This window comes from Mycobacterium sp. E2327 (genome assembly GCF_001672675.1).
Classification (GTDB): domain Bacteria; phylum Actinomycetota; class Actinomycetes; order Mycobacteriales; family Mycobacteriaceae; genus Mycobacterium.
Genome location: NZ_LZKE01000051.1, coordinates 1 through 44,407, shown reverse-complemented (window position 1 = coordinate 44,407; position 44,407 = coordinate 1). Strand labels below are relative to the sequence as shown.

Below are 44,407 nucleotides of genomic sequence, written 5' to 3'. Positions count from 1 at the left end.
AGCCGCTCGATGATCAGCTTCCCGCAAACAGGTCATAAACCCGTTCAACGGCAGCCCAATCAAGACCCATTAGTGTGAGCTGACGGCTTTGGGTGTGAGCTGGCGGCGGGATTCTGGCGATTCTCCCGCCGCCCATGCCCACGCAAAGCCGACGATTCACACCCGAGCCGACTAGCCCAGGACCAGCGAGTCGCCGTCCGGGCTGACGTTGACGGGCACCACGTCGCCGTCGTGCACGTCGCCCGCCAGCAGCATCTTGGCCAGCTGGTCGCCGATCGCCTGCTGGACGAGCCGGCGCAACGGCCGGGCCCCGTAGACGGGGTCAAACCCGCGCTGCGCCAGCCACTTCTTGGCCGGCAGCGACACCTCCAGCTGCAGCCGCCGTTGCGCCAACCGCTTGCCCAGCTGCTGAAGCTGGATGTCGACGATCTGCACCAGCTCTTCGGGGTTGAGCCCGTCGAAGATCAGCACGTCGTCGAGGCGGTTGATGAACTCCGGCTTGAACGCCGAGCGCACCGCGGCCATCACCTGCTCCTCGCTGCCGCCCGACCCGAGGTTGGACGTCAGGATGAGGATGGTGTTGCGGAAGTCGACCGTGCGGCCCTGCCCGTCGGTGAGCCGGCCCTCGTCGAGGACCTGCAGCAGCACGTCGAACACGTCCGGGTGCGCCTTTTCGATCTCGTCGAACAGCACCACGGTGTAGGGGCGCCGGCGCACCGCCTCGGTCAGCTGACCGCCCTGGTCGTAACCGATGTAGCCGGGGGGCGCGCCGACCAGCCGCGCGACGGAATGCTTCTCGCCGTACTCGCTCATGTCGATGCGGACCATGGCCCGGTCGTCGTCGAACAGGAAGTCGGCCAGCGCCTTGGCCAGCTCGGTCTTGCCGACACCGGTGGGGCCCAGGAACATGAACGAACCGGTGGGCCGGTTGGGGTCGGCGACCCCGGCGCGGCTGCGCCGCACCGCGTCGGACACGGCCTGCACGGCCTTGCGCTGCCCGACGACCCGCTTGCCCAGCTCGTCTTCCATCCGCAGCAGCTTGGCGGTCTCGCCCTCGAGCATCCGCCCGGCGGGAATGCCGGTCCACGCCGACACCACGTCGGCGATGTCGTCGGGCCCGACCTCCTCCTTGAGCATCACGTTCTCGCGGGCCTCGGCCTGCGGCAGCGCGGCGTCGAGCTTCTTCTCGACCTCGGGGATGCGCCCGTAGCGCAGCTCGGCGGCCTTGGCCAGGTCGCCGTCGCGCTCGGCGCGCTCCGACTCCCCGCGCAACGCCTCCAGCTGTTCCTTCAGCTCGCGGACGACGTCGATCGCGTTCTTCTCGTTCTGCCACCGGGTGGTCAGCTCGGCCAGCTTTTCCTTCTGGTCGGCCAGCTCGGCGCGCAGCTTCTCCAGCCGCTCCTTGGAGGCCTCGTCTTCCTCTTTCTCCAGCGCCATCTCCTCGATCTCGAGGCGGCGCACCAGGCGCTCGACCTCGTCGATCTCGACGGGCCTCGAGTCGATCTCCATCTTCAGCCGGCTGGCGGCCTCGTCGACGAGGTCGATGGCCTTGTCCGGCAGGAACCGCGCGGTGATGTAGCGGTCGCTCAAGGTGGCCGCGGCCACCAGCGCGGAGTCGGTGATGCGCACGCCGTGGTGCACCTCGTAGCGGTCCTTCAGGCCGCGCAGGATGCCCACGGTGTCCTCGACCGACGGCTCGCCGACGAACACCTGCTGGAAGCGGCGCTCCAGCGCGGCGTCCTTCTCGATGTACTTGCGGTACTCGTCGAGCGTGGTGGCGCCGACCAGGCGCAGCTCGCCGCGGGCCAGCATCGGCTTGATCATGTTGCCGGCGTCCATCGCGCCCTCGCCGGTCGCGCCGGCGCCCACGATGGTGTGCAGCTCGTCGATGAACGTGATGATCTGCCCGGCGGAGTTCTTGATGTCGTCGAGCACGGCCTTGAGCCGCTCCTCGAACTCGCCGCGGTACTTGGCGCCGGCCACCATCGACCCGAGGTCCAGAGCGATGACGGTCTTGTCGCGCAGGCTCTCCGGCACGTCGCCCGCGACGATGCGCTGGGCCAGGCCCTCGACGATCGCGGTCTTGCCGACGCCGGGCTCACCGATGAGCACCGGGTTGTTCTTGGTACGACGGCTCAAAACCTGCACGACGCGGCGGATCTCGTTGTCGCGCCCGATGACCGGGTCGAGCTTGCCCTCACGGGCCCGTGCGGTCAGGTCGGTCGAGTACTTCTCCAGCGCCTGGTAGGTGGCCTCGGGGTCGGCGCTGGTGACCCGCGCGCTGCCGCGGACCTTGACGAACGCCTCCCGCAACGCCTGCGGGGACGCGCCGTGGCCGGTTAGCAGCTTGGCGACGTCGGAGTCGCCGGTGGCCAGCCCCACCATCAGGTGCTCGGTCGAGACGAACTCGTCGTCCATCTCGGTGGCGAGGTGCTGGGCGGTGGTGATGGCGGCCAGCGATTCGCGCGAGAGCTGCGGCTGCGAGCTGGCGCCGCTGGCCTGGGGCAGCTGGTCCAGGATCCGCTGCGCCTCGGCGCGGATGCTGGCGGGCTCGACGCCGACGGCCTCCAGCAGCGGCGCGGCGATCCCGTCGTTCTGGGTCAGCAGCGCCAACAGCAGGTGGGCGGGCCGGATCTCCGGATTGCCGGCGGCCGAGGCCGCCTGCAGGGCCGAGGTCAGGGCCGCCTGCGTCTTGGTGGTCGGGTTAAAAGAATCCACGACTATCTCCGTTGTGGGTCAGAAAGGGCTGCATGAAAATGCTTGTCGTGATGTTCAACGCCGTCAAGGTTGAGTGTGTTCCGCTCAAGTCTACAAAATTTCCTTGACGCCTAGAATCGGGGCCCGTGAGCCTGGAGGACCGCGACGCGTTGCGGGTGCTGCGCGACGCCTTCGCCTCGGGCGATTCGCGCTCCGACGAACTCGTCCGCAGGTTCTATACCCACTGGTTCGGCCTCGACGTCTCGGTGCGCGACCTTTTCCCGCCCGAGATGGACGCCCAGCGGGCCGCGTTCGCCCACGCCCTGCACTGGGTGTACGGGGAGCTGGTGGAGCAGCGCGCAGCCGAGCCGGTGGCGTTCCTCGCCCAGCTCGGCCGGGATCACCGCAAATTCGGCGTGCTGCCGGCGCATTACGGCACGCTGCGTCGCGCGCTGCACGCGACGCTTCGCGACCACCTCGGCGACGCGTGGACCGATTCCGTCGCGGCGACCGCCGATCAGTCGCTCAACCTGATCACCGGCGTGATGAGCGGTGCCGCCGACGCCGACGACGCACCAGCCTGGACGGACGGCACGGTCATCGAGCACATCCGAGTCTCGCGCGACCTGGCCGTCGTGCGTCTGCAACTCGACCGCCCGTTGGACTACTTCCCGGGGCAATACGTCGACGTCCATGTCCCGCAATGCCCGCGCCGGTGGCGCTACCTGAGCCCCGCGATCCCGGCCGACCCGGGTGGCGGCATCGAGTTCCACGTCCGACAGGTCCCCGGCGGCCTGGTCAGCACCGCGGTGGTCAACGAAACGCGGCCCGGCGACCGGTGGCGACTGTCCAGTCCGCACGGCGGCCTGCGGGTCGACCGGGACGGCGAAGACGTGCTGATGGTGGCGGGCAGCACCGGGTTGGCGCCGCTGCGCGCGCTGATCATGGACCTGTCCCGCTATGCGGTGAACCCGCGGGTGCACCTCTTCTTCGGCGCCCGCTACCGCTGCGAGCTCTACGACCTGCCCACGCTGTGGCAGGTCGCCCAGCACAATCCGTGGCTGTCCGTCTCGCCGGTCTCGGAGTACAGCCGCGACCCGGCGTGGGCGGCCGACTACCCCGACGTCACGCCGCCGCGCGGGCTGCACGTGCACCAGACCGGCCGCCTGCCCGACGTGGTGACCAAATACGGCGGCTGGGGCGACCGGCAGATCCTGATCTGCGGCGGACCGGATATGGTTCGTGCGACCAAGGCCGCCCTGATCGCCAAAGGCGCGCCGCCCGAACGCATTCAGCACGACCCACTGTCCAGGTGAACCGAGGTAAGCCATGCGCATCGTCACCCTGACCGACCCGTCATCGCCGGTGGCGGCGCAGTTCGTGCCGGAGGCCGGCATGATCGGCACGTCGCTGACCGACGCGGGCACCGAGCTGCTCGGTCAGCGGCGTGGCCTGCAGGCCTACGTCGAGGCGGGCAAGACGATGGGCATCCCGATCCTGTATCCGTGGGCAAATCGATTGGGCGGCAACACCTACACGGCCGAGGACGTGACGGTGGCGCTGACGCCCGGGGAGAACGGGGTTCGTGCCGATCCCAACGGGTTGCCCATCCACGGCACGCTGGCGGCCTACCCGGGCTGGCGGGTGACGGCGGAGTCGGACAACGAGCTGGCCGCGGAGGTCGATTTCGGCGCCGACCCGCGGTTGCTGGCCAGCTTCCCGTATCCGCACGTGCTCTCGGTGGCGGTGCGGCTGGCCGACCGGGCGCTCACGGTGCGCACCACCGTCACCGCGAGCGGCGACACGGCGGTTCCGCTGTGCTTCGGCTTCCATCCCTACCTGCGCCTGCCGGACGTTGCGCGCGGCGACTGGATCATCGAAACGCCGCCGCTGCGGCACCTGCGGCTCGACGAGCGGGGGCTGCCCACCGGCGAGTCCGAATCCGAGCCGGCCCGCGAAGAACCCCTGGGCGACAAGGCTTTTGACGATGCCTACGACCAGGTCGGCCAGGGCGCGGTGTTCGCGGTGTCCGGCGGCGGCCGCCGCCTGGAGGTGCACTTCGAGCGGGGATATCCGGTGACGCAGATCTTCGCCCCACTCGCCGAAGAGGTCGTGTGCTTCGAGCCGATGACCGCGCCGACGGACGCGCTGCGCCGTGGCGGTTACTCGAGCGCGCGCCCGGGCGCGCCGGCGGTTACGCAGTTCTCGATTCGGTTGTGAGCGAACGGCTTTCACCACCGCAGCATGGGGAAGGGCCGGCGCGGGTGCCCGGCGGCGTAGCGGCTCAGACCCTTCGCGAGGAACGCGTGGAAGCCACAATACGGCAGCTCGGCGACCACGGAGCGAATCTCGGAGCGCCCGACCCCGTTACGGAGCAGGCCGCGGCTCACGTCGATACGGTCGGCGATCCGAAAGGCCTCGGCCATGAGTTCGTGCGATGGCCGCAGCCGGTGGTGTTCGACGATCAGCGTGCGCACGTCGGCGACGTTGTCGATGCCGAATTCTTCGGCGTGCGCGGCGGCCAGCTCGGCCGAGGGCCCGAGGTAGTCGAACGTGCCCGCGGTCCAGATGCCGAGATCGTGTGCGGCCCATGCCAGAACGGCGAAGTCGGGGACGGGACCGGCGAGCAGCTGTTGGTGATAGTTCATTCCGCGGTAGACGTGATTGCGGTAGGTCGGCAGTTGCGCACCCAGCTCGCGTTGGTATCGATGCAGCAGGGTCTCGACGATCGGGTGAACGGTGATCACTTCCATGCCGCGACCAGTCATGTGAGCGCTAGCGCGGCTTTCGCGGCTGCCACACCACCAGCGCGGTGCTCTTCGGCACCACCGCGATGTCGCGGCGCTGTCCGGCGCGCACCTGCGCCAGCTCCTCGGTGAGCTCCTTCACGCGTGACTGCAGCGCCTCCACCTGGTTGGTCAGCTCGATGATGCGCTTGATGCCGGCCAGGTTGACGCCCTCGTCCTGCGACAGCCGCTGCACCTCGCGCAGCAGGTCCACGTCGTGCTCCGAATAGCGGCGTCCCCCACCGGAAGTGCGCCTCGGGCTGACCAGCCCGAGGCGGTCATAGGTGCGCAGGGTCTGGGCGTGCATGCCGGCCAGTTCGGCGGCCACCGAGATCAGGAAGGTCCGGGCCTCCTCCTTGGGATTCCGTGAGCCTCTGGCCATCAGCGGTTACCTGCCCATCCCGCCCGCGGGTTGAAACCACTGGACTGCTCGGCGGCCGCGTAGGCCTCCAGCGCCTCCTGGGCGGCGCCCTCCAAGTTCGGCGGCACGGACACCTTCACGGTGACCAGCAGGTCGCCGTTGCCGCCGCCGCGCTTGGGCACACCGCGGCCGCGCACCCGCAGGATCCGGCCGTCGGCGGTGCCCTTGGGCACCCGCACGCCGACCTTGCCGTCCAGCGTGGGAACCGAAAGCGTTGAGCCCAAAGCCAACTCGCTGAAGCTGACCGGCACGGTCACGGTGAGGTCGTCGCCGTCCCGGCCGAACACCTTGTCCGGCCGCACATGCACGGTCACGTACAGGTCGCCCGACGGCGCGCCGCGCAGCCCGGCCTCGCCCTGCCCGGGCAGCCGGATCCGTTGCCCGTCCTCGACACCGGGCGGGATCCGCACGTTGATGGTGCGCGTGCGGGTCGTCACGCCGGTGCCTTTGCACTCGTCGCACGGGTGCTCGATGATCGACCCGCTGCCCCGGCAATCGGTGCAGGGCTCGGAGAAGCCGAACGCGCCCTGGTTGCGGTTGATCACGCCCGAGCCGTTGCAGCTGGGGCACACCTTCGGGCTGGTGCCCGGGCGCGCGCCGCTGCCATGGCAATTCGTGCACGGCGCCGGGCTGGTCAGCCGCAGCGGCATCGCGACGCCCTTGGCCGCCTCGACGAAATCGAGCTCGGTCTCGGTCTCCAGATCGTTGCCGCGCCGCGGCCGGCTTGGCCGGGGACTGGCGCCGCGTCCGAACAAGCCGCCGAACAGGTCGCCGATGTTGGCGCCGCCGCTTCGGCCGGCGGCATCGAACAGGTCGCTGAGGTTGAACTCCGCGCCGTCACCGCCGACGTTGAAGCTGAAGCCGCTGCCACCGTCGAACCTGCGGCCGCCGAAACCGCCGCCCGCGAACAGGCGGCGGGTCTCGTCGTACTCCTTGCGCTTCGCCGGATCCGACAACACGTTGTGCGCCTCCGAAACCGCCTTGAACCGTTCGCCGGCGGCCGGGTTGTCGGGGTTCGCATCCGGGTGCAGGTCGCGCGCCAGCTTGCGATAGGCGCGCTTGATCTCTTCCGGGCTGGCGTCAGAGGAGACGCCCAGCTCCTTGTAGAAGTCCTTTTCGACCCATTCACGCTGGGCCATGCCGCGTCACCCCCTCACCTTTCTCTATCTACTTGTCGTTTTTGATTGTCGTGCTTAGTCACCGGAGCCGTCGGCGTTATCGACCGTGTCGGACGGTTGCGTTTCGGCCGGGACCGGTTCTTCGCCCACGACGGTGTCGACCACGCCGACGAGGGCGTGCCGCAGCACCTGGTCGCCCAGCTTGTAGCCCTGCCGCATGACCGTGCCGATCACCGGCTTGGAGCCCTCGGCGCCGTCGCCCTCGTGCTGCACGGCCTCGTGCAGCACCGGGTCGAAGTCCTCGCCCTCCTCGCCGAACGCGGTGAGGCCGAGGCCGGTCAGCGCGCTGTCCAGCTTGTCAGCGACCGACTTCAGCGGGCCGGTTTCCAGGTCGCCGTGCTTGCGGGCCCGATCGAGATCGTCCAGCACGGGCAGCAATTGGCTGACCACGGCAGCCTTGGCCCGGTCCGCGGCGGCCTGCTGATCGCGCAACGCCCGCTTGCGGTAGTTGGCGAAGTCGGCCTGTACCCGCTGCAGATCGCCGAGCAATTCGGCCGCCTTACCGGCCTCCTCCGGGCTTTCGCCGGCGAACGCCTCCGGCGCCGACCCGCTGGGGGCCGGGCCGGAAGCGCCTTGCCGCACTTGACCGGTCTCGGGATCGATCCGCCGCTTGTCGGTGACCGTCACCTGTTCCTGGGGGGTGCCGTCGGTCACTTGGCCTCCCGGTCGTCGTCGACCACCTCCGCGTCCACGACGTCATCGGCCGAGCCGGAGGTGCCGCCGGCCTCGCCACCGGGCGCACCGGCTTGGCCGGCCTCCGCCTGGGTGGCCTCGTAGATGGCCTGGCCGAGCGCCTGGGACTCCTGGCCCAGCTTCTCCATCGCCGACTTGATCGCGGAGATGTCGGTGCCGGCCAGCGCCGACTTGGCCTCGGCCACCGCGGTGTCCACCTTGTTCAGCGTGTCCTCGGGGACCTTGCTGCCGCCCTCGGCCTCGCGCTGTTCCTTGACGAACTTCTCCGTCTGGTAGACCAGCGTCTCGGCCTGGTTGCGGATGTCGGCTTCCTCGCGGCGCTGACGGTCCTCCTCGGCGTGCGCCTCGGCGTCCTTGATCATCCGGTCGATCTCCTCCTTGGACAGGCCGGAGCCCTCCTGGATCTTGATCGTGTTCTCCTTGCCGGTGCCCTTGTCCTTGGCCGTGACGTGCACGATGCCGTTGGCGTCGATGTCGAAGGTGACCTCGATCTGCGGGACGCCGCGCGGGGCCGGCGGGATGCCGGTCAGCTCGAAGGAGCCGAGCAGCTTGTTGTGCGAGGCGATTTCGCGCTCACCCTGATAGACCTGGATCTGCACGGACGGCTGGTTGTCGTCGGCCGTGGTGAAGGTCTCCGACCGCTTCGTCGGGATGGTGGTGTTGCGCTCGATGAGCTTGGTCATCACGCCACCCTTGGTCTCGATACCGAGGCTAAGCGGCGTAACGTCAAGCAGCAGAACGTCTTTCACCTCACCCTTGAGCACACCGGCCTGCAGCGCGGCGCCCACGGCAACCACCTCGTCGGGGTTGACGCCCTTGTTAGGCTCCTTGCCACCGGTGAGCTCCTTGACCAGCTCGGTCACCGCGGGCATGCGGGTGGAACCACCAACCAGCACGACGTGGTCGATGTCCGACACCGAGATGCCGGCGTCGGAGATCACCGACTTGAACGGCGCACGGGTGCGGTCCAGCAGGTCCTGGGTGATGCGCTGGAACTCGGCGCGGGTGAGCTGCTCGTCGAGGAACAGCGGGTTCTTGTCCGCGTCGACGGTGATGTAGGGCAGGTTGATCGAGGTGCTCTGCGAGCTCGAGAGCTCGATCTTGGCCTTCTCGGCCGCTTCACGCAGCCGCTGCATCGCCATCTTGTCCTTGGTCAGGTCGATGCCGCTGGTGCCCTTGAACTTGTCGACGAGCCATTCGACGACGCGGTCGTCCCAGTCGTCGCCACCGAGGTGGTTGTCACCGCTGGTGGCGCGAACCTCGACCACGCCCTCGCCGATCTCGAGCAGCGAGACGTCGAAGGTGCCGCCACCGAGGTCGAAGACCAGGATGGTCTGCTCCTTCTCGCCCTTGTCCAGGCCGTAGGCCAGCGCCGCGGCGGTGGGCTCGTTGACGATGCGCAGCACGTTCAGGCCGGCGATCTGGCCGGCCTCCTTGGTCGCCTGCCGCTGGGCGTCGTTGAAGTAGGCGGGCACGGTGATGACCGCGTCGGTGATGTCCTCACCGAGGTAGGCCTCCGCGTCGCGCTTCAGCTTCATCAGCACGCGGGCGCTGATCTCCTGCGCCGTGTACTTCTTGCCGTCGATCTCGACGGACCAGTCGGTGCCCATGTGCCGCTTGACCGACCTGATGGTGCGGTCGACGTTGGTCACCGCCTGGTTCTTGGCGGGCTGGCCGACCAGCACTTCGCCGTTGCGGGCGAAAGCGACGATCGACGGTGTGGTCCGCGAACCCTCGGAGTTCGCGACGACGACGGGGTCGCCGCCCTCGAGGACCGAGACGACTGAGTTGGTGGTCCCGAGGTCGATACCGACCGCACGAGCCATAGTGATTCCTCCTGATTACGTAGAGCCTTTTTGGTGCCACTATGCTGAGTGAACCCCGCTCAAGCCTGCCCTCGCGGGCGTCGTGGTGTCAACCCAGCCTTGAGTCTTCTTCGCTCAACTTGTTGACCATGCTAACGGCGGGCGCGCCCGTCTTGTTCCGGGGGTGGTCGTTGCGTGTGAACACAGGGCGCCCTAGACGCACAACTACCGCCCTCAGCTCACACTGAACGCCGTCAGCTCACACTCGACGCGCCGGGCTCCGGGATCATCTCCTCGATCAGCGAGAACACCGCGCGGGTGGCGGCGCTGGGCGGGCGCAGCGCAGCCATCGCGACGTACAGGCGCCAGCACAGGTCGTAGTCGGAGATCCGCAGCGTCGCCAGGCCGTCGTCGCCGATCTCGTCGAGGATGAACCGGCTCAAGAACCCGATGCCCAAGCCGTTTCGGACGTGGGTCGCGGTGGTGGCGATGTCGGCGACCTCGAGGGCGATCGTGCGCTGCACCCCGGCCGTCGCGAAGGCCCGGTCGGCCACTGCCCGGTTGCCGTAGCCCGGCGGGCCGTCGATGAACGACATCCCGGCCAGCTCGGCCAGCGACACCGACTCTCGGCCGGCCAGTGGGTGATCCGCCGGAACGACCAGGAGGAGCGGATAGGCCGCGACCAGCCGGGTGTGCAGGTCGGTGGGCGGCCCGTCGGGCAAGACGAGCAGGGCGACGTCGAGGCTGTCATCGCGCAGCTGCTGCGCCAGGCCCGCCGAACCCGCCCGGGCGAAACGAATTTGGACCAGCACGCCGGGATGCCGGGCACGCAGCTCGGCCAGCAGCCTCGGCATGTCGATGTTGTTGATCGACATCAGCGTTCCCAGCCTGACGGTCCCCCCGACGGAGCCGCCGGTGGCCGCAACGGCATCCTTGGCCGCGCGGGCCGCGTCGATGGTGGCGCGGGCGTGCGGCGCCAGCTCGCGTCCCGCCGGCGTGAGCGTCACGCCCGCGGGTCCCCGGACGAACAGCTCCGCGCCGAGTTCGCGCTCGAGGGCCTTGATGGTCGCGGACACCCCGGATTGGACGACGTGCAATCTCTTGGCGGCCCGGGTGAAGCTGAGGTTGTCCGCGACAGCGAGAAAATACTCCAACTGGCGAAGCTCCACGGAGCCCATTATCACCGTCGGTGATGGCTCCCATCAGGAATTTTCGTTGGCGTCTGACGGTTCGGTCGATTTACGGTTCGCAATTGGGTCGCGTCGATCCCAACCCCCCCTCAATTTGGACGGTGCGCGTTATGAGTTTGCAGGGCCCCACCCTGACCAGAACCCGAACCCGGTGGTCCTCGGCGTCCACCGACGACCAGTTCGTCGTGCAGAACCCGGCGACGGGCCAGACGGTCACGGTCGTCCAGGGCGCCGGGCCGGACGAGGTGGACCAGGCCGTCCGCCGGGCGCACGCCGCGCACCTGCGCTGGAAGCAACGCCCCGCGCGGGAGCGCGGCCGATACCTGCGCCAGGTCGCCGAGGTGATCCGCGCCCACGCCGACGAGATCGCCGCGCTCGAGACGCTGGAGATGGGCAAGCCGATCACGCAGGCGCGCAACTTCGACGTGGAAGCCGCGATCGCCATCTTCGAGTACTTCGGCGCCATGGTGGAGGCGCTGCCCAGCCAGGCCCGCGACTACGGACCCGTCCTGGACGTCACCACGCTAGAGCCGTACGGCGTGATCGCGTGCATCGTCCCGTTCAACTGGCCGCCGATCCACACCGCGGGGAAGGTCGCGCCGGCGCTGGCGGTCGGCAACGCCGTCGTGCTCAAACCGCCGGAACAGACGCCCTCGGTGGTGTTGCGGATGGTCGAGCTGATCCAGTCGGTGCTGCCGGACGGTGTCGTGCAGGCCGTGCCCGGCAGGGGTGAGGTGGGCGCCGCGCTGGCCGGGCATCGGCTGGTCGGCAAGGTGTCCTTCACCGGATCGCCGCGGACGGGCGCGGCGGTGCTGCGCACCGCGGCCGGCAACCTCACCCCGACGCTGATGGAACTCGGCGGAAAGAACCCACTGGTCGTTTTCGACGACGCCGACCTGCACGACGCGCTGCTGGCCGCGGTCGACGGCGGCTTCTTCAACCAGGGCGAGGCCTGCACTGCGGCGTCGCGAATCCTGGTGCAGGACAGCGTCTATGCGGAGTTCGAGGCGAAGTTGTGCGCCGCGGTGGGCCGGCTGCGGGTGGGCGATGGCGCCGACCCGGCGACCGACGTCGGGCCGTTGGTCACCCGCAAGCAGCAGAATCAGGTCCTCGATTACCTGCGGATCGGCGTGGCCGAAGGCGCCCACATCGCCGCCCAGGCGCCGCTGCCCGACGATCCCCGCTTGGCCGACGGCTTCTACGTCGCGCCGACCGTCCTGACAGGCGTGACCCCCGCAATGCGGGTGGCCCGCGACGAGATCTTCGGCCCCGTCGTCACCCTCATGCCGTTCACCGACGAGGACGAGGCGGTGCGCATCGCCAACGCCACGCCGTTCGGACTGGTCGCGGCGGTGTTCACCCAGGACAGCGATCGCGCGCTGCGGGTGAGCCGGCGGATCCGGGCCGGGGCCGTCTTCGTCAACAACTATCAGCGGATTTCCATCGGCACCGGATTCGGCGGCGTCGGCCACAGCGGGTTCGGCCGCGAGCACGCCCAGGAAACGCTGGCGGAGTACGGCTACACCAAGACGATCCGGCTGGCCTCCGATCGCGACGAGCTGACGTACTGGAGCGCCGCCGCCCGGGTGCTGGCCGGCTGATGCGGACGATTGCACTCGAAGAGCATTACGCCACAACGGATTTCCTGAACGGCCCCGGCCGCTGGCTGGCGTCGCGCACCGGCATCGTCGAACCGATCAGCGATCTGGGTGACGGCCGGATCGCGGCGATGGACGACGCCGGCGTCGACGTGGCGGTGCTGTCGCTGGCCGCGCCGGGCGTCGAACAGTTGGACGGGCCGCAAGCCGTTCGGCTGGCCCGCGAATGCAACGACGAGCTCGCGAAGGCGGTCGGGCGATACCCGGGGCGGCTGGCGGGCTTCGCCGCCCTGCCGATCAGCGCACCCGCAGAGGCCGCCGGCGAACTCGAGCGCACGGTGCGCGACCACCGCTTCGTCGGCGCGGTGATCAACGGGCACAGCCAGGGTCGCTACCTCGACGATGCGTTCTTCGACCCCGTCCTGTCGCGGGCGGCCGAGCTGCGGGTGCCGATCTACCTGCACCCGACCATCCCGCCGGCGGGCGTCATCAAGTCCAGCTACGCGGGATTCTCCGACCAGGTCACGTTCACGCTGGCCACCGTCGGATGGGGCTGGCACATCAACACGGGCACCCATGTGCTGCGCCTGATCCTCGGCGGCGTGTTCGACCGGTACCCCGAGCTGCAGGTCGTCATCGGGCACATGGGCGAGGCGATCCCGTTCATGCTGCCGCGGTTCGACGCGACGCTGAAGCCCGACCTCACCGGCCTGCAGCATCCCGTCAGCACCTATCTGAGGCGAAACCTGAACTACACCTTCGCCAACTTCAACGACGAGGCCACCTACGCCAACCTGGTCGCGCAGGTCGGCATCGGGCGGGTGTGTTTTTCGGCCGACTACCCGTTCGGGTCGATGCGCGCCGCACGGGACTTCCTCGACGGCCTGCCGCTGAACGACGACGACCGCGCGCTTATCAGCCACCGCAATGCCGAGCGGTTGCTGGGCCTGTAAAAACTTCGCCGATTGTTGGTGGGCACGCGGCGCGCCCATGGGTTAGCCTGAGCGTTCCCCGGAGCCACCACGGCAGGAGCTCGATGCCACCAGACAGTGCCGCCGAGCGGCTCGCCCGCGAGGACGAGGGCTATCACAAGAGCCTCAAAAACCGTCAGATTCAGATGATCGCCCTCGGTGGCGCCATCGGCACCGGGCTGTTCCTCGGCGCCGGCGGACGGCTGGCCTCGGCGGGCCCCGGGCTGTTCCTGGTCTACGGGGTCTGCGGCATCTTCGTCTTCCTGATCCTGCGCGCGCTCGGCGAGCTGGTGCTGTACCGCCCGTCGTCGGGATCGTTCGTGTCGTACTCCCGTGAATTCTTCGGGGAAAAGCTGGCTTACGTCGCCGGCTGGATGTACGTCCTCAACTGGTCGATGACGGGCATCGTGGACACCACCGCGATCGCGCACTACTGCCACTACTGGAAGATTTTCCAGGCCGTCCCGCAGTGGACGATCGCGCTGTTCGCGCTGCTGGTGGTGCTGTCGATGAACCTGATCTCGGTCAAGGCCTTCGGCGAGCTGGAGTTCTGGGCGTCGTTGATCAAGGTGCTGGCACTGGTCACCTTCCTCGTCGTCGGCACCATCTTCCTGGTGGGGCGCTTCAAGATCGACGGCCACAACACCGGCACCGGCCTGTGGGACACCCACGGCGGGCTGATGCCCACCGGTCTGCTGCCGCTGGTGCTCGTCACCTCCGGCGTGGTATTCGCCTATGCCGCAATCGAACTCGTCGGCATCGCGGCCGGGGAAACGGCCAACCCGGAGAAGGTCATGCCGCGCGCGATCAACTCGGTGGTGTTCCGCATCGCGGTCTTCTACATCGGCTCGACCGTGCTGCTGGGCCTGCTGCTGCCCTACACCGCCTACAAGGCCAACGTCAGCCCGTTCGTGACGTTCTTCTCCAAGGCCGGGGTCCACGGGGCCGGCAGCGTGATGAACGTGGTGGTGTTGACCGCCGCGCTGTCGAGTTTGAACGCGGGGCTGTATTCCACCGGCCGCATCCTGCGATCGATGGCGATCAACGGCAGCGGCCCGAAGTTCACCGCGCCGATGTCGAAGCGGGGCGTGCCGTACCGCGGCATCCTGCTCACCAGCGCCGTGGGTCTGTTGGGCATCGTGCTCAACGCCGTCAAACCCAGCCAGGCGTTCGAGATCGTGCTGCACATCGCGGCCATCGGCATCGTGTTCGCCTGGGGAACGATCGTGGCGAGCCAGCTGCAGTTCTACCGGCTGGCAAAGGCCGGCAGGGTGGAACGCCCGAAGTTCCGGATGCCGCTGTCGCCGTACAGCGGCTACCTCACGCTGGCGTTCCTGGCCGGCGTGGTGGTCCTGATGTTCTTCGACAAGGTGCAGGGCCCTTACCTGATCGGCGCGACCGTCGTCGGCGTCCCCGCGCTCATCGGCGGTTGGTTCCTGGTCCGCCACCGGGTGACCGCCGCGCAGGACACCGTCACCCCGGCCACCCCCGCTCAGGGCTCGTCGATGTCCTGACCCCCGGCGAGGTCGCCGCAGTCGACGGCCTCGACGTCGGACCGGTCGCGCAGGTACTCCCCCGCGCCCCGATCCCCGTTTAGCTGCTTGAGTACGTCGGGCCAGTGCCGGCGCGCGATGACCACCGGATGGCCCGGCCGCTCGCCGAAGTACGCACGGGCCAGGCCACTGTCCGACGCCCATGCGCGGCCGAGGACCCGCGCCACCACGGCGGGACCGACGTCGGGAGTATCGATGACGTGCAGCACCGCGTACTCCCCGCCCATGCGGCCGGCCTCGCCCAGCCCGGCGCGCACCGAGGCGCTCAGCCCGTCGCGCCAGTCCGGCGCGAAGACCGGAGTGACACCCGGCGGGGCCGCGGCATCCCACGTCGGCAACGCGGCGCCCAGCACCAGCACGACGTCGTCGCAGCCACCATCGCGCAGCGCCCCGACCGCGGCGTCCAGCCAGCCCTCCACCAGCACCTTCGGCCGCCCGTAACGGCGTCCCTCGCCCGCGGCGAGCAGGACGCCGACGGGCCTCGACTGTGATAACGCCACTCTCCTATGATGGCATCGAGGTTCTCGTAACGCGACAACCGGATGGAGCGCAATGACTCAAGACGCGCACGCGGCGACGGCCACGACGCCGCGATACGCGGGCACCCGCGTGCAGCGGGTGGAGGATCTTCGGCTGCTGACCGGGCGCGGCGGGTTCGTCGACGACATCTCGCGCCCCGGCATGCTGCACGCCTGCTTCGTGCGCAGCCCGTTCGCCCGCGCCAAGATCAACGGCATCGACGCGTCGGCGGCGCTGGCACTGCCCGGCGTGCGCGCGGTGTTCACCGCCGCCGACCTCAACCCCGACATCAAGGAGTCGTGGCACGCCGTCGCCGGCAAGGACGTGCCGGACACGCCCCGCCCGCCGCTGGCCGAGGGCGAGGCGAAGTTCGTGGGCGACCCGGTCGCCCTGATCGTCGCCGAGAGCCGCTACATCGCCGAGGACGCGCTGGAGCTCGTCGACGTCGACTACGAGCCGCTGCCCGCGATCACCGACCTCACCCGCGCGCAGTCCTCGGACGTGCTGGTGCACGACGCCTACGCGAACAACGTCGCGGGCGGGATGGGCGGCGCGCCGCCGGACGAAGAGGTGTTCGCCGCCGCGGCATGCGTGGTGAAAGAGAACATCTACCAACAGATTTACGCGCCCGTACCGATCGAGACCCGCGGGCTGGTTGTCGAGTGGGAGGCCGCGTCGGAGGAGCTCACCCTGTGGGCGTCTACGCAAACCCCGCACGAGCTGCGCGCGTTCTGCGCGCGCCTGTTAGGGATTGCGGCGCAACGGGTTCGGGTGATCATGCGCGACACCGGCGGCGGTTTCGGCCAGAAGGTGGTCCCGATGCGCGAGGACATGTGCATCATGCTGGCCGCCCGCAAGGTGCCGGCGGCGCTGAAGTGGATCGAGGACCGCCGCGAGAACCTGATGTCGGCCGGGCAGGCCCGGCACGTCGACGGCACGGGCCGGATGGCGTTCGACGAAGACGGCAACATCCTGGCCGCCGACATCGACTTCGTCCAGGACGTCGGCGCGTACCCGACGCCCTACCCGGTGCTGACCACGGCCGCCATCGGCATGTTCTTCCCCGGGCCCTACCGCGTGCCCAAGGCCAGCTTCAACTACAAGACGGTGTTCACGAACACCAGCGGACTGGCCGCCTACCGCGGCCCGTGGCAGTACGAGACGCTGGCGCGCGAAATCCTGCTGGACATCGCCGCCCGCAAGATGGGCATGGACCCGGTCGAGCTGCGCCGGCGCAACCTGCTGCGCCGTGACGAGATGCCGTACTTCAACCCCAACGGCATGCCGTACGACCACGTCGCCCCCAGCGAGACGTTCGAGCAGGCCGTGAAACTCCTTGACCACGAAGGGTTTCGCAAGGAACAGCGCGAGGCGCTGGCCCAGGGCCGCTACCTGGGGCTGGGGTTCTCGGCGTACATCGAGCCGACCGGGGCGGCGACGGGCCACCTGGCCACCGAGGGTTGCACCATCCGGATGGAGCCGACGGGCAAGGTCAACGTCTACGTGAACGGCGGCTCCAGCGGAAACAGCTTGGAGACCACCGTCATTCAGCTGACCGCCGACGCGCTGGGCGCCGACATCGACGACGTCGCCACCATCCAGGGCGACACCGCGGTCACACCCTACGGGGCCGGGACGCAGGGCAGCCGCAGCGGCCCGATGACCGCCGGGGCCGTCGAGGAGGCGGGCACGAAGCTGCGCGAGAAGATCGTGGCGCTGGCGGCGCACCAGCTGAAGGTGCCCGAATCCGAAGTGGAACTGGCGAATTCGACCGCCGCCGTCCGGGGCGACCCGTCGAAGCGGGTGACGTTCGGCGAGCTGGCCTACCTGTCCTACTACTCGCCGCAGGCGCTGCCGCCGGACATGTCGCCCGAGCTGGAGGCCACCGCCCGCTACGTCGCAAAGGCCCCCATCCTGTGGTCGAACGCGACCCATGCGTGCACCTGCGAGGTGGACGTCGCCACCGGCAAGGTCACGCTGCTGCGCTACATCGTCAGCGAGGACGTCGGCCCCATGATCAACCCGACTATCGTGGAGGGCCAGATCGCCGGCGGGACGGTGCAGGGCATCGGCGGCGCGCTGATGGAGGACCTCGCCTACGACGACGACGGCAACCCGCTGGCGACGACGTTCGTCGACTACCTGTTGCCGACGGCCACCGAGGTCCCGCCCATCGAGTTCGGCCACGTGGAGATCCCCGGCCCGGGGCCCGGCGGTTACAAGGGCGCAGGCGAGGGCGGGGCGATCGGCTCGGTGCCGGCGGTGATCAACGCCATCAACGACGCGCTCGCACCCCTGGGGGTGACGGTCGCCCGGCTGCCCGCCAGCCCGGCGTCGATCGCGTCGCTGCTGAGCGAGGCGAGCCGGTGAAGCCCGCCGCGTTCGACTACCACCGTCCCGACACCGTCGAGGACGCCGTCGCGTTGCTCGCCGAACTGGGCGATGACGCCAAGATCATTGCCGGTGGCCAGAGCCTGGTCCCGATGCTGGCGATGCGGCTGGCCTACTTCGACCATCTCATCGACATTTCCCGGCTTTCCGAGCTGCGGGGCATCGAGCGCCGGGGTGCCGAACTGTGGATCGGCGCCGGAACCACCGAGTTTACCGTCGGCGCGGATGCCCAAGTGCGCCAATCGGTTCCGCTGCTGACTCGGGCGACCCCGTTTGTCGGGCACTTCCAGATCCGCAACCGCGGCACCCTCGGCGGGTCGATCGCGCACGCCGACGCCGCGGGCGAATACCCGGCGGCCGCGCTGGCGCTGGACGCGGTGATGGAGGTCCTCTCCCCGCGCGGGCGGCGCGAGATCGCCGCCGCGGACTTCTTCGCCGGCCTGTGGGAGACCACGATGGAACCCGACGAGGTGCTGACCGGGGTCCGGTTCCCGGTGTGGGACGGCAGGTCCGGGTTTTCAGTGCAGGAATTCGCCCGCCGCCACGGCGATTTCGCGATCGCCGGCGCGCTGGTCGCCGTCCAGCTCGACGACGGCGACCGGGTGTCCCGCTGCGGGATCGGGCTGCTGGGCCTGGGCCCCACGGTCGGGCGCGCCACGGCGGCCGAGGCCGCGGTGATCGGCAAGCCGGTCGGCGAGCTGGTCCCCGAGGAGATCGGCCGGACCGCGATGACCGGCCTCGACGATGTTCCGACCGACCTGCAGGGGACGGCGGCCTACCGCACCCAGGTCGGGGCCACCATGGTCGCGCGCGCCTGGGCGCAAGCCATCGAGGAAGCACTCGGGGAGACAAGTCATGCATGAACAGCCGGTTCAGTTGTCGGTCAACGAGACTCCCATCGCGGCCAGCGTCGAACCGCGCATGACGCTGGCGGACTTCCTGAGGGAGCGGTGCGGGCTCACCGGCACCCATCTCGGCTGCGAACACGGCGCCTGCGGCGCGTGCACGGTGCTGGTGGACGGCGACGCCGTGCGGTCCTGCCTGATGTTCGCGGTCCAGGCGGACGGCACGGAGGTGACGACGGTCGAGGGCATCGCGTCGCCCGACGGCACCCTGTCGCCGGTGCAGGTCGCGCTGCGGGAGTGCCACGGGCTGCAATGTGGCTTCTGCACGCCGGGTTTCGTGACCACGCTGACCGCGTTGCTGCGCGACAACCCCAACCCCACCGACGACGAGATACGCGAGGGCCTGTCCGGGAACTTCTGCCGCTGCACGGGCTACCAGGGCATCGTCGCCGCGGCCCATCGGGCGGCCGAGCTGGGGTCGGTCACGCAGCGGTAAACCTGCGCCATCGGCTCTGCATCGATAACGGCGTAGTTACAGTGCATTTCGCCGCTCCTTGCGTACTCTAAGCGCTGAAATCGAAGACTTTCGGGGAGCGGCGCGTGCAGTTATCGCAAAAGGCGCGGCGAAGGCTGGCCGGCGGCTCGCTGCTGCTCTCGGCCGTCCTCGCCGGCCCCGCACTGGTTTCGGGCTGCAGCTCGCTGATCGACGGCAAGCCGGTCGCCACCCCCGGAACCGGGCCGACCGAGCCAACCTTCCCCACGCCGCGGCCGACCACGACGACGCCGGCGCCGACCAGCACCAGCCCGGCCCCGTCGACGAGCCCGACCGGCCCGGCCAGCCCGACCACACCGCCGGCCGGGGTGATCCCGTTGCCGCCGGACCACAACGGCTACGTCTTCATCGAGACCAAGTCCGGCGTGACGCGCTGCCAGATCAACAAGGAGACCGTCGGCTGCGAGGCGCCGTTCACCAATTCCCCACTGCAGGACGGTGAGCACGCCAACGGCGTCAGCATCAGTTCCGCCGGCAACGTGCAGTGGGTGCTGGGCAACCTGGGCGCCATCCCGACTGTCACCATCGACTACAAGACCTACGCCGCGCAGGGCTGGACGATCGTCGCCACCGAACAGGGCACCCGCTTCACCAACGACCGCACTCACCACGGCATGTTCGTCAGCGTCGAGAAGGTCACGACTTTCTGAGTCGACCAGCAGCCAGGCCGTGATCGAGACAGATCTTTCTAAGACCAACATTTCTTGAGGCGTCGTGGCCTGGAATTTTGAAGGACGGCGCGACCTTTGGGTGGCGTCTCATATGTGGTCTATTTCGAGACCCCATTCAGTTCTGTTCGGGCGTGGTCGATTTGGTCGAAGGCGTAGGTCGCGATCTCGGCGGTGGTCATGGTCTCGCCCTTGCGGGCGAGCGATTCGTAGGCCTGGTCACCGAGCATCTTGCGGAGGTGGGCGATGGCGGTGTTGAACTCGGGTAGGGCCGTTGCCGTAAGGGGGCTCACTGCAAACCCGGCGATGGTGGCCGCCGGTTCATAGCGGCCGAGCCGGTCGAAAAACGCGGCGAGCACAGCCAGCGGGACGCGGATACCGGTGGTGTTACCCGCGTCGTGGCGGTTGCGGATCGCCACAGTGAAGTAGTCGAGCGCGTCCAGCGGGTCGCCGCGTTTGGCCTCAAGCCGAGACAGACTGCCCGCCAGGTGTGTCTTGGCGGCACGGTTGCCGCTGTCTTCAGCGATCACCAGACCCCGGCGGAGGGCGTCTCGCGCTGCGGCGGGATCGGTATCGCTGAAGGCGCCCCCGTGGGCGTAAAGCGCGTGTGAGAGCAAAAAGGGGTTGTGGGTGGACACGGCCGCGTCGATTAGGCCGTTCGCGGCGGCCTGCGCCTCCTCACCGCAGCCGGCTATCAACAGTGCGCCGACCAAGGATGCCCTGGTGAGAATATGGGTATCGCGACCGTGTGCCAGCTGGGCGCGGCACCACTCGACCAGCCGTTCGGGCTGGCCGATGATGACGTACACCAGGCCAAGCACGCCCACGACGCCGAACGGCACTTTTTCGCTACGGCCACTGCCGATTACCAGCTGGGCAGCTTCGGTGTAGCGGATAGCCGCTTCGATCCGTCCGGGCACGCAGCACAGAGAGGCCATGACGTACAGGAACGCCAGTCGGGGATGGTCGACGGCGCGCGCGGGCTCGATGAGCTCTTCGGCCCAGGCGATCGGCTCGTAATTGTCGACGCAAAAGCCGATGTGCCCCGCGTACGTGGCGATGGTGGCGGCGGTGTCGAGATCGCCGTGGTCGGCGGCCCACCGAAATGCGGCGCGCAGATTAGCCAGTTCAATAATGAACCAGTCGTAGGCCTGCCGCTGGCGGGGGCTGTCCCACAGGGCCATGATGTCGGCTTCGCGCCCCGCGAAGTAGCGAGCATGTGCTGCACGGGCCTGGTCAGCTCCACCACCGGCGACGAGTTGGTCCTCGGCGAACTGGCGGATCGTCTCCAGCATCAAATACCGAGTCCGCCCCGAGGAGCGGGCGGCGACCAGCAGCGACTTGCGCACCAAGGCATCGAGCAGGTCGAGGATGGCGTACTCGTCAAGGTCATCTGATCCGACTACGGCGCAGGTGCTGTGCAGGTCAAATCCGCCCGCGAAAACCGAACAGCGTTCGAGGACTGTCTTTTCGGTGCCGTCGAGAAGGTCGTAGGACCAGGCCACCGCGTGGCGCAACGTGTGATGGCGCTCCAGGCCTCGCCGGGAACCGACCAACAGCCGGAACCGCTGATCCAGACGATCACGCACCTCGCTTGCCGTCATCGACGCCATCCGCGAGGCCGCCAACTCGATGGCCAACGGTATCCCGTCGAGGCGGCGGCAAATCTCGATGACCGCCTTCGCCTCGTCAGTTGTGGCCATCGAGAAGCGGGGAGCCACGCTGCGTGCGCGTTCGACGAACAGGTTGACTGCGGCAGAGTCGATACCCGCACGGACACCCAACGAAGGCACCGGCCACAGTTGCTCGTCGGCTACCCCCAATCCTTCGCGGCTGGTGGACAGAATCCTCACCGTCGCCGACTGCGCGACCATCGCCTCGATGAGATCTGCGGCGACATTGAGGACGTGCTCACAGTTGTCGAACACCAGCAGCCGGACCCTGCCGTCCAACGCGGTGGCGACACTCTCAGCCACGCTCATGCCCGGCTGTTGAGTGATGCCCAGCACCGCCGCTACCGCATCGGGCACCGCCGTCGGATCAGTAACCGCAGCCAGTTCGAAAAACCAGACACCATCCGGGAACTCATCCGATAGGCGTGCCGCGACTTCTAACGCGAGCCGCGTCTTCCCGACCCCGCCGACGCCGGTCAGCGTTACCAACTGATGGGACCTCACCGCTGCTTCGACCTGGGCGACCTCCGACTCGCGCCCGATGAAGCTGGTGACGGCCCGAGGGAGATTTCCCGGAGTCGTGTCCAAAGCTCGCAGCGGCGGAAACTCCGCGCCCAATCCGGCGGCCCGTACTTGAAAGACCCCGACCGGCATCGGTACATCCCGCAGCCGTCGCGGCCCCAGATCCAGGAGATCCACTCCGCTCAGCAGAGCCGCCGTCGAGTCGGCCACCAGGATCTGCCCTCCATGCCCGGCTGCCATCACGCGTGCCGCACGGTTCAGCACTGCACCGAAGTAGTCACCTTCGCGGAGTTCTGCTTCGCCGGTCGCAATTCCCATCCGCACCGGCAAGTCCAGCGCACGCTGCGCCGCCACGGCGGCATCGACCGCTGACTTGGGTGAGACGAACGCAGCGCACACGCCGTCACCGGTGTGTTTGAACAACCAGCCCTCGTGCGCATCGATGGCCTTACACAACACTTCGTCATGGGCGGCTAAAGCGATCCGCATTGCGTCCGCGTCGGACTCCCACCGACGGGTCGACCCCTCAATATCGGTGAACAGAAATGTCACTACGCCCAAAGGCGGGTCCCGTCGGGACACCTGCACAGGATGTCATATGAGCCACGTCAACGTCGCCAGCCGAAACGAATTTTCAAGCCCGAGTATATCGTCCATTTTGAGCTATCAGCTGGACCATAATCTGCGGGCCGAGGCACCGAACCCGCGATGAGGCGCATGGAAACCCGACACGATGGTGAGCCACCTTGCACGAGATCAATGCCCGGTCACGAGGATCCGTCGAATCGACGACGTAAGCATCGTCTTGTCAAACTGTTTTCAGACACCAGGTCCGTGGACGCACCGGTGACGAAGTAGGTCGAACATGGGAGGATGCCGGATACCCGCGGCCGTTCGGCAGGCTCGATCAATGTTGGGGGACCACATGGCTCACGAGCTGGCACCTGAGTAGCGGCAACCACGATGACCGTCCAGCGGCTGGATATCCCGGCAAGTCAGTGGCGCCAGGCAGACATCACTGCGGTACGGAATGTGCTGACCAATGTCGGCGATGATCCGGCACGGGTCCTGGCCTGGCGCGGATCGGTCGTCCTGAGCTTCGCCGACGTGCCGGACGGTTATCCCTACCTGAATCCGGCGATCGCTGCCTTCCTGCAAAAGCTGTATTCAGAGGTCCCACACGTCTTGTACTTCCTCAATCCGGATCGGGCGAGCGGTGCGCTTGACAGCTTCTATGCGTCAATCGGCGCCCTGTCTGAAACCGAACACGGAGTATGGGTCATGTGGTCGGATGACGTCGCGGCGGCGTTCTACCAAGCGCTGGCCGCGGCTGCTGAGTTCGCGATCAATCGAGGCGATGACTGGGTCGCGGTCGTCGAGGGCTTCGAGTACCACGAAGTCCAGACGAGGAATTCGGAGATACGCGCGATTCTCATCGCTCGCGGAGTTATACCGGCGTAAGGCGGGAGCCGCCGTCATGCCATCGCTTCGGCCCAGGCGATATGCCCTTGGTAGCCAAGCGTTTTCGCCATGTCGCGGTAACGGTCCCGGCGATCGCGGTAGGCGGCCTCGTCGCCGCGACTTCGCGCCGACAGCGCTCGCAGACGCAGCAGCCAGATGTCGCGCATCACCAGGCCCTCATCGGCGGAGGCGGCCGCCAACCGCTCGATCGCGTCCTCGGCTTCTGCCACGTCACCGTCGGCCCCGCGGTCGAGCAGCGTTTCCACCAGAGCACCGGTCACGGGAATGCCCCACAGCAGTAGCCGTCCGTCGCGGAACACATGGTCGCCCGTGGCGCGCAGGAGCGCGATGGCCTCATCGCGGTCTGCACGCGTCGCCTGTTCACGCGCCAAGTACGCCTCGATGACCGGCAAGTCGCACACGTTGTGCCCCTGGCTGAGGAACACCTCGCGGACCCCGACGGCGAGCTGCTGCCCGCGGTCACGCTCGGCAGCCTCTTGGCGATTCATCAGCGCAAGGCTCAACGCCGCCCGGATGAAACCCACCACGACGTCGTCACTGGAGCGCTCGGCAATCCGTAGGGCACCCTCGATCTCGTCCAGCGCACGATCATCCGGCCTCAGGACGCCGAACGGGATCCCGAGCAAGTAGGCGTAGCCGACGACCCCCGCGTAGGAAGCCGGGTCAATCTGTCGGGCCATCGGCATGCCGCGCCGCAGGTCTTCGGGCCATCCGGGAAGGCCCAGGAAATAACGGGCCATGCCCCGCGACGCGAACGCGAGCGCCAGCGGAGACCCGACCAGGAAGTTGCCTTTCGTCGGATCGCCGTCGGCCAGGTCGATCACGGTCTGCGAGCATCGCAGCACGTCACACCACCGGCCGCATTCGATCTGGCCGTAGATCACCGGGAACGAAAGCCCCACCGTCAGGTTCGCGTCTTCGAGCGCCTCGGCGAGGGCCCAGGCTTCCGACGCCAGCTGCGACGCCTCGCGCAGCCGGTCCTGATGGGCATGGCCGACCACCGAACCCGCCGTCGCGATGCCCAATGATGCCTTGTCCCCCGCAGCGTTGCACAAGTCCCGCAATTCATCGAAGCGGTCACCGGCGATGTCGGCGTGGACACGCCAGCCCGTCCCGCACAACATGGTGCGCGGGGCGATGCGCATGGCCGCCCGGTGCGGGGGGTCGGCTTGTAGTGCATCGGCGATATCTGCCGCACGCTGCCAGCTCAGCCGCGCCGCCTTTATGTCCCGGTTGGTCGCCCAGGTCGCGGCGCGCATGTGCCAGCCGTATGCGGCTTGCAGATCGCCGGCGGCCTCAAGATGTTCGGCGATCAGTGCGGCCTTTTCGTCCGAGTCTTCGGCGCCGGCCTCAATCGCGGCGGCCAGTCGGCGGTGCAGATCCGAACGGTCCGATTTGAGCTGTGCTTCGTAGGCCACCGCACGAATGAGCGGATGGTGAAAGACGAATTCCGGTTCAGGACTGACCCGGACCTGATCGATGAGCTGTGCTGCCATCAATGCGGGAAGCACCGGCTCGACACCGAGCACCGTGAGGAGGTCCGGGCCGAATCGCGAGCCGATGACCGCCGCGGCACTCAGCGTGCGCTTGGCTTTCCGATCGAGCCGGTCGATGCGCGCGGCAATCGTCGCCTGCAACGTGGCGGGCACCGTCACCTCGCTAACCTCCGCCGCCGTGATGTAGGCACCGGGCTCGCCGTCCAGCACGCCGCGCTCGGCCAGTTCGCGGACCAATTCCTCGGCGAAAAACGGATTACCGGCGGCCCTCTCGGCGACTCGTTGGCTCAGCGCACCAACCGAGGGGTGCGGGCCGAGGAGCTGCGCGACGAGGGTCGCGGTTTCTGAATCACTCAGTGGCGCAAGGGCTACGGTGTGTGCATTGGCCACTTGAGTCAACGCGCCGCGATACTCGGGTCGATACGTGATCAGCACCAATGAAGCGGTCTGCGGGATCACCGTCAGGAAATCGGTCAGCATCGATTCGCTGACCTCATCAATCCAGTGGGCGTCCTCGATGACGTAGACCGCAGGGCGTGGGCGGGACAATCTGGCGGCGGTCACCAGCGCGGCCAACCGCCGCCGGCGCGCGTCGGGATCGATCGCCGGAACGACCGTGCCCGGGTCGGCGATGCCGAGCAGGTCGTCGAGCAGCAGTGCGTCCTCGCGATCTGCGTCCGGCATCTGCTCTCGCACTCGGGCGCGGGCAGCCTGGGCGTCAAGGCCTTCGACGCCGGTGGCCGCCCGCAGTAGACGCGCCACGGCATGAAATGGGACCTGGCTCGTGTGCGACTCGCAGAAAGTGTTGAACACCTCCACATCCCGGACCGACGCCATTGCCGCGATCTCGCGCACCAACCGGCTCTTGCCGATACCGGGTTCACCCGCTACCTGGACGACGGAGCCATGTCCACCGAGTGCCCGGTCGAACAAGCCCTCGACGGTGGAGATTTCCCACCGGCGACCGACCAGGTTCGACTCAGCGCGCTCTGTGGCGCGACGCCGATCTCGCGTGTCCAGCAGGCGGTACGCGGTGACCGGTTCGGTGACGCCCTTGACGCGGACCAGCTCGGGTTGACCGAGCGCCGCCGCGCCGTCCACCAGTCGCGCGGTGGAGACGCTGAGCATCACTCCACCCGGCGGGGCGACCGATTCCATTCGTTGGGCCAGCCCGACCTGTTTACCCATCGCGGTGTAACCGAAAGAGCCCGAACCGATTTCACCGGCGATCACCTGGCCGGAATTCAGCCCCACCCGCAGGAGCAGTTCCGTGCCATCTCGCCGCTCGACCTCGGCTGCCAGCGCCTTCGCTTCCGCCTGAATGCTCAACGCCGAAAGGCAGGCACGAAAGGCGTGGTCCTCCATTGCCACGGGCGCGCCGAAGACCGCCATGATCCCGTCGCCGGTGAACTTGTCCACCGTGCCGCCGTACCGCTGGACGACGGCCGCGCAGCGGTTGGCCAGGTCGACCATGATCTCGCGCAGCCGCTCCGTCCCGAGGGTCGCCGCGATGCCCATCGAGTCGACCACGTCGGCGAAGAGCACGGTGACCTGCTTGTACTCGGCCGATCGGCTGACCTCGGTAACCGGTGCGCCACACTGATAACAGAACTTGGACGTCGGCGGCAGCTGCGTGCCGCACGAAGCACACGACAGTCCCGTTGCGCCCAGCGCACCACGCGCGTCGTCCACGCCAATATGGTGTCACTGCGGGTCAACGATGTCGTCCTACCGGGGCACGTGGGCCGATGCCGAGCCCGATGCGCCCGCGGTCAACGATCTCGCCGAATTGGCAACCACGGTTCGAGAATCGGATATTCCTCTATTTCGCGAGGGCCTCCAGTCCCGTTCGGGCCTGGTCGATTTGGTCGTAGGCGTACGTGACCATCTCAGCGGTGGTCATCGTGCCACCCGTGCCCGCGAGCGATTCGTAGGACTGGTCGCCTAGAACCTCGCGGAGGTGGGTGACCGCGGTGGTGATTTCGGTGAGCCCTCCCGCGGTCAAGGGGCTGAGCGCGAAGCCGGCGATCGTGGCCGCCGGCTCGTAGCGTCCGAGCCGGTCGAAGAGCACGGCGAGGACGGCCAACGGGACGCAAATAGTCATCGTTTCGCCCGCATCGTGGTAGTTGCGGATCGCCAGCGTGAGGTGATCGAAAGCGGACAAGGCGTGGCCCTGTTCGGCTTCGTGTAAGGCCAGATAGTTCGCCAGGGCGGAAGCGATGGTGCGGTTGCCGCTGTCTTGAGCGATCACCAGACCCCGGCGCAGGGTGTGAAGCGCCCCGATGGGATCCACCTCACGGAAAGCCAAACCGTGGACCCAGAGTGCCGTCGCGAGCAACATCGGGTTGTCCGTTGCCTCGGCGGCTTCGATGAGGCCATCCGCGGAATCCATCGCCTCCGCAGCGGAACCGGCCGCCGCAAGGGCGCCTATCAGCCATGCTCGGATGTGGGGGTGGTTGTCGCGGCGGCGGGCGAGCTGGGCGCGGGCCGACTTAACCAACCGCTCGGGCGCCCCGGTGGTTAGGTATACAAGCCCAAGCACGACCTCCATGCCGAACGGCGGCGCATGGCGGCTCGTTTCGAGAACGGTCTGCCCGGCCTCGCTGTAGGCGACAGCCGCCTCGATCCGTCCGCTCGGGAAGCACTGCGACGCAATCACGTACAGGAATGCCAGCCGCGGGTGGTTGACGGCGCGGGCGGGCTCGATGAGCTCTTCGGCCCACGCCAAGGGCTCAAAAGTTTGGCTCCAGTTGCCGAGCAACCCCCCATACGTGGCGATGGTGGCCGCGACATCCAAATCGCCTTGGTCGGCAGCCCAGCGGAACGCGGTGCGCAGATTGGCCAGCTCGACAGCGAACCACTGGTACGACTCGCGCTGCCGGGGACTGTCCCACAGGGACAGGGCGTCGGTTTCGCGGCCGGCGAAGTGGCGGGCGTGGGCGTCTCGCACGTCAGTCGCGGCCCCGCTCCCGACGAGCTGCTCCTCGGCGAACTGGCGGATCGTCTCGAGCATCGAAAACCGGGTCCTTCCCGTCGATCGGTCGGCGACAAGCAACGACTTGCGCACCAAAGCATCGAGCAGGTCCAGTATGGTGAAGTCGTCGACGTCGTCGGATCCGGCTACGGCGCAAGCGCTTTCGAGATCGAATCCACCGGCGAACACCGAGCAGCGGTCGAGCAGCGCTTTTTCGGCGTCATTGAGCAGGTCATAAGACCACGCCACGGCGTGGCGCAGCGTTTGGTGGCGTTCCAGCCCGCGTCGCGACCCAACCAGCAGCCTGAACAGTTTGCCGAGACGATCACATACCTCAATGGCGGTCATCGACGCCATCCGCGATGCGGCCAACTCGATGGCCAACGGAATCCCGTCGAGGCGACGACAGATCTCCACCACCGCAGCCGCCTCATCGGCGTTGCTCAAAGCGAACCGCGAAGCCACGCTGCGCGCACGTTCAACGAACAGTTCCACCGCGGATGAGTCGGGACCCGGGCCCACGTCCAGCGAGGGCACCTGCCACAGTTGCTCGTCGGCCAGACCCAGTCCTTCCCGGCTGGTCGCCAGGATCCGCACCGTCGCCGAGTGCGCAAGGATCGCTTCGATGAGATCCGCGGCGGAATCGCGGACGTGCTCGCAGTTGTCGAACACCAATAACCGGACCCTGCCCTCCGCCGCGGCGGCCACGCTCTCGTTCACGCTCTTGCCTGGTTGCTGAGTGATGCCCAGCACCGCCGCCACGGCGTCGGGCACCGCCTCGGGGTCGCCGACTGCCGCCAGCTCGACAAACCAGACTCCATCGGGGAACTCGTCGGCCAGTCGGTTCCCGACCTCCAACGCCAGACGAGTCTTTCCGACCCCACCCACACCGGTCAGCGTCACCAAGCGATGGGCCTTGACCGCCGCCTCGATCTCATCAACCTCGGCCTCGCGACCGATCAAAGTCGTGGTCGCAGGCCGCAGATTCCCGGGAGTCGTATCGAGCGCCCGCAACGGCGGAAAGTCGGTCCGCAGGTGGGCTTCTCGAACCTGAAACAGCCCAACGGGCACCGGCACATCTCGCAACCGCCGCGGCCCCAGATCCAGCAGATCCACTCCGCTGAGCAGACCCGCAGTCGAGTCAGCAACAAGGATTTGGCCGCCGTGTCCAGCGGCCATCACCCGCGCGGCCCGGTTCAGTACCGCACCGAAGTAATCCCCGTCCCGCAGCTGTGCCTCGCCCGTCGCGATGCCCATTCGCACCGGTAAACCCAGCTCCCGCTGAGCAATCACCGCTGCATCCACCGCGGACCTCGGTGAGGCAAAGGCCGCGCACACCCCGTCACCGGTGTGCTTGAACAGAAAGCCACCGTGGGCCTCGATCGCGTTACGCAAAACCTCGTCATGGGCGGCCAGCGCCAACCGCATCTCATCGGGGTCTGCCTCCCACCGACGGGTGGAGCCCTCGACGTCGGTGAATAAGAAGGTCACAACCCCTGACGGAGGCACGCCCGCGGACACCCGCACAGGATGTCACAAGGTTGCGTGGTCCACCGGCTAACTGCGACCGGCTTCCGACACTCACAAATGCCGTCTATTTCGAGACGTGGTTAATGCATCGGATCGTCGCGCGTAGCACAAACGAATTGGCTATTACCCAACTGTTTTCAGCCGGTCACCGGCCTAATTGTTTGTTGGTGGGGGTTGGGGTTCGAAGGGGGTGTACCACCACCAGTCGGCGCGTTCGCCGAGGGGTCCGCGGCAGGGTGGGACGGCGGGCGGCGGGTGGTTCGGTGGCCGGGCGAGTGATCCCGCGGACAGTGGTCGCCCGTCGTCGTCGGTGACGACGAGGTGGTCGGCGGGTCCGGTGATGGTGATCAGGCCGCGGTGGTGTGCCCGGTGGTGATAGGGGCATAACAGCACCAGGTTGGTCAACTCGGTGGGGCCGCCGTTTTCCCAGTGCACGAGGTGGTGGGCGTGCAGGCCGCGGGTGGCCCCGCAGCCGGGGACCGCGCAGGTGGGGTGGCGGTGCTCGAGCGCGCGGCGCAGCCGCCGATTGACCGTGCGCGTGGTGCGCCCGGCACCGATGGGCCGCCCCTCGCGTTCGAACCACACCTCGCAGGTGGCATCACAGGTCAGATATTGACGCTCGGCGTCGGACAGCAGCGGGCCCAGGTGTAGCGCGGCGGCGCGCCGCTCGACATCGAGGTGCACCACCACCGTGATGTGCTGCCCCTGCGGGCGGCGCGCCGCTTCGGCGTCCCAGCCCGCCTCCACCAGCCGCATCAACGCATCAACCGTGTTGGGCAGCGGCGGCGCCGCATCGGAGGGGGCGTTGCCGTCGCCGCGGTCGCGTTTCCACGCCGCGAACAGCGCGTCGCGATGCGCGGCCAGCGCCGCGTCGAATGTCGCCGCGTCCACATGCGGAAGTTTGATCCGATAGCAGCTGCCCTGCTCGTCGGTGGTCTTGGTCAGCGAGCGCTCCGCCTCGGAGCGAGGATCGGGGTCGGGGCGCGGTTCGAGTTTGATCGCGGTGCGCAACTGGGTGACCGTGGCCACCTTCGCCAGCTGGACGTAATGCTCATCCGAGCCCGCGCCCGCGCGGGCGGCAATCACCCCGACCTGATCCAGCGACAACCGCCCCTGCCGCAACGCCGCGGTGCAGCGCGGAAACTCCTGCATCCGGCCGGCCACCGTGGCGATCGTATGGGCGTTGGCCGGCGAGCAGCCGGTCTTCCAGGCCACCAACGCCGGGATCGACCGCGCCCCGGTATTACCCCACAACCCGTCGCGATCGATCTCAGCGACGATCTCCACAATGCGCCCATCAATCGCATTGCGTTGACCGCACAACTCCGCCAACTCCTCAAACAGCACCTCAAGACGCGTGGGCTCATTCACCACCCAAGCGCCAACAGCTGCGGTCCAAGACATGACCCCATCATCACAGCCGGGTCCGACAAGTTTTCGGCTAAGAAATCCGCGCCGGGGCCACGGCCGTCGTCATTGGATAAGCGGCACAGTCTGAATGGCCACCGCACGCCGCCCACTCCAGCCACCAGAGCGGCCACCTGCGTCCGGGGCCACCGAGGATAAAGCTGCCGCAATCCAGGATTTCGGGATGAGTCGATGCGGTACGTTCCTGAAAGGGGAATGCGATCAGCGCTGATCGAGGGGAGCAGTGGTGAGCTTTTTGGTGTGGCCGCCTGAGGTCAATTCGGTATTGCTGCTCGATGGACCGGGTCCGGGGCCGATGTTGGAGGCGGCGGCTGCCTGGGAGGGCGTCGGCTCCGAATTGAGTTCGGCGGCCGACGCGTTCAACTCCTTGACCTCGGACCTGGCCGGCCAGGCCTGGCAAGGCCCCGCATCGGCATCGATGACGGACGCGGCGGCCCGCTACGTGAGGTGGCTCGGCGGGGCGGCCGCCCAGGCCGAACAATCGGCGGCCCAGGCCCGCGCGGCGGCCACCGCCTACGAGTCCGCGCTGGCGACGATCGTGGATCCGGCAGTGGTCAACGCCAATCGCGGCCAATTGGTGTCGCTGGTGATCTCGAACCTGTTCGGTCAGAACGCCCCCGCGATCGCGGCCGCCGAGGCCGACTACGAGCGGATGTGGGCGCAGGACGTCGCCGCGATGGGCGGGTATCACGCCAGCGCGTCGGCGACGGTGGCGCAGTTGGGCTCGTGGGAGCAGGCGCTGCAAAGCCTGCCCGGTGAATTCGTCCAAGCTGTCGAAAGCGAATTCCACCACGTGGCCAACACGGTCATCGGCACCATCTTCGGGGCGCCGGCCGCTCCGCCCTTCTCGGCGACGCAGACGGGGACCTACACCGGCGGACCGTCGCTGGCCACCCGGTTCGAAGAAGCCGCGCTGTACCCGGTGAAGCCCCTCCTGGGTTTCTTCCCGGGACTCGAGGCTCAGCTTTCGTCGCCCAGTTCCCCGTTCCTGCAGCTGTTTACCGGCAACAATCCGCTGCTTGGGATAGGCCTGTCCAACACCCCGCCGCGGTTGCTGCCGTTGCTGCTCGGAGAAACGGTGCAGCACACCACATATAACGGGATGGACGTCGTGCAGATCACCCCGGCGCACCCGACCGGCAACTACGTGGTGGCCATTCACGGTGGCGCGTTCATCTTCGCGCCGTCGATCTTCCACTGGCTCGACTACACGGTCATGGCGTATCAGACCGGCGCGACCATCGAGGTGCCGATCTACCCGCTGCTGCAGCAGGGTGGCACGGCCGGCACGGTGGTGCCCCAGATGGCCGGCTTCATCAACTCGCAGATCGCCGCACACGGGGCCTCGCATGTCAGCCTGACCGGCGACTCCGCGGGCGGCAACCTCGCGCTGGCGGCCGAGGAATACACCTTGGCCCAGAATCCGCTTGCCCCGGTGCCGTCGTCGATGGTCCTGCTGTCTCCGTGGCTGGATGTCACGTTCAGCAACCCGAACATCGCGTTCGTCCAGGATCCGCTGCTGCCGGTTGCGCCCGGAATACAGATCGGCAAGGAGTGGGCGGGCGGTCTTCCCACCAACAACTACGAAGTGAGCCCGCTGTATGGGAACCTCGCCGGGCTCCCGCCCACGTATGTGTACACGGGCAACCTGGATTCGCTCTCACCCGACGTGCTCGTGCTCCAGCACGACGCCGTCATGGCGAATGCCCCGTTCAACTTCGTGCTGGCCAACGGCCAAATTCACGACTGGATCATCCTCACTCTGGACGGCCCGCAGTACTGGGCGCAGATCGATCACGAACTCGGTATCGCCTAACCGGGTCGACGCTCTGAGCTGGCCCGAAGGAGGTGTCAGTACCATCGGCTCCGTGGCATCCAACGGCCCACCGGACGACTTCCACAATCAGCGGACGCAGTATGCGAACTATGGCGCCGCGGAACCGCCACCCGACCAGCCGGAACAACCCGAGGCGCTCGATCCGTTCGAGCAGGAACCCGAGCCCACCCCCTGGTACCGGAAGCCAGCCGGAATCATCGCCTGGATCATCGCCGTCCTCATCCTGCTCGCGCTGATCGTCTACGGGCTGATGGAGCTCATCCAGGGCGGCAAGGGCACCAGCCCCAGCCCAAGCACCACGAGCAGCACCACCCCGACGACGAGCACCACAACGACCATGACGCCGACGACCACCGAATCGCCGGCGCCGCCGCCCACCAGCAGCGCGGCCGAGCCGCCCGCACAGCAGCCGACCCAGCAGCCCACACGCCAGCCGACCCAGCAACAGCCGACGCATCGGCACCACATGCCCCAGCTGCCGTCGGTGATCACCATTCCCGACGGACCCGTGGTCACGCTGCCGCCGGGCCTTACGCAGTGAAGTCCGCGCTATGAGCGAGGCGCTCGGGCTGTCGATCGGGGCGGCCAACCTGGTGGCGGTCCGTTCGGGCAGCGCTCCGGTGGTCCGCAGCTCGGTCTTGACGCTGTTCGAGCACCGACCCACCGAAATCGGCCTGCCGGAGGAAAACCCCAACCTCTCCGAGCCGGGTCTGGTGCTGCGTGGGTTCGTCGAGCGGGTCGGGGACCGCGCCCCGCTGGTGGCAGCCGACGGGACGAAGTACCTCGGCGAGGTGCTGACGGTCGAGGCGATCGAGGCCATGGCCCGCACGGTGGGCTACGGCACGCCCGTCACCGTCGCGGTTCCCGCCTACTGGTCGGAGGCGCAAACCACCGCGCTGCGCGACGAATTTTTCGCCCAGCCGGACCTGACCCGCGGCGGTGTGGCGCCGGCCCTCATCTCCGACGCCACCGCCGCGCTCGCGACCCTGCGCGCCCACCCGGGATTCCCGGCCGGCGTCGTCGCGGTGTGCGATTTCGGCGCCAGCGGCACCAGCGTCACGTTGATCAATGCCGGGTCGAGCCTTGCCCAGATCGGTTCGTCGGTGCGCTACACCGACTTCTCCGGCGACGGGATCGACCAACTCATCCTCGATTACGTGCGGTCGGGCGGCTCGGACGCCACCAGCACCGACCTGGCCAGCACCGCCCGAATCGGCGCGCAGGCGCGCCAACTCGCCCAATGCCGCCGCGTCAAGGAGCAGCTGTCCAGCACCACCGCTGCCGGTGATGAGGTCCGGCTTACCCGCGCCGAACTCGAACAGCTCATCTCGCAGCCGCTGGACGGTTTCGTCAGCAGCGTCGAAGACGCGTTGCAGCGCAACGGGATTGAGCGAGCCAACCTGGCGGCCGTGGCGGCCGTCGGCGGGGGCGCCAGCATCCCGTTGGTCGCCGCGCGTTTGTCGGAGCGCCTGCGGGTGCCGATCCACACCGCGCCGCAACCCGCGCTCGCCGCCGCCGTCGGCGCCGCGGTGCTGGGCCAACAGCAGGCCGCGGCGGGCGTCGCGACCGCCGCCAGCCCCGTCGTGGAAAACCCGACCGAAATGGTCGAGACCGCCAAGGTCGTCGACGGCGGTCCCGCCCTGGCGTGGTCGGCCGACGCCGACGACGCCGCCGAGCCGGTGCCCTACGTCGGCCCCGACATGACCGGCGAATACGGCCGGGAGCCAACGAGATTGGGTGACACCGACAGCGGCCGCCTCGCCGCCGCGAGCGGGACGCTGCCGTGGTACAAGCGCACCGCGTTGGTGCTGAGCGTCGTCGGCGCGGCCGCGGCCGTGCTGCTCGCGGTGGTGTTGGCGCTGACCCTGGGCCACCCGAAAACCACCCCGACCAACAACACCCCGCCGACCGAACAAGCGCCGCCGCAAACGTCGCAGACGGAAACGATCACGGAGCCGAACGGCACCACCACCGTGACGGTGCTTCCGCCCCCGCCGCCACCGCCGTCGTCATCGACCGAGCCTCCGGCGACGACCACGACCAGCAGTCCGCCGCCCACGACCACAACGGCGGCGCCGACCACCACGAGCGCCCAGCCGACCACGACGTCGCAGGCAACCACCACCGCGGCGCCGACGACCACGCGACAAAGGCCGCTGCCGCTGCCCCTGCCGCAACCGCCGTTCGGGCGTTAGCCGCAGGCCACGGGCGCCGCCGAGCGGCGACTTAGGGCAGCCTATCTCGCACCGAAACCTACCCAGATGTCACTATGAGCAAGCCTCGGTAGGCAACAAACTAGGAATTGGGGAGACCTTCTGTGACCACGCAAACGCTCATCAGACTGATACTCGGACTGGGCATGACCGTGGTGGTGGGCGCTTTCGCTGCGCGCCGTGTCCTGTGGCTGAACAAGCTGATCATGTCCGGCCAGCCGGCCAGCGGGCGCGCCGACCACGTCGGCAACCGCATCTGGACGGAACTCACCGAGGTGTTCGGGCAGCGCAAGCTGCTGAAGTGGTCGCTGCCCGGTCTGGCGCACTTCTTCACCATGTGGGGATTCTTCATCCTGCTGACGGTCTACATCGAGGCCTACGGCGTGCTGTTCCAGCCGAACTTCCACATCCCGATCATCGGCCGCTGGGACGCGCTGGGCGCCCTGCAGGACTTCTTCGCGCTGGCCGTGCTGACCGGCATCGTGACCTTCGCGATCATCCGGCTGCGCACCGAGCCGAAAGAGTACGGCCGCCAGTCCCGCTTCTACGGCTCACACACCGGCGGCGCCTGGCTGATCCTGTTCATGATCTTCAACGTCATCTGGACGTACGCCATCTTCCGCGGGGCCTCGGTGAATGCGCTCGGCGACGAATTCCCGTACGGCCGCGGCGCTTTCTTCAGCCACTTCATGGGCTCGCTGCTGCGGCCGTTGGGGCACAACACCAATGAGATCGTCGAGACCGTCGCCCTGATGCTGCACATCGGCGTCATGCTGGCGTTCCTGCTGATCGTGTTGCACTCCAAGCACTTACACATCTTCCTGGCCCCCATCAACGTCATCTTCAAGCGTCTGCCCGACGGGCTCGGCCCGCTGCTGCCCATCGAGTCCGACGGCAAGCCGATCGACTTCGAAAACCCGCCGGACGACGCGCAATTCGGCCGCGGCAAGATCGAGGACTTCACCTGGAAGGGCATGCTCGACTTCGCCACCTGTACCGAGTGTGGGCGCTGTCAATCACAGTGTCCGGCCTGGAACACCGGAAAGCCGCTGTCGCCCAAGCTCGTCATCATGGACCTGCGCGACCACTGGATGGCCAAGGCGCCATACATCCTGGGGGACAAGGAGACTCCGCTCGAGAACACCCCGGAGGGCGGGGTCGCCGAGAACCTGAGCGGCGAGAAGCACGCCGAGGAGCATCACGTCCCCGAGTCGGGCTTCGGCCGCGTGATGGGCTCGGGTCCGGAGCAGGCAACCCGCCCGCTGGTCGGCACCGCCGAGCAGGGCGGCGTCATCGACCCTGACGTGTTGTGGTCCTGCGTGACGTGCGGCGCGTGCGTCGAGCAGTGCCCGGTGGACATCGAGCACGTCGACCACATCGTCGACATGCGCCGCTACCAGGTGATGATGGAGTCGGAGTTCCCCTCCGAGCTGTCGGTGCTGTTCAAAAACCTTGAGACCAAAGCGAATCCGTGGGGCCAGAACGCCTCCGACCGGACCAACTGGATCGACGAGGTCGACTTCGACGTCCCGGTGTACGGCGAGGACGTCGACAGCTTCGACGGCTACGAGTACCTGTTCTGGGTGGGCTGCGCCGGCGCGTATGACGACAAGGCGAAGAAGACCACCAAGACCGTCGCCGAGCTGCTGGCCGTCGCCGGCGTGAAGTACCTGGTGCTGGGCACGGGCGAAACGTGCAACGGCGACTCCGCGCGCCGGTCGGGCAACGAGTTCCTCTTCCAGCAGCTGGCCGCCCAGGCCGTCGAGACCCTGGACGGGCTGTTCGAGGGTGTGGAGACCGTCGACCGCAAGATCGTCGTCACCTGCCCGCACTGCTTCAACACGCTGGGCAAGGAGTACCGGCAGCTGGGCTCCAACTACACCGTGTTGCACCACACGCAGCTGCTCAACCGGCTGGTGCGGGACAAGAAGCTGGTGCCGGTTACGTCCGTCTCCCAGGAGATCACGTACCACGACCCGTGTTATCTGGGCCGGCACAACAAGGTGTACGAGGCGCCGCGCGAGCTGATCGGCGCGGCGGGCGCCACCCTCACCGAGATGCCGCGGCACGCCGAGCGCAGCTTCTGCTGCGGCGCCGGTGGTGCGCGCATGTGGATGGAAGAGCACATCGGCAAGCGGATCAACCACGAACGCGTCGACGAGGCGCTGGGGACGGGAGCCGCCACCATCGCGACCGGCTGCCCGTTCTGCCGGGTGATGGTCACCGACGGCGTCAACGACCGGCAGGAGGAGGCCGGCCGCAGCGGCGTCGAGGTGCTCGACGTGGCGCAGGTGCTGCTCGGGTCGATCGAGTACGACAAGGCGACGCTGCCCGAGAAGGGCACGGCCGCGAAGGAGGCCGAGAAGCGGGCCGCCGCAGCACCGAAGGCCGCGGCGCCGGCGGCCGCCGAGGCGCCGACGAAGGCCGAGGAACCCGCGCCGGCCAAGGCCGCCGAGCCGGAGCCGGCGAAGGCCGCGGCACCGGCGCCCGCCAAGGGCCTGGGCATCGCCGGCGGCGCGAAGCGGCCCGGCGCCAAGAAGGCGGCACCCGCCGCGAAGGCCCCTGCTGCGGCCGAGGCCCCGGCCGCCGAGCCGGCCGCACCGGCCGAAGAGGCCAAGGCGCCCGCGGCGCCTGCCGCACCGGCTAAGGGGCTAGGCCTGGCGGCCGGCGCGAAGCGGCCCGGCGCCAAGAAGTCGGCGGCCCCGGCGGCGAAGGCCCCTTCTGCGGCCGATGCCCCGGCCGCTCAGCCGGCCGCACCGGCCGCGCCCGCCGAAGAGGCCAAGGCCCCCGCGGCTCCCGCCGCACCGGTGAAGGGGCTCGGCATCGCCGCCGGCGCCATGCGGCCCGGTGCCAAGAAGGCCGCGCCCGCCGCGAAGCCCGCCGGGGCCGAGGCCCCGGCCGAGCAACCGGAGGCCAAGGCCGAGCCCGAGCAAAAGCCTGAGCCGTCGGCGCAGCCCGACGGTGACGCAGCACCGCCGGCGGCACCGGTAAAAGGCCTGGGTATCGCGCGCGGCGCCCGCCCACCGGGCAAGCGCTGATCACGGATTGGGCTCAGGAGGCCAAGCCGAGGAACACCATAAGCGACCGTTCGATGTCTGCCATGAGCGTCGTGGACACGCGACCGATCCGCGTTCCGAGGTTTGAGCGGCGAACCGTTGTGATCTTGTCAATCATGGCGAAGCTGGGCTGTGCAATACCGGTTGTCGTCGGGACCGCGATTCGCGCTACCGCCACACCGGCCACCGCTGTCGCAGTCAGCGGAATGACGACGACGGATTCCGTCGCCGAGAACAGGTCGTCCTGAACGATGATCGCCGGACGCGGCTTGGCCGCGTAGACGGCCCCCGAGACCGTCCACAGTTCGCCGCGGATCACCCGTCGTCGTCCAGTGACGTCAGATCGTCCGAGATCGCCTCGACAAAGTCCATATCGTCGCTGTGCCGGTCGGCTTCGGCCAGCGCCAGTGCTTCCCGGTGCGCCTCCGCGGCGAACTGGGCCGACCGGACATCCGGCACCCACATCTGGACGGGGCGATACCCGCGTTCACGCATGCGACGACGGTATTCGCTGGCTCGCCCAGTCGATGTCCTGGCCATGCCCCCAATGTTGCATGAAACGGTCGTTGCATGCAACGGTGTTGGGGTTTCGCGACCGGTCAGCAAATTTCAGTGGACAACGATGGCACCATAGGGACGTGAGTACTCACCAGCTGCCCGCGCACATCACCGGCCATCATCGGCAGCGGTCCTTCGCCCAGTCGTCCAAACTGCAGGACGTCCTGTACGAGATCCGCGGCCCGGTGCACCAGCACGCGGCGCGGCTGGAGGCCGAGGGACACCGCATCCTCAAGCTCAACATCGGCAACCCGGCGCCGTTCGGCTTCGAGGCGCCCGACGTGATCATGCGCGACATGATCCAGGCCCTGCCGTACGCCCAGGGCTACTCCGACTCGCAGGGCATCCTGCCGGCCCGGCGCGCGGTGGTCACCCGCTACGAGCTGGTCGAGGGCTTTCCGCGGTTCGACGTCGACGACGTCTACCTGGGCAACGGGGTATCCGAGCTGATCACGATGACGCTGCAGGCCCTACTCGACAACGGCGATCAGGTCCTGATCCCGGCGCCGGACTACCCGCTGTGGACGGCGTCGACCTCGCTGGCCGGCGGCACACCCGTGCACTACCTGTGCGACGAGACCCAGAACTGGCAGCCCGACATCGCCGACCTGGAATCCAAGATCACCGAGCGCACCAAGGCGCTGGTCGTGATCAACCCGAACAACCCCACCGGCGCCGTCTACAGCCGCGAGGTCCTCACCCAGATGGTCGACCTGGCGCGCAAGCACCAGCTGCTGCTGCTGGCCGACGAGATCTACGACAAGATCCTCTACGACGACGCCAAGCACATCAGCCTCGCCACGCTGGCGCCCGACATGTTGTGCCTGACCTTCAACGGCCTGTCCAAGGCCTACCGGGTCGCCGGCTACCGGGCCGGCTGGCTAGCTATCACCGGGCCCAAGGAGCACGCCAGCAGCTTCATCGAGGGGATCAGCCTGCTGGCCAACATGCGACTGTGCCCCAACGTCCCGGCGCAGCACGCGATCCAGGTCGCCCTCGGCGGCCACCAGAGCATCGAAGACCTGGTCCTTCCCGGCGGCCGGTTGCTCGAGCAGCGCGACGTCGCCTGGACCAAGCTCAACGAGATCCCCGGGGTGTCCTGCGTCAAACCCGAGGGCGCGTTGTATGCGTTTCCCCGGCTGGATCCCGAGGTCTACGACATCGAGGATGACGAGCAACTCGTCCTGGAGCTGCTGCTGTCCGAGAAGATCCTGGTCACCCAGGGCACCGGATTCAACTGGCCGGCGCCGGATCACCTGCGCATCGTGACCCTGCCGTGGTCCCGCGATCTCGCCGCCGCGATCGAGCGGCTGGGCAACTTCCTGGCCGGTTACCGGCAGTAACGGGGTTTCGGCGCCGCCCTCTACCCTCGACCGGGTGGCGCACTCACATTCGCACAGCCTCCGCAGCTCGCCCGGGGCCCCATCCGGGCTGGATCCGCTGCCCGCGAAGATCGTCGTCGGGCTGCTTGTCGCCATCGGGGTGGCGGTGCTGGCCGGTGCGGTGTTGCTCTGGCCGAGCCGCCAGCACGTCGACATCCCCATGCCGTTCCAGAACGCGGCCGGCGGCGCGGTGAGCACACAGAAGGGCCACGTGCTGTCCAGCGCGCTGGGCGACTGCGGGAGCCCGTCGGCGGGCCAGGTGATCACGACGGCGCCGCAACCGGCGGCGCCGGGCGCCGGGCGGTGCATCCAGACGCTGATCGCCATCGACTCCGGCCCGAACGCGGGCGCCAAGACGCTGCTGGAGTCCTCCCCCGGTCCCGGCCAGCCCCACTTCGGGGCCGGCGATCGCGTCCGGCTGGTCCGGCAGGTCGACGAGCAGGGCACCACCAGCTACGCCTTCTACGACTTCGAACGTGGCTGGCCGCTGGTCGCGCTCGCCGTCGCGTTCGCGGTGGTGATCGTCGCCGTGGCCCGCTGGCGCGGATTGCTCGCGCTGGTCGGCATCGTCGTCGCGTTCCTGGTGCTGGTGGTGTTCCTGCTGCCGGCGCTGCGCGACGGCGCCCCCGCCGTCCCCGTCGCGCTGGTGGCCTCCGCGGTCATCCTCTACGCGGTGATCTACCTGGCCCACGGGGTGAGCCTGCGGACCAGCGCCGCCCTGCTGGGCACCCTGTCGGCGTTGCTGCTGGCCGCCGGATTGTCTTGGGCCGCAGTCGATCTGGCCCATCTCACCGGCCTGTCGGACGACCAGAACGGCCAGGTCTCGGCGTATCTGGGCAACGTGTCGATCAGCGGGCTGCTGCTCGCCGGGTTCATCATCGGCTCGCTCGGTGTGCTCAACGACGTGACCGTGACCCAGGCGTCGACGGTGTTCGAGCTCGCCCACCTCGGCGGCTCCCGGCGCGCCATCTTCCTGGGCGCCATCCGGGTGGGCCGGGATCACATCGCCAGCACCGTCTACACGCTGGTGTTGGCCTACGCCGGCACGTCGCTCCCGTTGCTGCTGCTGTTCAGCGTCTCGAATCGCTCGCTGGGTGACGTGCTGATCAACGAGAGCGTGGCCATCGAACTCGCCCGCTCCGCGGTCGGCGGCATCGCGCTGGCGCTGTCGGTGCCGTTGACGACGGCGATCGCGGCGGTGCTGGCGAAACCGGGCTTAGAGCCGGCCCCGGTCAGCGCCGCTGTTCCAGCAGCCCCAGCAGGTAGTCGCCGTAACCGGACTTGACCAGGGTGTGCGCCCGCTTGGCCAGCTGCTCGTCGCTGATCCAGCCCTGTAGCCAGGCGATTTCCTCGGGCACGCTGACCTTCAGCCCCTGCCGCCGTTCCAGCGTGCGGACGTAGTCGCTGGCGTCCAGCAGCGAGTCGAAGGTGCCCGTGTCCAGCCACGCCGTCCCGCGCGCCATCACCTCGACCGACAGCCGGCCTCGGTTGAGGTAGATCTGGTTGACCTCGGTGATCTCGTACTCGCCGCGCGCCGATTTCTTCAGGTTCTTGGCGATCTCGATCACGTCGTTGTCGTAGAAGTACAGGCCCGGCACCGCGTATTGGGACTTCGGGGTGGCCGGCTTCTCCTCCAGCGACAGCGCCATGCCGTCGTCGCTGAACTCGACGACACCGTAGGCCGACGGGTTGGCCACCCAGTATGCGAAAATCGCTCCGCCGCTTATGTTTTGGAAGCGACTCAGGCTGGTGCCCAGGCCGGGGCCGTAGAAGATGTTGTCGCCCAACACCAACGCGGCCGAGTCGTTGCCGAGGTGGTTGGCGCCGAGCACGAAAGCCTGTGCCAGGCCCTCGGGTTCGTGCTGCTGGACGTAGCTGAGGTTGATGCCGAATTGCGAGCCGTCGCCGAGTAGCCGCTCGAAGCCGGCCGCGTCGTGCGGGGTGGTGATCACCAAGATGTCGCGGATGCCGGCCATCATCAGCGTTGACAGCGGGTAGTACACCATGGGCTTGTCGTAGACCGGCAACAACTGCTTGCTGATGCCGATCGTGATCGGGTGCAGACGGGTGCCCGACCCGCCGGCCAGGATTATCCCACGCATAGGTGCCTCTCTGTTCGGGCCTAATTTACGAGGTCGGACTCGGTGAGTTCCGTGGCGGCCAGCGCCGCGGCCAGGTCCTCGTGCCGGAACACCGACGTGACGTGATCGCGGACCACCCGGAATGCCGACGCGGCGTTGGTGACCTCCCCGTCCGGGGTGCTGACCTTCTCTTCGACGACGACAACGCCGTCGTGCACGTACATGCGTCCGGGTTCGGCCGTGCCTTCGCGAGAGCCCGCCCATCTGCGCAGCGCCTCATGACCCTGCGCGGCCCCGTGGGCGTCGCCGATTTCGATGTCCTCGCTGGACAAGGCCACCAGGGTTTCCAGGTCCGAGGCGTTGAGGGCGTCGTGCCACGCCAGAACGGTGGCGATCTCCGATGTGGTCATGGTCAGCAAGCTACCGTGTCCGCCCGAGTTACAAAGGCGTACGGTCCAGCCAGTTCTGCCACACGGCGTCGTCCCCGAACAGCTCGATGCCGGTGTCGGCCAGCGAGACCCGGCGAAGCAGCGACAGCAAAAGTTCGGTGGCGCCGCCGCGCAGCGCGGCGCTGCCCTTGCCGTGCTCGTGCGACCAGGTGATCGCGCCGCCGTCGACACTGATCGTCCATTCGCCGGCGTCGCCCAGCCCTGGGTCGGTGGCGTGCAGGTGCAGGGTGTTGCCGGCCTCCAGCGGCAGGGGCGACCCGTCGCTTCCGGCCTGAATGGCCACGCGCTCAAGCCATTCCGTTATCCCGTCGGCCGCGATCTCGGCGCCCAGGGTGAATTCGCTCCCGGTCGCGATCGCGGCGTCGGCGCGGTGCACCGCCGTCTCGTGCAGCCGGCGCCGGACCCACCAGTTCGCCGGGCGCGTGCCGAGGAAGGTCCACACCGGTGTTTCCACGCCCGCCAACTCGACGGCGTCCACCAGCCGCTGCGCGCCGCCGTGCAGCCAGGAGATCGCGTCGGCCGGATCCGGTGGCGGCTTGCCGCCGTCGACGGTGCGGGGATCGAGGTATTCCTGGAGCCGGTCGCGCACGATCTGCGCCGCCCACCGATCGCCGCGCCCGACGTGGCGCAGCAGCTGGCTGACGCTCCAGCCGGGGCATGTCGGCACGGGCGTGGATTCGTCGACACCGCGGAAAAGCTCGGCGAAGGCCCGGTTTTCGGTGAGGAACTCGGCGGCGTAGTCCACGGGGTCAGGCTACTCGCCGGTCCCGACCGGCTTGATCCAGTGCGGCCAGCCGTCGATGCGGATAACGTCCGTCCTGTCAGCGACTGATGAAAGGCGGGGGCATGTCGTTTGTGATCGCAGGACCGGAGGCGCTGGGGGCGGCGGCTTCCGATTTGGCTCGCATCGGTGCGGCCGTGAGCACGGCCAACGCGACCGCGGCGGCCGCGACGACGCGGGTGGTGGCCGCGGGCGCCGACGAGGTGTCGGCGGCGATCGCGTCGCTGTTTTCGGGGCAGGCACAGGACTTTCACGCGCTGGCCACCCGGGCGGCGGCGGTTCACGACCAGTTCGTGCATGCCTTGGGCGGGGGCGCGGCCTCGTATGCCGGCGCCGAGGCGGCGAACGTCCAGCAGACGCTGATGAACGCCATCAACGCGCCCACCGAAGCGCTGTTCGGGCGCCCGCTGGTCGGCAACGGCGGCAACGGGGCCCCGGGAACCGGGCAAAACGGCGGCGACGCCGGAATCCTGATCGGCAACGGTGGGGCGGGCGGCTCGGGTGGGGCCAGCCACCCCAACGGCGGCAATGGCGGGGCCGCCGGGCTGCTCGGCGCGGCCGGCGCGGGCGGCGCCGGCTGGTCGGGTGCTAACGGCGGCAACGGCGGCAACGGCGGGGCCGGCGCGCTGTTCGGTGCCGGCGGTGCCGGCGGTGCCGGCGGGTTCTCGAACGGTATCGGTGTCAACGGGGGAAACGGCGGCAACGGCGGGACGGGCGGGATCTTCGGCGCCGGCGGCGCCGGCGGCGCGGGCGGGCTCTCGGCCAGCGGCGCCGGCGGCAACGGCGGCGCCGGCGGCAATGGCGGGGTGTTCAGCCTGGCCAGCAATGGCGGGATCGGCGGGCCGACCCAGCCGACGGGCGGCGCGGGAGGGGCCGGCGGCACCGGCGTGACCGGCGGGGGTAATGGCGGGGCCGGCGGGAACGGTGGCCTGCTCGGTGCCGGCGGGGTCGGTGGGGCCGGCGGGACCGGCCTCCACGGAAACGGCGGCGACGGCGGCGACGGCGGGGCCGGGGTGGTGGGGGCCACGGCGGCGCCGGGGGTGCCGGCGGCACGGGCGGCGCCCGCGGCGGGGGCGG

32 protein-coding genes and 2 pseudogenes are annotated in these 44,407 nt (G+C 68.5%); 17 read left to right on the top strand and 17 right to left on the bottom strand.

The window, feature by feature from the left end:
- Positions 1-171: 171 nt before the first annotated feature.
- Entirely contained in the window at positions 172-2,718 is a 2,547-nt protein-coding gene (clpB, locus tag A5712_RS06520; RefSeq protein ID WP_068102690.1) for an ATP-dependent chaperone ClpB, read from the bottom strand.
- 125 nt (positions 2,719-2,843) lie between these two features.
- On the opposite strand from clpB, the gene A5712_RS06515 reads away from it, so the two are divergent.
- Positions 2,844-4,013, top strand: a complete 1,170-nt coding sequence (locus A5712_RS06515) for an FAD-binding oxidoreductase (protein WP_068102688.1) — start codon at positions 2,844-2,846, stop codon at positions 4,011-4,013.
- A gap of 13 nt (positions 4,014-4,026) precedes the next feature.
- Positions 4,027-4,917 carry an aldose 1-epimerase gene (locus A5712_RS06510; protein ID WP_068102686.1) on the top strand — a complete coding sequence of 297 codons (891 nt, stop codon included), beginning with the start codon at positions 4,027-4,029 and terminating at the stop codon, positions 4,915-4,917.
- A gap of 11 nt (positions 4,918-4,928) precedes the next feature.
- Here the strand turns inward: A5712_RS06510 and A5712_RS06505 are convergent, their stop codons facing one another.
- From A5712_RS06505 to A5712_RS06480, 6 genes are all read right to left on the bottom strand, one after another.
- Positions 4,929-5,465 carry a hypothetical protein gene (locus A5712_RS06505; RefSeq protein ID WP_231982008.1) on the bottom strand — a complete coding sequence of 179 codons (537 nt, stop codon included), beginning with the start codon at positions 5,463-5,465 and terminating at the stop codon, positions 4,929-4,931.
- Between the two features lie 7 nt (positions 5,466-5,472).
- Positions 5,473-5,865, bottom strand: coding sequence for a heat shock protein transcriptional repressor HspR (locus tag A5712_RS06500; protein WP_068102682.1), 393 nt, complete (start codon positions 5,863-5,865; stop codon positions 5,473-5,475).
- Entirely contained in the window at positions 5,865-7,043 is a 1,179-nt protein-coding gene (gene dnaJ, locus A5712_RS06495; protein ID WP_068102680.1) for a molecular chaperone DnaJ, read from the bottom strand. The genes A5712_RS06500 and dnaJ overlap by 1 nt, the downstream gene beginning before the upstream one ends.
- A gap of 54 nt (positions 7,044-7,097) precedes the next feature.
- Positions 7,098-7,736: a nucleotide exchange factor GrpE gene (gene grpE / locus A5712_RS06490; protein ID WP_082973308.1), complete on the bottom strand. Its 639-nt coding sequence runs from the start codon at positions 7,734-7,736 to the stop codon at positions 7,098-7,100.
- Positions 7,733-9,601, bottom strand: a complete 1,869-nt coding sequence (dnaK, locus tag A5712_RS06485) for a molecular chaperone DnaK (protein ID WP_068102677.1) — start codon at positions 9,599-9,601, stop codon at positions 7,733-7,735. The genes grpE and dnaK overlap by 4 nt, the downstream gene beginning before the upstream one ends.
- 233 nt (positions 9,602-9,834) lie before the next feature.
- Positions 9,835-10,749 carry a LysR family transcriptional regulator gene (locus tag A5712_RS06480; protein ID WP_068102700.1) on the bottom strand — a complete coding sequence of 305 codons (915 nt, stop codon included), beginning with the start codon at positions 10,747-10,749 and terminating at the stop codon, positions 9,835-9,837.
- A gap of 131 nt (positions 10,750-10,880) precedes the next feature.
- Between A5712_RS06480 and A5712_RS06475 the strand changes: the two genes are divergently transcribed.
- The 3 genes from A5712_RS06475 to A5712_RS06465 all read left to right on the top strand — a co-directional run bounded on the left by A5712_RS06475 (position 10,881) and on the right by A5712_RS06465 (position 14,853).
- On the top strand, positions 10,881-12,371 hold the full coding sequence (locus A5712_RS06475; RefSeq protein ID WP_068102675.1) for an aldehyde dehydrogenase: 1,491 nt from the start codon (positions 10,881-10,883) through the stop codon (positions 12,369-12,371).
- Positions 12,371-13,321: an amidohydrolase family protein gene (locus A5712_RS06470; RefSeq protein ID WP_068102673.1), complete on the top strand. Its 951-nt coding sequence runs from the start codon at positions 12,371-12,373 to the stop codon at positions 13,319-13,321. Before A5712_RS06475 ends, A5712_RS06470 begins: the two co-directional genes overlap by 1 nt.
- A gap of 83 nt (positions 13,322-13,404) precedes the next feature.
- Entirely contained in the window at positions 13,405-14,853 is a 1,449-nt protein-coding gene (locus A5712_RS06465) for an amino acid permease (protein WP_068102671.1), read from the top strand.
- Here A5712_RS06465 and A5712_RS06460 read toward each other — a convergent pair.
- Entirely contained in the window at positions 14,832-15,392 is a 561-nt protein-coding gene (locus A5712_RS06460; protein WP_068102668.1) for an NTP transferase domain-containing protein, read from the bottom strand. The genes A5712_RS06465 and A5712_RS06460 overlap by 22 nt on opposite strands.
- Before the next feature lie 52 nt (positions 15,393-15,444).
- Here A5712_RS06460 and A5712_RS06455 point away from each other — a divergent pair, with 52 nt between their 5' ends.
- The 4 genes from A5712_RS06455 (at position 15,445) to A5712_RS06440 (ending at position 19,850) form a co-directional block, all read left to right on the top strand.
- Positions 15,445-17,781 (top strand): xanthine dehydrogenase family protein molybdopterin-binding subunit, encoded by a 2,337-nt coding sequence (locus A5712_RS06455; RefSeq protein ID WP_068102666.1) that lies wholly within the window; start codon positions 15,445-15,447, stop codon positions 17,779-17,781.
- The gene (locus A5712_RS06450) at positions 17,778-18,665 is read left to right on the top strand and encodes a xanthine dehydrogenase family protein subunit M (RefSeq protein ID WP_068102663.1); all 888 of its coding nucleotides are present in this window, start codon (positions 17,778-17,780) and stop codon (positions 18,663-18,665) included. Before A5712_RS06455 ends, A5712_RS06450 begins: the two co-directional genes overlap by 4 nt.
- On the top strand, positions 18,658-19,143 hold the full coding sequence (locus tag A5712_RS06445; protein WP_068102661.1) for a (2Fe-2S)-binding protein: 486 nt from the start codon (positions 18,658-18,660) through the stop codon (positions 19,141-19,143). The genes A5712_RS06450 and A5712_RS06445 overlap by 8 nt, the downstream gene beginning before the upstream one ends.
- Before the next feature lie 104 nt (positions 19,144-19,247).
- On the top strand, positions 19,248-19,850 hold the full coding sequence (locus A5712_RS06440) for a hypothetical protein (protein WP_068102659.1): 603 nt from the start codon (positions 19,248-19,250) through the stop codon (positions 19,848-19,850).
- Positions 19,851-19,969: 119 nt separating this feature from the next.
- Here the strand turns inward: A5712_RS06440 and A5712_RS06435 are convergent, their stop codons facing one another.
- A complete protein-coding gene (locus A5712_RS06435; RefSeq protein ID WP_068102657.1) occupies positions 19,970-22,615 on the bottom strand; it encodes an adenylate/guanylate cyclase domain-containing protein in 2,646 nt (881 codons plus the stop codon).
- Between the two features lie 411 nt (positions 22,616-23,026).
- On the opposite strand from A5712_RS06435, the gene A5712_RS06430 reads away from it, so the two are divergent.
- Positions 23,027-23,524 carry a hypothetical protein gene (locus tag A5712_RS06430; protein ID WP_156766446.1) on the top strand — a complete coding sequence of 166 codons (498 nt, stop codon included), beginning with the start codon at positions 23,027-23,029 and terminating at the stop codon, positions 23,522-23,524.
- Positions 23,525-23,538: 14 nt separating this feature from the next.
- On the opposite strand, the gene A5712_RS06425 is transcribed toward A5712_RS06430, so the two are convergent.
- The 3 genes from A5712_RS06425 to A5712_RS06415 all read right to left on the bottom strand — a co-directional run bounded on the left by A5712_RS06425 (position 23,539) and on the right by A5712_RS06415 (position 30,949).
- Positions 23,539-26,733, bottom strand: a complete 3,195-nt coding sequence (locus A5712_RS06425; RefSeq protein ID WP_255404395.1) for an adenylate/guanylate cyclase domain-containing protein — start codon at positions 26,731-26,733, stop codon at positions 23,539-23,541.
- A 130-nt stretch (positions 26,734-26,863) separates the two neighbouring features.
- Positions 26,864-29,506 (bottom strand): adenylate/guanylate cyclase domain-containing protein, encoded by a 2,643-nt coding sequence (locus A5712_RS06420; RefSeq protein ID WP_082973307.1) that lies wholly within the window; start codon positions 29,504-29,506, stop codon positions 26,864-26,866.
- 192 nt (positions 29,507-29,698) lie between these two features.
- The gene (locus tag A5712_RS06415) at positions 29,699-30,949 is read right to left on the bottom strand and encodes an HNH endonuclease signature motif containing protein (protein ID WP_068102651.1); all 1,251 of its coding nucleotides are present in this window, start codon (positions 30,947-30,949) and stop codon (positions 29,699-29,701) included.
- Positions 30,950-31,199: 250 nt separating this feature from the next.
- Here A5712_RS06415 and A5712_RS06410 point away from each other — a divergent pair, with 250 nt between their 5' ends.
- From A5712_RS06410 to A5712_RS06395, 4 genes are all read left to right on the top strand, one after another.
- Complete coding sequence (locus A5712_RS06410; protein WP_304528661.1) at positions 31,200-32,789, top strand: PPE family protein; 1,590 nt, start codon at positions 31,200-31,202, stop codon at positions 32,787-32,789.
- Positions 32,790-32,841: 52 nt separating this feature from the next.
- Positions 32,842-33,351 (top strand): hypothetical protein, encoded by a 510-nt coding sequence (locus A5712_RS06405; protein WP_068102649.1) that lies wholly within the window; start codon positions 32,842-32,844, stop codon positions 33,349-33,351.
- Positions 33,352-33,361: 10 nt separating this feature from the next.
- Complete coding sequence (locus A5712_RS06400; protein WP_068102646.1) at positions 33,362-35,005, top strand: Hsp70 family protein; 1,644 nt, start codon at positions 33,362-33,364, stop codon at positions 35,003-35,005.
- Between the two features lie 122 nt (positions 35,006-35,127).
- On the top strand, positions 35,128-38,061 hold the full coding sequence (locus A5712_RS06395) for a heterodisulfide reductase-related iron-sulfur binding cluster (RefSeq protein ID WP_068102644.1): 2,934 nt from the start codon (positions 35,128-35,130) through the stop codon (positions 38,059-38,061).
- 13 nt (positions 38,062-38,074) lie between these two features.
- Here the strand turns inward: A5712_RS06395 and A5712_RS06390 are convergent, their stop codons facing one another.
- Together A5712_RS06390 and A5712_RS06385 are read right to left on the bottom strand one after the other, a co-directional pair.
- A complete protein-coding gene (locus tag A5712_RS06390) occupies positions 38,075-38,398 on the bottom strand; it encodes a type II toxin-antitoxin system PemK/MazF family toxin (protein ID WP_068102642.1) in 324 nt (107 codons plus the stop codon).
- Positions 38,395-38,619, bottom strand: a complete 225-nt coding sequence (locus A5712_RS06385; RefSeq protein ID WP_068102640.1) for an antitoxin MazE-like protein — start codon at positions 38,617-38,619, stop codon at positions 38,395-38,397. Before A5712_RS06385 ends, A5712_RS06390 begins: the two co-directional genes overlap by 4 nt.
- Positions 38,620-38,691: 72 nt before the next feature.
- Here A5712_RS06385 and A5712_RS06380 point away from each other — a divergent pair.
- Positions 38,692-39,980: pseudogene (locus tag A5712_RS06380) on the top strand (pyridoxal phosphate-dependent aminotransferase).
- Positions 39,981-40,014: 34 nt separating this feature from the next.
- On the top strand, positions 40,015-41,304 hold the full coding sequence (locus tag A5712_RS06375) for a YibE/F family protein (RefSeq protein ID WP_068102635.1): 1,290 nt from the start codon (positions 40,015-40,017) through the stop codon (positions 41,302-41,304).
- On the opposite strand, the gene rfbA is transcribed toward A5712_RS06375, so the two are convergent.
- Genes rfbA through A5712_RS06360 form a run of 3 tightly spaced genes read right to left on the bottom strand, consistent with a single transcriptional unit; the run spans position 41,252 to position 43,294 of the window.
- A complete protein-coding gene (gene rfbA, locus A5712_RS06370; RefSeq protein ID WP_068102633.1) occupies positions 41,252-42,121 on the bottom strand; it encodes a glucose-1-phosphate thymidylyltransferase RfbA in 870 nt (289 codons plus the stop codon). The genes A5712_RS06375 and rfbA overlap by 53 nt on opposite strands.
- Before the next feature lie 20 nt (positions 42,122-42,141).
- On the bottom strand, positions 42,142-42,510 hold the full coding sequence (locus A5712_RS06365; protein WP_068102693.1) for a nuclear transport factor 2 family protein: 369 nt from the start codon (positions 42,508-42,510) through the stop codon (positions 42,142-42,144).
- A 28-nt stretch (positions 42,511-42,538) separates the two neighbouring features.
- Positions 42,539-43,294, bottom strand: coding sequence for a maleylpyruvate isomerase family mycothiol-dependent enzyme (locus A5712_RS06360; RefSeq protein WP_068102631.1), 756 nt, complete (start codon positions 43,292-43,294; stop codon positions 42,539-42,541).
- A 101-nt stretch (positions 43,295-43,395) separates the two neighbouring features.
- Between A5712_RS06360 and A5712_RS32420 the strand changes: the two are divergent.
- Positions 43,396-44,407: pseudogene (locus A5712_RS32420) on the top strand (PE family protein); the annotation flags it as partial.

Coding starts and splice junctions, on each gene's coding strand:
- A5712_RS06510 (WP_068102686.1), top strand. CDS start 4,027: ATGCGCATCGTCACCCTGACCGACCCGTCATCGCCGGTGGCGGCGCAG.
- A5712_RS06505 (WP_231982008.1), bottom strand. CDS start 5,465: ATGACTGGTCGCGGCATGGAAGTGATCACCGTTCACCCGATCGTCGAG.
- A5712_RS06500 (WP_068102682.1), bottom strand. CDS start 5,865: ATGGCCAGAGGCTCACGGAATCCCAAGGAGGAGGCCCGGACCTTCCTG.
- dnaJ (WP_068102680.1), bottom strand. CDS start 7,043: ATGGCCCAGCGTGAATGGGTCGAAAAGGACTTCTACAAGGAGCTGGGC.
- dnaK (WP_068102677.1), bottom strand. CDS start 9,601: ATGGCTCGTGCGGTCGGTATCGACCTCGGGACCACCAACTCAGTCGTC.
- A5712_RS06475 (WP_068102675.1), top strand. CDS start 10,881: ATGAGTTTGCAGGGCCCCACCCTGACCAGAACCCGAACCCGGTGGTCC.
- A5712_RS06470 (WP_068102673.1), top strand. CDS start 12,371: ATGCGGACGATTGCACTCGAAGAGCATTACGCCACAACGGATTTCCTG.
- A5712_RS06465 (WP_068102671.1), top strand. CDS start 13,405: ATGCCACCAGACAGTGCCGCCGAGCGGCTCGCCCGCGAGGACGAGGGC.
- A5712_RS06455 (WP_068102666.1), top strand. CDS start 15,445: ATGACTCAAGACGCGCACGCGGCGACGGCCACGACGCCGCGATACGCG.
- A5712_RS06445 (WP_068102661.1), top strand. CDS start 18,658: ATGCATGAACAGCCGGTTCAGTTGTCGGTCAACGAGACTCCCATCGCG.
- A5712_RS06430 (WP_156766446.1), top strand. CDS start 23,027: ATGACCGTCCAGCGGCTGGATATCCCGGCAAGTCAGTGGCGCCAGGCA.
- A5712_RS06415 (WP_068102651.1), bottom strand. CDS start 30,949: ATGTCTTGGACCGCAGCTGTTGGCGCTTGGGTGGTGAATGAGCCCACG.
- A5712_RS06400 (WP_068102646.1), top strand. CDS start 33,362: ATGAGCGAGGCGCTCGGGCTGTCGATCGGGGCGGCCAACCTGGTGGCG.
- A5712_RS06385 (WP_068102640.1), bottom strand. CDS start 38,619: ATGGCCAGGACATCGACTGGGCGAGCCAGCGAATACCGTCGTCGCATG.
- rfbA (WP_068102633.1), bottom strand. CDS start 42,121: ATGCGTGGGATAATCCTGGCCGGCGGGTCGGGCACCCGTCTGCACCCG.
- A5712_RS06365 (WP_068102693.1), bottom strand. CDS start 42,510: ATGACCACATCGGAGATCGCCACCGTTCTGGCGTGGCACGACGCCCTC.